Origin of the sequence: Blautia sp. AF19-1 (assembly GCF_003479155.1) — a bacterium.
In the GTDB taxonomy this organism is placed as follows: Bacteria; Bacillota; Clostridia; order Lachnospirales; family Lachnospiraceae; genus Fusicatenibacter; species Fusicatenibacter saccharivorans.
This window is the reverse complement of the sequence record NZ_QUGQ01000007.1, coordinates 1-55,810: the sequence shown is the minus strand read 5'-3', so window position 1 is coordinate 55,810 and position 55,810 is coordinate 1. Positions and strand designations below refer to the sequence as shown.

68 protein-coding genes and 1 pseudogene (1 of these 69 cut by a window edge) are annotated in these 55,810 nt (G+C 47.5%); 65 read left to right on the top strand and 4 right to left on the bottom strand.

Features of this window, described 5'->3' with window-relative positions; translation table 11 throughout:
- Positions 1-382, top strand: partial view of a 4-hydroxy-tetrahydrodipicolinate reductase gene (gene dapB / locus DWX26_RS06415; protein WP_117510456.1) — the 3' portion only. 380 nt of this gene lie to the left of the window's left edge; 382 of the gene's 762 nt are visible here — the last part of the coding sequence; its start codon lies beyond the left edge, outside the window; the stop codon is at positions 380-382.
- 148 nt (positions 383-530) lie between these two features.
- Here dapB and DWX26_RS06410 read toward each other — a convergent pair whose 3' ends face one another.
- Entirely contained in the window at positions 531-1,448 is a 918-nt protein-coding gene (locus DWX26_RS06410) for a metallophosphoesterase family protein (protein ID WP_118601082.1), read from the bottom strand.
- 109 nt (positions 1,449-1,557) lie between these two features.
- Here DWX26_RS06410 and DWX26_RS16650 point away from each other — a divergent pair, with 109 nt between their 5' ends.
- Together DWX26_RS16650 and DWX26_RS06405 are read left to right on the top strand one after the other, a co-directional pair.
- Entirely contained in the window at positions 1,558-1,716 is a 159-nt protein-coding gene (locus tag DWX26_RS16650; protein WP_158565022.1) for a hypothetical protein, read from the top strand.
- 87 nt (positions 1,717-1,803) lie between these two features.
- Entirely contained in the window at positions 1,804-2,448 is a 645-nt protein-coding gene (locus DWX26_RS06405) for a DUF4317 family protein (RefSeq protein ID WP_118601081.1), read from the top strand.
- 131 nt (positions 2,449-2,579) lie between these two features.
- On the opposite strand, the gene DWX26_RS06400 is transcribed toward DWX26_RS06405, so the two are convergent.
- Positions 2,580-3,008: a hypothetical protein gene (locus tag DWX26_RS06400; RefSeq protein WP_118601080.1), complete on the bottom strand. Its 429-nt coding sequence runs from the start codon at positions 3,006-3,008 to the stop codon at positions 2,580-2,582.
- A gap of 167 nt (positions 3,009-3,175) precedes the next feature.
- On the opposite strand from DWX26_RS06400, the gene DWX26_RS06395 reads away from it, so the two are divergent.
- The 10 genes from DWX26_RS06395 (at position 3,176) to thiI (ending at position 13,385) form a co-directional block, all read left to right on the top strand.
- On the top strand, positions 3,176-3,409 hold the full coding sequence (locus DWX26_RS06395) for a hypothetical protein (protein ID WP_055220781.1): 234 nt from the start codon (positions 3,176-3,178) through the stop codon (positions 3,407-3,409).
- 37 nt (positions 3,410-3,446) lie between these two features.
- Positions 3,447-4,670: a chloride channel protein gene (locus DWX26_RS06390; protein WP_055227751.1), complete on the top strand. Its 1,224-nt coding sequence runs from the start codon at positions 3,447-3,449 to the stop codon at positions 4,668-4,670.
- 265 nt (positions 4,671-4,935) lie between these two features.
- Positions 4,936-5,826 (top strand): glucose-1-phosphate thymidylyltransferase RfbA, encoded by an 891-nt coding sequence (rfbA, locus tag DWX26_RS06385; RefSeq protein ID WP_022461852.1) that lies wholly within the window; start codon positions 4,936-4,938, stop codon positions 5,824-5,826.
- A gap of 180 nt (positions 5,827-6,006) precedes the next feature.
- Positions 6,007-6,876: a dTDP-4-dehydrorhamnose reductase gene (gene rfbD, locus DWX26_RS06380; protein ID WP_022461851.1), complete on the top strand. Its 870-nt coding sequence runs from the start codon at positions 6,007-6,009 to the stop codon at positions 6,874-6,876.
- Positions 6,877-7,144: 268 nt separating this feature from the next.
- A complete protein-coding gene (locus DWX26_RS06375; protein WP_118601079.1) occupies positions 7,145-8,506 on the top strand; it encodes an MFS transporter in 1,362 nt (453 codons plus the stop codon).
- A 112-nt stretch (positions 8,507-8,618) separates the two neighbouring features.
- Positions 8,619-9,575, top strand: coding sequence for a 50S ribosomal protein L11 methyltransferase (gene prmA / locus DWX26_RS06370; RefSeq protein ID WP_022461849.1), 957 nt, complete (start codon positions 8,619-8,621; stop codon positions 9,573-9,575).
- A gap of 42 nt (positions 9,576-9,617) precedes the next feature.
- Positions 9,618-10,370: a 16S rRNA (uracil(1498)-N(3))-methyltransferase gene (locus DWX26_RS06365; protein ID WP_022461848.1), complete on the top strand. Its 753-nt coding sequence runs from the start codon at positions 9,618-9,620 to the stop codon at positions 10,368-10,370.
- Positions 10,370-11,524 (top strand): cysteine desulfurase family protein, encoded by a 1,155-nt coding sequence (locus DWX26_RS06360; protein WP_118601078.1) that lies wholly within the window; start codon positions 10,370-10,372, stop codon positions 11,522-11,524. Before DWX26_RS06365 ends, DWX26_RS06360 begins: the two co-directional genes overlap by 1 nt.
- A 16-nt stretch (positions 11,525-11,540) precedes the next feature.
- Positions 11,541-12,197, top strand: coding sequence for an FAD-dependent thymidylate synthase (thyX, locus tag DWX26_RS06355; RefSeq protein ID WP_022461846.1), 657 nt, complete (start codon positions 11,541-11,543; stop codon positions 12,195-12,197).
- Between the two features lie 9 nt (positions 12,198-12,206).
- A complete protein-coding gene (gene thiI, locus DWX26_RS06350; protein ID WP_082424694.1) occupies positions 12,207-13,385 on the top strand; it encodes a tRNA uracil 4-sulfurtransferase ThiI in 1,179 nt (392 codons plus the stop codon).
- Positions 13,386-13,518: 133 nt separating this feature from the next.
- Here thiI and DWX26_RS06345 read toward each other — a convergent pair whose 3' ends face one another.
- The gene (locus DWX26_RS06345; protein WP_022461844.1) at positions 13,519-13,752 is read right to left on the bottom strand and encodes an HPr family phosphocarrier protein; all 234 of its coding nucleotides are present in this window, start codon (positions 13,750-13,752) and stop codon (positions 13,519-13,521) included.
- A gap of 162 nt (positions 13,753-13,914) precedes the next feature.
- Between DWX26_RS06345 and mtaB the strand changes: the two genes are divergently transcribed.
- The 5 genes from mtaB to DWX26_RS06320 all read left to right on the top strand — a co-directional run bounded on the left by mtaB (position 13,915) and on the right by DWX26_RS06320 (position 18,541).
- Positions 13,915-15,249 carry a tRNA (N(6)-L-threonylcarbamoyladenosine(37)-C(2))-methylthiotransferase MtaB gene (gene mtaB, locus DWX26_RS06340; RefSeq protein ID WP_118601077.1) on the top strand — a complete coding sequence of 445 codons (1,335 nt, stop codon included), beginning with the start codon at positions 13,915-13,917 and terminating at the stop codon, positions 15,247-15,249.
- Between the two features lie 260 nt (positions 15,250-15,509).
- Positions 15,510-16,421, top strand: coding sequence for a UDP-N-acetylmuramate dehydrogenase (gene murB, locus DWX26_RS06335; RefSeq protein WP_416822166.1), 912 nt, complete (start codon positions 15,510-15,512; stop codon positions 16,419-16,421).
- Between the two features lie 29 nt (positions 16,422-16,450).
- Positions 16,451-17,332: an RNase adapter RapZ gene (gene rapZ, locus DWX26_RS06330; RefSeq protein ID WP_055227737.1), complete on the top strand. Its 882-nt coding sequence runs from the start codon at positions 16,451-16,453 to the stop codon at positions 17,330-17,332.
- A 10-nt stretch (positions 17,333-17,342) separates the two neighbouring features.
- Complete coding sequence (gene whiA, locus DWX26_RS06325; protein ID WP_055220767.1) at positions 17,343-18,281, top strand: DNA-binding protein WhiA; 939 nt, start codon at positions 17,343-17,345, stop codon at positions 18,279-18,281.
- Positions 18,278-18,541, top strand: coding sequence for an HPr family phosphocarrier protein (locus tag DWX26_RS06320; RefSeq protein ID WP_055227733.1), 264 nt, complete (start codon positions 18,278-18,280; stop codon positions 18,539-18,541). Before whiA ends, DWX26_RS06320 begins: the two co-directional genes overlap by 4 nt.
- Positions 18,542-18,640: 99 nt before the next feature.
- Here DWX26_RS06320 and DWX26_RS06315 read toward each other — a convergent pair whose 3' ends face one another.
- Positions 18,641-19,396, bottom strand: a complete 756-nt coding sequence (locus DWX26_RS06315; RefSeq protein WP_118601075.1) for a GNAT family N-acetyltransferase — start codon at positions 19,394-19,396, stop codon at positions 18,641-18,643.
- Positions 19,397-19,583: 187 nt separating this feature from the next.
- On the opposite strand from DWX26_RS06315, the gene DWX26_RS06310 reads away from it, so the two are divergent.
- The 47 genes and pseudogenes from DWX26_RS06310 to DWX26_RS06075 form a co-directional block, all read left to right on the top strand.
- The gene (locus tag DWX26_RS06310) at positions 19,584-20,639 is read left to right on the top strand and encodes a hypothetical protein (protein WP_118601074.1); all 1,056 of its coding nucleotides are present in this window, start codon (positions 19,584-19,586) and stop codon (positions 20,637-20,639) included.
- 509 nt (positions 20,640-21,148) lie between these two features.
- Complete coding sequence (rpsJ, locus tag DWX26_RS06305; protein WP_117510469.1) at positions 21,149-21,466, top strand: 30S ribosomal protein S10; 318 nt, start codon at positions 21,149-21,151, stop codon at positions 21,464-21,466.
- A gap of 193 nt (positions 21,467-21,659) precedes the next feature.
- A complete protein-coding gene (gene rplC / locus DWX26_RS06300; RefSeq protein ID WP_022461666.1) occupies positions 21,660-22,295 on the top strand; it encodes a 50S ribosomal protein L3 in 636 nt (211 codons plus the stop codon).
- A gap of 26 nt (positions 22,296-22,321) precedes the next feature.
- Entirely contained in the window at positions 22,322-22,942 is a 621-nt protein-coding gene (gene rplD / locus DWX26_RS06295; RefSeq protein WP_022461665.1) for a 50S ribosomal protein L4, read from the top strand.
- Entirely contained in the window at positions 22,942-23,241 is a 300-nt protein-coding gene (gene rplW / locus DWX26_RS06290) for a 50S ribosomal protein L23 (protein WP_022461664.1), read from the top strand. Before rplD ends, rplW begins: the two co-directional genes overlap by 1 nt.
- Before the next feature lie 61 nt (positions 23,242-23,302).
- Entirely contained in the window at positions 23,303-24,148 is an 846-nt protein-coding gene (gene rplB, locus DWX26_RS06285) for a 50S ribosomal protein L2 (RefSeq protein WP_055266980.1), read from the top strand.
- An 11-nt stretch (positions 24,149-24,159) separates the two neighbouring features.
- The gene (gene rpsS / locus DWX26_RS06280; protein WP_022461662.1) at positions 24,160-24,441 is read left to right on the top strand and encodes a 30S ribosomal protein S19; all 282 of its coding nucleotides are present in this window, start codon (positions 24,160-24,162) and stop codon (positions 24,439-24,441) included.
- Positions 24,442-24,474: 33 nt separating this feature from the next.
- Positions 24,475-24,861, top strand: a complete 387-nt coding sequence (gene rplV / locus DWX26_RS06275; RefSeq protein ID WP_022461661.1) for a 50S ribosomal protein L22 — start codon at positions 24,475-24,477, stop codon at positions 24,859-24,861.
- 12 nt (positions 24,862-24,873) lie between these two features.
- On the top strand, positions 24,874-25,530 hold the full coding sequence (gene rpsC / locus DWX26_RS06270) for a 30S ribosomal protein S3 (protein WP_022461660.1): 657 nt from the start codon (positions 24,874-24,876) through the stop codon (positions 25,528-25,530).
- 2 nt (positions 25,531-25,532) lie between these two features.
- Complete coding sequence (rplP, locus tag DWX26_RS06265; protein ID WP_022461659.1) at positions 25,533-25,970, top strand: 50S ribosomal protein L16; 438 nt, start codon at positions 25,533-25,535, stop codon at positions 25,968-25,970.
- On the top strand, positions 25,960-26,169 hold the full coding sequence (gene rpmC, locus DWX26_RS06260) for a 50S ribosomal protein L29 (protein WP_022461658.1): 210 nt from the start codon (positions 25,960-25,962) through the stop codon (positions 26,167-26,169). Before rplP ends, rpmC begins: the two co-directional genes overlap by 11 nt.
- Before the next feature lie 16 nt (positions 26,170-26,185).
- Entirely contained in the window at positions 26,186-26,443 is a 258-nt protein-coding gene (gene rpsQ / locus DWX26_RS06255; protein WP_022461657.1) for a 30S ribosomal protein S17, read from the top strand.
- Between the two features lie 35 nt (positions 26,444-26,478).
- A complete protein-coding gene (gene rplN, locus DWX26_RS06250; protein ID WP_022461656.1) occupies positions 26,479-26,847 on the top strand; it encodes a 50S ribosomal protein L14 in 369 nt (122 codons plus the stop codon).
- A 10-nt stretch (positions 26,848-26,857) separates the two neighbouring features.
- Positions 26,858-27,199: a 50S ribosomal protein L24 gene (gene rplX / locus DWX26_RS06245; RefSeq protein ID WP_022461655.1), complete on the top strand. Its 342-nt coding sequence runs from the start codon at positions 26,858-26,860 to the stop codon at positions 27,197-27,199.
- A gap of 20 nt (positions 27,200-27,219) precedes the next feature.
- A complete protein-coding gene (gene rplE / locus DWX26_RS06240) occupies positions 27,220-27,759 on the top strand; it encodes a 50S ribosomal protein L5 (protein WP_022461654.1) in 540 nt (179 codons plus the stop codon).
- A gap of 16 nt (positions 27,760-27,775) precedes the next feature.
- Positions 27,776-27,961, top strand: coding sequence for a type Z 30S ribosomal protein S14 (locus tag DWX26_RS06235; RefSeq protein WP_022461653.1), 186 nt, complete (start codon positions 27,776-27,778; stop codon positions 27,959-27,961).
- Positions 27,962-27,985: 24 nt separating this feature from the next.
- Complete coding sequence (rpsH, locus tag DWX26_RS06230; RefSeq protein WP_022461652.1) at positions 27,986-28,387, top strand: 30S ribosomal protein S8; 402 nt, start codon at positions 27,986-27,988, stop codon at positions 28,385-28,387.
- A gap of 81 nt (positions 28,388-28,468) precedes the next feature.
- Positions 28,469-29,008, top strand: a complete 540-nt coding sequence (gene rplF / locus DWX26_RS06225; protein ID WP_022461651.1) for a 50S ribosomal protein L6 — start codon at positions 28,469-28,471, stop codon at positions 29,006-29,008.
- Positions 29,009-29,025: 17 nt separating this feature from the next.
- Entirely contained in the window at positions 29,026-29,394 is a 369-nt protein-coding gene (gene rplR / locus DWX26_RS06220) for a 50S ribosomal protein L18 (protein ID WP_022461650.1), read from the top strand.
- Between the two features lie 20 nt (positions 29,395-29,414).
- Positions 29,415-29,924 (top strand): 30S ribosomal protein S5, encoded by a 510-nt coding sequence (rpsE, locus tag DWX26_RS06215; RefSeq protein WP_022461649.1) that lies wholly within the window; start codon positions 29,415-29,417, stop codon positions 29,922-29,924.
- A 14-nt stretch (positions 29,925-29,938) separates the two neighbouring features.
- Positions 29,939-30,121, top strand: a complete 183-nt coding sequence (rpmD, locus tag DWX26_RS06210) for a 50S ribosomal protein L30 (RefSeq protein ID WP_118601073.1) — start codon at positions 29,939-29,941, stop codon at positions 30,119-30,121.
- A gap of 12 nt (positions 30,122-30,133) precedes the next feature.
- The gene (rplO, locus tag DWX26_RS06205; RefSeq protein ID WP_022461647.1) at positions 30,134-30,574 is read left to right on the top strand and encodes a 50S ribosomal protein L15; all 441 of its coding nucleotides are present in this window, start codon (positions 30,134-30,136) and stop codon (positions 30,572-30,574) included.
- Positions 30,574-31,890: a preprotein translocase subunit SecY gene (secY, locus tag DWX26_RS06200; RefSeq protein ID WP_022461646.1), complete on the top strand. Its 1,317-nt coding sequence runs from the start codon at positions 30,574-30,576 to the stop codon at positions 31,888-31,890. Before rplO ends, secY begins: the two co-directional genes overlap by 1 nt.
- Positions 31,891-32,057: 167 nt before the next feature.
- Entirely contained in the window at positions 32,058-32,702 is a 645-nt protein-coding gene (locus DWX26_RS06195) for an adenylate kinase (RefSeq protein ID WP_022461645.1), read from the top strand.
- A 3-nt stretch (positions 32,703-32,705) separates the two neighbouring features.
- Positions 32,706-33,476 (top strand): type I methionyl aminopeptidase, encoded by a 771-nt coding sequence (map, locus tag DWX26_RS06190; RefSeq protein ID WP_022461644.1) that lies wholly within the window; start codon positions 32,706-32,708, stop codon positions 33,474-33,476.
- Entirely contained in the window at positions 33,473-33,724 is a 252-nt protein-coding gene (locus DWX26_RS06185) for a KOW domain-containing RNA-binding protein (RefSeq protein ID WP_022461643.1), read from the top strand. The genes map and DWX26_RS06185 overlap by 4 nt, the downstream gene beginning before the upstream one ends.
- Before the next feature lie 3 nt (positions 33,725-33,727).
- A complete protein-coding gene (infA, locus tag DWX26_RS06180) occupies positions 33,728-33,946 on the top strand; it encodes a translation initiation factor IF-1 (RefSeq protein ID WP_022461642.1) in 219 nt (72 codons plus the stop codon).
- Positions 33,947-34,629: 683 nt separating this feature from the next.
- Positions 34,630-36,096 carry a VanW family protein gene (locus DWX26_RS06175; RefSeq protein WP_158555030.1) on the top strand — a complete coding sequence of 489 codons (1,467 nt, stop codon included), beginning with the start codon at positions 34,630-34,632 and terminating at the stop codon, positions 36,094-36,096.
- Between the two features lie 292 nt (positions 36,097-36,388).
- Positions 36,389-36,502 (top strand): 50S ribosomal protein L36, encoded by a 114-nt coding sequence (rpmJ, locus tag DWX26_RS06165; protein WP_003022746.1) that lies wholly within the window; start codon positions 36,389-36,391, stop codon positions 36,500-36,502.
- Between the two features lie 297 nt (positions 36,503-36,799).
- A complete protein-coding gene (rpsM, locus tag DWX26_RS06160) occupies positions 36,800-37,168 on the top strand; it encodes a 30S ribosomal protein S13 (RefSeq protein ID WP_117510474.1) in 369 nt (122 codons plus the stop codon).
- A gap of 50 nt (positions 37,169-37,218) precedes the next feature.
- Positions 37,219-37,611, top strand: coding sequence for a 30S ribosomal protein S11 (rpsK, locus tag DWX26_RS06155; RefSeq protein WP_022461574.1), 393 nt, complete (start codon positions 37,219-37,221; stop codon positions 37,609-37,611).
- 16 nt (positions 37,612-37,627) lie between these two features.
- Positions 37,628-38,221, top strand: coding sequence for a 30S ribosomal protein S4 (gene rpsD / locus DWX26_RS06150; RefSeq protein ID WP_022461575.1), 594 nt, complete (start codon positions 37,628-37,630; stop codon positions 38,219-38,221).
- 72 nt (positions 38,222-38,293) lie between these two features.
- Complete coding sequence (locus DWX26_RS06145) at positions 38,294-39,256, top strand: DNA-directed RNA polymerase subunit alpha (RefSeq protein WP_117510475.1); 963 nt, start codon at positions 38,294-38,296, stop codon at positions 39,254-39,256.
- Positions 39,257-39,360: 104 nt separating this feature from the next.
- Positions 39,361-39,897, top strand: a complete 537-nt coding sequence (locus DWX26_RS06140) for a bL17 family ribosomal protein (RefSeq protein WP_022461577.1) — start codon at positions 39,361-39,363, stop codon at positions 39,895-39,897.
- 186 nt (positions 39,898-40,083) lie between these two features.
- Entirely contained in the window at positions 40,084-40,983 is a 900-nt protein-coding gene (locus DWX26_RS06135; RefSeq protein ID WP_022461578.1) for a diacylglycerol/lipid kinase family protein, read from the top strand.
- A gap of 179 nt (positions 40,984-41,162) precedes the next feature.
- Positions 41,163-42,026, top strand: a complete 864-nt coding sequence (gene fba, locus DWX26_RS06130) for a class II fructose-1,6-bisphosphate aldolase (protein ID WP_022461579.1) — start codon at positions 41,163-41,165, stop codon at positions 42,024-42,026.
- A 415-nt stretch (positions 42,027-42,441) separates the two neighbouring features.
- Positions 42,442-44,556, top strand: coding sequence for a glutamine synthetase III family protein (locus tag DWX26_RS06125; protein WP_117813025.1), 2,115 nt, complete (start codon positions 42,442-42,444; stop codon positions 44,554-44,556).
- Positions 44,557-44,938: 382 nt separating this feature from the next.
- The gene (locus DWX26_RS06120) at positions 44,939-45,625 is read left to right on the top strand and encodes a WecB/TagA/CpsF family glycosyltransferase (protein ID WP_118601072.1); all 687 of its coding nucleotides are present in this window, start codon (positions 44,939-44,941) and stop codon (positions 45,623-45,625) included.
- A 5-nt stretch (positions 45,626-45,630) separates the two neighbouring features.
- The gene (locus DWX26_RS06115; RefSeq protein WP_118601071.1) at positions 45,631-46,500 is read left to right on the top strand and encodes a YitT family protein; all 870 of its coding nucleotides are present in this window, start codon (positions 45,631-45,633) and stop codon (positions 46,498-46,500) included.
- A gap of 185 nt (positions 46,501-46,685) precedes the next feature.
- Positions 46,686-47,774: a PucR family transcriptional regulator gene (locus DWX26_RS06110; protein ID WP_118595663.1), complete on the top strand. Its 1,089-nt coding sequence runs from the start codon at positions 46,686-46,688 to the stop codon at positions 47,772-47,774.
- A 26-nt stretch (positions 47,775-47,800) separates the two neighbouring features.
- On the top strand, positions 47,801-48,484 hold the full coding sequence (ftsE, locus tag DWX26_RS06105) for a cell division ATP-binding protein FtsE (protein WP_022461638.1): 684 nt from the start codon (positions 47,801-47,803) through the stop codon (positions 48,482-48,484).
- Positions 48,474-49,388, top strand: coding sequence for a permease-like cell division protein FtsX (gene ftsX / locus DWX26_RS06100; protein WP_022461639.1), 915 nt, complete (start codon positions 48,474-48,476; stop codon positions 49,386-49,388). The genes ftsE and ftsX overlap by 11 nt, the downstream gene beginning before the upstream one ends.
- 83 nt (positions 49,389-49,471) lie before the next feature.
- Complete coding sequence (locus DWX26_RS06095; RefSeq protein WP_118601070.1) at positions 49,472-50,731, top strand: S41 family peptidase; 1,260 nt, start codon at positions 49,472-49,474, stop codon at positions 50,729-50,731.
- Positions 50,732-50,850: 119 nt separating this feature from the next.
- Complete coding sequence (locus tag DWX26_RS06090) at positions 50,851-52,089, top strand: aminopeptidase P N-terminal domain-containing protein (RefSeq protein ID WP_118601069.1); 1,239 nt, start codon at positions 50,851-50,853, stop codon at positions 52,087-52,089.
- 121 nt (positions 52,090-52,210) lie between these two features.
- Positions 52,211-53,089 carry a NifB/NifX family molybdenum-iron cluster-binding protein gene (locus tag DWX26_RS06085; protein ID WP_118601068.1) on the top strand — a complete coding sequence of 293 codons (879 nt, stop codon included), beginning with the start codon at positions 52,211-52,213 and terminating at the stop codon, positions 53,087-53,089.
- Positions 53,090-53,316: 227 nt separating this feature from the next.
- Positions 53,317-55,392: an efflux RND transporter permease subunit gene (locus DWX26_RS06080; RefSeq protein WP_117761409.1), complete on the top strand. Its 2,076-nt coding sequence runs from the start codon at positions 53,317-53,319 to the stop codon at positions 55,390-55,392.
- A gap of 63 nt (positions 55,393-55,455) precedes the next feature.
- Positions 55,456-55,599: pseudogene (locus DWX26_RS06075) on the top strand (transposase); the annotation flags it as partial.
- Positions 55,600-55,810: the final 211 nt, after the last annotated feature.

Here is a 55,810-nt window from a genome sequence, read left to right as displayed (position 1 = left end):
AAAAGTGCTTGCCGAAGCAGGCTTTGATATGGAGATCGTGGAGAAACACCACAAACTGAAATGCGACGCTCCAAGCGGAACCGCCATCGCCCTGGCAGACAGCCTGAACGCGGCAATGGACAACCAGTACCACTACGTATACGACAGAAGCCAGCGCCACGAGCAGCGTGACCCGAAAGAAATCGGAATCTCTGCTGTACGCGGCGGCACCATCGTCGGAGATCACGACGTCATCTTCGCGGGACCGGATGAAGTTGTTACTCTGTCCCACAGGGCATATTCCAAGGGAGTTTTTGGAAAAGGTGCTGTAGAGGCCGCAAAATTCCTGGCTGGAAAGCCAGCCGGTATGTATGATATGCAGGATGTGATTGCCGCGAAGTAAGGCAGAAGCAGGAAATAGAAAAGATAAAAAAGAAGGCAGGCTGTGTGCAGTTGCACAGCCTGCCTTCTTTCGAGCTGCTTTTCTGTTTTAGCCAATGAGTTTTTTCACTTATGCAGCGTAATAGGAATACGTTCCTCTGTCAAAAAATCTATTTCAGCTCCCGTTCCGCTTTTTCCCAGAGCTCTTCGTCAAGATCAGTCAGCGCCAGTGCATCCGCAAGTTCCCGCACCCGTTTTACCGTGAGATAAAAGTAATTGATACCGCAGGTCAGCGTCCGCTTTAAGGAGCGGGCAAGTACACTGCCGTGGGTTTCCAGTTCGGCACGGTCGAACTCGGCGAGATAGCCCTCGAGATCATAGGGGATCTGAAAACATTCGATCTGCCATGTGCTGTTTTCCAACGTCAGAATTGCGAAGTGCGCATGGCCGCCGACATCATCAAGCGCAAGCCCAAGGGATCCTGGATTCAGATACGTTTTTCCTGCGTATTCTTTCTGTTCCTGCTTGTGGCTGTGGCCGCCAAGCAGGATGGAGGCATCGAGATTTTCCAGATGAGAAAGCAGGTGCTCCGGATGCAGCCCGAAATTCCCTCGGATTTCACCAGGTGCGCCGTGGCAGAGCCGAAGTGCCGGGAAAAGGGATTCACGGCAGGTGTCCGGTGTAACTTCTTCCTGCGGCACAAAAACGGGAACCAGTTTCCCGGCTTCATCCAGCTTTCCAATCAGAACACCGTCTGTCGGCAGCTGCTCAAAAAATTTTAGATCCTGATCGGTAAGATTCCGAAACGTGTAATCCAGAAGCCCGCTCGTCGAAGAACCCGCCTTCCAGTTCTGCGGCTGCCAGAGATTCTCAAGCAGATATTCCTCCCGGTTGCCGCGCACCAGATAGCACGGAAACTCCTCCTGCATTTCGCGGAGCACCCCCATCATCCTCTGCGGAAACGGCCCATCCGTCACAAAATCCCCCAGCCCGATGATACCGTCAATTTGCTGCCTGCGAAGAAACTCCATCACCGCCGAGAGTGCATAATAATTCCCATGAAGATCACTGATTACTGCTAATTTCATGTGTTTTCCTTTCTATGTCAAAATCATAAAATGCGAGATACTGTCTTGATTTTATCAAATGGTGAGAAGGAACGCAATTTATAAAAATATAAGCCAGGCAATTGATGAAATGATGGAAGACAGCAAAACGGAAGGCATTGAAAAAGGCAAACTTGAGGTGTTATCAAATTTATTAAAAAAAGGAACGATCAGCATTCAGGATGCCGCCGACTGTATGGCAGTGTCTGTGGCGGAATTTAAGAAGCTGGTCAATAAGTATCCCATCTGATTCCGAAAAACCTGCTGACAGAAAAAGCATGTTATGATAAGATCAAAGGCAGAGAGTTTCGAATATCTTTACTGTCGGAGGGAATGTATGATTAATCGGGAAGACATGCTGGAGCTGACGAGGAGGATGACGCCGGCGCGGACTTCGTTTGTGCGGATGGCGGGTTGCTATACGGATTCGGATGGGGAGTATGACGGCAGTTTCAACATTCATTTTCTGAAACTGTCCGGTTCGGAAAAGGCCAGGAATCTGGCGATTGCCAAGAAAATTCCGTTTGCGGAATCGAATGAGAAGCTGCGGGAATACCGTTTTCCGGAAACATCCCAGGGGCCGGGCAGTATCTGGCAGATGCTGATGGCGCTGCGGGAATGCGGACTGAAGAACGATGCGCTGTTGGAAACGTTCTATGATATCCTGATTGAAGGATTGCAGATTCACGGGGCTTATGCCATTTACATGTTTTATGACCGGTATGATATTCCTGCAAGGGCTTCCGATAAAGAGCGCCTGGGGGAATCCGAGGAGATGTTCCCCTATCTGATCTGCGCTGTCTGCCCGCTGGTTGGAGAATACGAGCCGGGAAATCCTATCTGTGGATTCCTGTTCCCTGCCTTTGTGGACCGGAGCGGAGATCTGGAACGGGTTGATATTTATGCAGAGCGTGCAGCGTGGGGCGATCAGATGGCCAGCATTCTTGGCGCGAAGGGCAGAAAATTCAGATGCGGTCTGTAAAAGAAAAAATCAAAAGTGACGGATCAAACCAGGTGCTGATGTGCCTGGCAGTAAAAAAACTTCCCGGCGAACCTGCATATATCGTTCGCCAAGGGAAGTTTTTTAGATACGGGAGCAGCAGAAGTGCATATTTACTGTGCCATCCCCGCTCCATTCTGTGTAGTTGCTCCGTTTTCCTGCGGATTCTGCGTCTCATTGTCGCCGCCGCTTACCACATCGTCCACCGCGCGGCCGACATCCTCAACGCCCTTACCGACACCACGGGTCACATCTTCAGCGGCGTCGCCGACATCATCTCCAAGGGTATTTCTATCCCCGGTATTTGTACCGTTCGTACCGTTGGCATTCCCATCGGTGCCCTCCGTCACATCATTTACATTGTCGTTTGACGGCATCTCTGTCGTATTGACATCGTTTCTGTTATCCGTCTGTCCCATGTCGCTCTCCGTGTTGGTATTGCCATTTCCGGTGTCATTCGTGGTGTTGTTTCCACAGGCCGTCATCCCGGCCAGTAATACCGCCAATGCCAGCGTCATATACACTCTTCTGATTTTTCTCATCTTCAAAATCTCCTTTCCCTAACAGTGTCTGGACAGTTGCTAGTATTTGAAAAATGCCGGAAAATATACGGAAAAAAGAGGCTTTTGGAAATCTTGACAAAGGAAGAAAAAAACACTAAAACAAAAAGTACGAAAACGGACTAAAAACGAAAACAGGATATATCGAAATGGAAGTCAATCCGGCAAACCGGCGGGAAAAAATCATCAGTCTGACTGAAACGGGAAAACAGTATGCGAGAGAGCTGGTTCTTCCGCTGTTTCAGTCCGAGGAGGAAGCTGCGGCGCAGTTTACGGAGCAGGAGATGACAGAAGTAATCCGGATGCAGGAAAAATTTGCCGATGCACTGGCAAAGAGTATGGAGGAAAAGGTATCCATAGTTCACAATCTGTCCGCTTCGTGATATGATAACAGCAGAATTCGAAAAGGAGAGAAAGAGAATGAAAGAAGAACTGAAGAAATCCCTTCGCACCTACGGCGCCCTGCTGCTGCTCGGTGTGACCGGCGTTCCGCTCGGTGCGGCAGTCGGTCTGATTGAGGCGCTGTTCTGCCGTCTGCTTTTGAAAGTCACGGCTGTTCGCGTGGCACATCTTTTCTGGTGTCTGCCGTTTCTCGCTATGGCAGGTCTTGTGATCGTGGCAGTCAATCAGAAATTCGGTGGCAGGGGAAAAGGAGGCATGAGTCTGATTTTTGATGTAGCGTATGAGGAGGAGACAGAGCTTCCGCTTCGCATGATTCCGCTGGCAATGCTCTCAACGGCGTTGACGCATCTGTTCGGTGGAAGTGCCGGCAGGGAGGGCGTTGCCGTTCAGATCGGTGCTGTGTTTTCCTATTTTGCCGGCAAAAAATTACCGTTTAAAAACGCGCCCGGTATCTTTCTGGTAACCGGTATGGCCGCCGGCTTTGCGGGCATGTTCGGAACGCCGATTGCAGCTGTGATCTTTGCGGTAGAGGTGCTCGCTGCGGGTGAAATGCGGTACGAGGCACTGCTTCCGGCGTTTACCGCATCTTTCTCTGCGAGCGCTGTAGCTTCCCTGCTTGGAATCCGCAAAGAAAATCTGGCTGTCCACATCAGCGAAAGCCTGACACCGTTCCTGCTGGTGCGTCTGATTACACTTGGTATTATTTTTGGAATCACAGGCGGCCTCTTCGCCTGGTGCTTAAAGCACACGAAAAAATATCTCGGCGAAAAAATCAAAAATCCGCTGGTACGTGTTTTCTCCATCGGTGTTATCCTTAGCATTCTGTTCCTGCTTCTGTACCGAGGACGGTATTGCGGCTTTGGAACGAATCTGGTGGAAGCGGTATTTCATGGGGAAAAGGTATATGCATATGACTGGGCGCTGAAATTTATCCTGACAATTCTGACACTGTCCGCCGGGTTTCAGGGCGGCGAGGTAACACCGCTGTTTACCATCGGAGCAACCCTGGGAGCAGTCCTTGGCAATCTGTTCGGTATTCCGGTGGAGCTTTCCGCGGCGCTTGGCTATGCGGCGGTTTTCGGTGGCGGAACCAATACCTTACTGGCGGCTATTTTCATCGGCGGCGAGATTTTTGGCTACGATTATCTGCCATATTTCTTTATTGTCTGCACCGCGGCCTACGTATTCAACCGCAACAGCTCGATCTATTCCCGCCAGAAACTGACGAAATACAGCTGCTGATAACAGAAACGTCACAAAGTTATCACACACCGTTACGTGTTACAGTTCACTGGTGCCCAGCGAACTGTAACATTCGCAACCTTCATTTAAAGTTTTGCTTCGCAAAAGGAGGGTTGCTCACACCTGAAACATGTTCTTACGCAGCGAAACAGCAAGTGTTTCACTGCTGAGTGAACAGTAACGGTTACGTTACGATACGGGTTGACGCGTTTCCGGGAATGAGGTTATACTAGAGGTATCATATACGAAAAAGGAGTAACGAATTATGAAAGGTATCGTACTTGCCGGAGGTTCCGGCACACGTCTTTATCCGTTAACTATGGTAACATCGAAACAGCTTCTCCCGATCTATGACAAGCCGATGATCTATTATCCGCTGTCTGTTCTTATGAATGCAGGCATCCGCGACATCCTGATCATCTCCACCCCGCAGGACACCCCGCGTTTCGAGGCACTGCTCGGTGACGGCCATCAGTTCGGTGTACAGCTTTCCTACAAGGTACAGCCAAGCCCGGACGGACTGGCACAGGCCTTCATCATCGGCGAGGAGTTCATCGGGGATGATTCCGTTGCCATGGTGCTCGGCGACAACATCTTCTTCGGACACGGTCTGAACAAACGCCTGAAAGCAGCAGTAGAAAACGCTGAGACCGGAAAAGGCGCAACCGTATTCGGCTATTATGTAGATGATCCGGAGCGTTTCGGAATCGTAGAATTTGACTCCGAGGGAAAAGCCATCTCCATCGAAGAGAAACCGGAGAAACCGAAATCAAACTATTGTGTTACAGGTCTGTATTTCTATGACAACAAAGTCGTAGAGTATGCAAAGAACCTGAAACCGTCACCGCGCGGAGAGCTTGAGATCACCGACCTGAACCGGATCTATCTGGAAGACGGCAGCCTGAACGTTGAGCTTCTCGGACAGGGCTTCACCTGGCTGGATACCGGTACACATGAGAGCCTGGTAGAGGCAACCAACTTCGTAAAAACCATCGAGACCCATCAGCACCGCAAGATTGCGTGCCTCGAGGAGATCGGTTACCTGAACGGCTGGATCGGCAAAGACCAGCTTCTGACCGACATCGAGCCACTGAAGAAAAATCAGTACGGCCAGTATCTGATGGATGTGATGAACGGAAAATATATCGACAAATAAAAGCGAACAGCGTTGAAGAAAACTGCCCCGGAAGAAAAATCCGGGGCAGTTTTTGAAAAAAATGCTTGACCATGACATAACGTCATCCTTTATACTCATGGTACAAACAGAAAATCAGACTGAAAAACAAGAGACAGACAAAACATAACGATAACAAAATCAGAAAAAAGGAGAACCATTATGAGAGTATTTGTAACAGGTGTAAAAGGCCAGCTCGGCCATGACGTCATGAATGAACTTGCAAAACGCGGTCATGAAGGAATCGGCGTTGATATTGAAGAAATGGATATCACCGATGCAGAAAGCGTAAGAAAAGTCATTACCGAAGCAAACCCGGATGTCGTAATCCACTGTGCAGCATGGACCGCTGTAGACCTTGCTGAGGATGATGACAAAAAGGAAAAAGTACATCAGGTCAATGCAGTCGGAACCGAGAACATCGCAAAAGTCTGCCATGACCTTGACTGCAAAATGATCTACATCTCCACCGACTACGTATTCGACGGCCAGGGTACCCGCCCGTGGGAGCCGGATGATGAGCGTCATCCGCTGAACGTATACGGCCAGACGAAATACGAGGGAGAGCTCGCGGTAGAGAAATGGGTGAAAAAATTCTACATCGTCCGCATCGCATGGGTATTCGGCGTGAACGGAAAGAACTTCATCAAGACCATGCTGAACCTTGGAAAGACACACGATCATCTGACTGTTGTAGATGATCAGGTAGGAAGCCCGACCTACACCTACGACCTGTCCCGCCTGCTTGTCGACATGGCAGAGAAAGAGAACTACGGCCGCTACCATGCAACAAACGAGGGACTCTGCTCCTGGTATGAGTTCGCCTGCGAGATTTTCAAACAGGCCGCTGAGATCGATCCGGCTTACGGAAAAGTAAGTGTATCACCGGTAAGCTCTGACCAGTACCCGGCAAAAGCAAAACGTCCGTCCAACAGCCGCATGAGCAAAGAGAAACTGACCGAGAACGGATTCGAAAAACTGCCGACCTGGCAGGATGCGCTGCACAGATATCTGCGCGAGATCGAATTCTGATAGCAAACCCCGAAAATAACGCAAGTTTCTGAGATTGCTATAAACATTTCCAATAGGCGGAGCCCCAGGTAAAACGGGGGCTCCTTTTTCTTATGCAAAACCCATGCATTCAACAGGGAGAATGCCCTTTTTTCTTTTGTGAATATTGACAGAAAATGCCGTTAAAATTCTCACATTGGATCCGGGTATTTCTGTTGACATTTGAACATGCAATTGCCATTATGAAAGCAGAATCTTTACGTATCCGGCAGGGGGCAGGAACGTGAAGATGACAAAAGAAGGCATGGGGGATGAAGCAATGAAAAAGAGTCTGTTTTACCGGGCAAAAAAGATGCCGCCATCTGCGCAGATCATGCTGCTGTTTGCCGTCGAGGGTGTATTTCTGCAATATATCACATCGATTAACGGTTTCGGTCTGAATCTGTATGCGACAAACATGGGTGCAACCGACAGTCAGATCGGCATTATCCAGATGGTGCCGAACATTGTAGCGTGTGCAGCATTGCTGCCGCTTGGAATTCTGGCGGATCATCTGAAGTCGACAAAGACGATACCGCTGCTTACGCTTCTTATGATGTGTGCCGGTTATGCATTTCTTGGCAGTGTACCGGTACTCGGCGAGAGACGTATGGATCTGTTTTTTGTATCGCTGGCATTTACTGCGGGTGCACTTGCCATCTACAATGCGCAGTGGCAGGCGATGTTCGGTGCTGCGGTTTCGCTGCGGCAGCGAAATGATGTCTATGCCTTTCGGAATCAGTTCATGTTTGTGATTGGCATTCTTGCACCGGTGATCTGCGGGATTCTGATGGGAAGATGCCACACGGCCGATGGAAAACTTCTGGTACTCCGAAGCTTCTTTTATCTGTGTGCTGTCTGCGTTCTGTTGCAGGCCGCTGCAATCAAAAAAATTCCGGTGAAACAGCAGGAGGAGGGCAAAGCTCCGGCAGAAGCAGGGAAGGCATCCTCACGTTTTTCTGTTTCTGATCTGCTGGAGGCGATCACAAGCGTGGGGAAAAATAAAGCATTGCGCTGGTTTTTCGTGCCGGTGGTCTTTTTCTATATCACCTGGCAGCTTGACTGGAGCATGTGGTATTTAGGACAGGTCAAATACTGTAAAATGTCGGAGATGACACTTTCCATCTGCAACGGTGTTTTCAATATCGGTCAGCTTGCGGCAGTTGGAATAATCGCGAAGGTTGTCCGGAAAAAATCGCCGGATTTTGCACTGATTTTCGCCGGGATCGGTCTTTGCTTCTGCCCGGTTATCATGATTCTGGCTCCTCATCTGCCCCTGGCGTACCGCGGGGTTGCTTTTATTGTTTTGATGACGGTTCTGAATGCTCCGCAGTGTGCCGTTGCACTTTGTACGATACAGATTCTCTTAAATGCCGCGCCGGAAAAGAACCGTTCGCTTTTGATCAGCCTCTTTACGATGATTACAACGCTGACCAACAGTGTTCTGCCGCTGCTCGGTGTCCGTCTGTATACGGCACTTGGGGCAGACCTTACGGCACTGTACCGGTTCAATCTGATAGATCTTGGGGTTCGCATTTTATCCACACTCGGGCTGGTATGGCGTTATCAGAAGGCGAAAAAAGATGGCTTTCTGACAAAGATTTCGGATTGAGACGGGCCGTAAAAGCCGAAAATAACATTTACAACAGGAACGATATCGTGTATGATAAATGTGGTTTTCTTTGCACGTATGGAAAAGAGAAGCGCAAAAAGGAGTTTAAACAATGAAATGGAATAAATTTACATTAAAAACAAGATCGGAAGTGGAAGACATTGTGATCTCCACTCTGGCCGATGTGGGAATCGAAGGCGTGGAAATTCAGGACAAACAGCCTTTGACCGAGAGCGACAAACAGCAGATGTTCGTGGATATCATGCCGGATATTCCGGATGACGATGGCATTGCCTACCTGAATTTTTACCTCGATGTGGATGAGGACAAGGAGAAGGTTCTTGCAGATGTCCGCGCGGCACTTGCAGAAATGCAGGAGTTCCTGGACCTTGGAGAGTGCACCATCACAGAGTCTGAGACAGAGGACAAGGACTGGATCAACAACTGGAAACAGTATTTCAAACAGTTCTATGTGGACGACATTCTGATCATCCCGTCCTGGGAGGAAGTAAAGCCGGAAGACCGGGATAAAATGATCATCCATATCGATCCGGGCACAGCCTTTGGAACGGGTATGCATGAGACAACACAGCTTTGCATCCGTCAGTTAAAGAAATATGTGACAAAGGATACCGAGCTGCTTGATGTCGGAACCGGAAGCGGTATTCTTTCGATTATTGCACTGAAGCTTGGTGCGCGTCATGCGGTCGGAACAGACCTCGATCCGTGTGCGGTTCCTGCGGTTGAGGAAAACAAAGAAGTCAATGGAATTCCGGTAGAAGCTTTTGATATGATGATCGGAAATATCATTGATGACAAAGAAGTACAGGACAGAGTCGGATACGAGAAATACGATATCGTTACCGCCAATATTCTTGCAGATGTTCTCGTTCCGCTGACGCCGGTAATCGTACACCAGATGAAGCCGGGCGCTGTTTATATCACATCCGGCATTCTCGATGTGAAAGAGGAAGTTGTCAAAGAGGCAGTCGTTGCAGCGGGACTTGAAGTAGTTGAAGTTACACATCAGGGCGAATGGGTTTCTGTTACAGCAAGAAAACCGATGTAAATTAAGAAAAGCGAAACACCAGAAGAGAAAGAGAACAGATTCATGTACCGTTTTTTTGTAGAAGAAAGTCAGATTTATGACGGCACTGTCCACATCACGGGCAGTGACGTTAATCACATCAAAAATGTGCTCCGCATGCGGCCGGGCGAAAAAATACTGGTCAGTACCGGAGGCGAAAAGGAATATCATTGTGCCGTTTCGGATTTCCCGGAAGGTGAGGTTCTTGCCGCAGTAGAAGAAGTCACAGCAGCAGACAGAGAACTCCCGTCCGGAATTGTACTGTTTCAGGGTCTGCCAAAAGGTGACAAAATGGAACTGATCATCCAAAAAGCAGTGGAACTTGGTGCGACGGAAATTGTTCCGGTGGAGATGAAACGCTGCGTTGTGAAGCTGGACCGGAAAAAGGCGGAAAAGAAAGCAGAGCGTTGGCAGACGATCGCGCTTGGTGCGGCAAAGCAGTCCAAACGGATGCAGATTCCGACGGTACACATGCCTGTTACATTTCAGCAGGCGCTTGCAATGATGGCAGAATCAGACGTTCGCCTGATGCCGTATGAGAACGCAGAGGGGATGGAAGGAACGAGAAGAATTCTGGAATCCATTGAACCGGGTGAATCTATTGCGATCCTGATCGGACCGGAGGGCGGCATCGACGAAGCGGAAGTGGAAATGGCCATGAAGGAAAAGGTAGAGCCGATTACGCTCGGAAAGCGCATTCTGCGCACGGAAACGGCCGGAATGACCGTGCTTTCCATTCTGGTGTATCTTTTAGAAGGAAGGGAACGAACAAGATAATGGAAGCATATCTGGACAATTCCGCAACCACCTGTGTTTATCAGGAAACCGCAGATCTCGTCTGTGATCTGATGGTAAATCATTATGGAAATCCGTCTGCGATGCATCAAAAAGGGGTAGAAGCAGAACAATATATCAGAACCGCCCAGGAAACGCTGGCAAAGATTCTGAAAGTCAAAGAAAAAGAAATTTTCTTTACCTCCGGTGGCACAGAGTCCGACAACTGGGCGCTCGTCGGAACAGCAATGGCAAATAAGAGAACGGGAAACCACATCATCACAAGCGCGATCGAGCACCCGGCCGTGTCGGCACCGCTGGCATTTCTGGAGGAGCAGGGATTCCGTATTACGCGCCTGCCGGTAAATAAAGAAGGCCTTGTGGATGTGAACGAACTCGAAGAAGCGATCACGCCGGAGACGATTCTCGTTTCGATTATGTATGTCAACAATGAGATCGGTTCTGTTGAGCCAATCGGGGAGATCGGACGCAGAATCAAGGCGAAAAATCCGAAAACGTATTTTCATGTCGATGCGATCCAGGCGTTCGGCAAATACCGGATTTATCCGAAACGGATGGGCATCGACATGCTCTCCGTGAGCGGCCACAAGATCCACGGACCGAAGGGAAGCGGCTTTTTATATATTGATGAGAAAGTAAAAATCCGTCCGCTGATCTTAGGCGGCGGCCAGCAGAACGGCATGCGTTCCGGAACCGACAATGTGCCGGGCATCGCAGGCCTTGCGAAATCCGCTGAGATCGTTTACAGGCATTTTGACGAGCAGACCGCGCAGATGCGTGCCTGTAAACACCGTCTGATCGAAGGCTTGCGGGAGCTGGACGATGTGGTCATCCATGGCATGCCGGAAGAAGAGGGTGCGCCGCAGATTGTCAATGCATCGTTCTTAAATGTGCGTAGTGAAGTGCTGCTGCACACGATGGAGGACCGCCAGATCTACGTTTCCGCCGGAAGCGCCTGCTCATCACACAAGAGAGCCGGAAGCCCGACGCTGACTGCCATCGGCGCATCGAAAGCCGAGATGGAGTCTGCCGTGCGGTTCAGCTTCAGCGAATTTACGACACTGGAACAGATTGATTACACCCTGGATACGCTGCGCGAGGTACTGCCGATGCTGCGCAGATTTACCAGGAAATAATAGAAAGAGGAAAATTATGATTACAATACAGCCGGAAATTGAAATCCTGAGCACCGAATCCTACGAGGATATGCTGCGCCGGATCGAGAAAATCGGAAGAGTCTGCTACAAGAGCGAGGAGCGCATTGGAGAAGGCACTGCAGAGAAATTCATCGCAGGCATCATCAAACGCGGCCATGAATCCGTCATTGAGCACGGCTCCATCACCGTAAAAGTAACGTGCGACCGCGGCGTGACCCATGAGATCGTCCGCCACCGTATCGCAAGCTACAGCCAGGAGAGCACCCGCTACTGCAACTATTCGAAAGATAAATTTGGAAACCAGATCACCTGTATCGATCTGGCAACCGGATTTTCCTATGATCTGGACGACGAGAACGACCGTAAAAAATACGAGGTATGGCAGAAAGCAATGGAAGCTGCAGAGCAGTATTACTTCCAGATGCTCGAACTCGGAGCAAAGCCGGAGGAGGCAAGAAGCATTCTTCCGAACTCCCTGAAAACCGAGATCGTCATGACCATGAACTTAAGAGAGTGGCGCCACTTTATCCGGCTTCGAAGCGCCAACGCCGCACATCCGCAGATGCGTCAGGTATCTGACCTGATCCTGAAGAAATTTTCTGAGGAATATCCTCTGTTCTTCCGCGATCTGGCTGAGAAAAAAGGAGAATAAAAAACGATGATGTACAAAGCATTTCTGGTAAAATATGCCGAGATCGGCATTAAAGGAAAGAACCGTCATCTGTTCGAGAAAGCGCTCTGCGTACAGATGGAGCACGCGCTTGCCCCGGTAGACGGAAATTTCCAGGTCACCCGTGAGATGGGACGAATCTATGTCAACACCGAAGGAGACTTTGATTACGAGGGCGCTGTCGATGCGCTGACAAGAGTTTTCGGTATCGCCGAGATCTGCCCGGTTGTCATTTTAGAGGACACCGGCTTTGAAGATCTGGCAGAGGCAGTGGTTTCCTACGTGAAAGAGCTGTACCCGACCGAGGAGAAAACCTTTAAGGTATGCGCACGCCGTGCGAACAAAAACTATCCGATGCACACAATGGAAGTCAACTGCGAGCTGGGCGGCCGCATCCTCGATGTCTGCCCGAACCTCAAAGTAGACGTTCACGAGCCGGATATCTATCTGAACGTCGAGCTGCGTCAGAAGATTTATCTGTACTGCGAGAGCATCGCAGGCCCTGGCGGTATGCCGGTCGGCACAAACGGACAGGCCATGCTGCTGCTTTCCGGCGGTATCGACAGTCCGGTTGCCGGATACATGATCGCAAAACGCGGTGTTAAGATTGATGCCGTTTACTTCCACGCTCCGCCGTACACCAGCGAGAGAGCCAAACAGAAGGTTGTGGATCTTGCAAAACTCGTTGCACGCTACAGCGGCCCGATCCGTCTGCATGTGGTCAACTTCACCGAGATCCAGCTTGCAATCTACGAAAAATGCCCGCACGACGAGCTGACCATCATCATGCGCCGTTATATGATGAAGATCGCAGAAGCGTTTGCACGTCAGGACAAATGCCTTGGCCTGATCACCGGAGAGAGTATCGGACAGGTGGCAAGCCAGACGATGCATTCCCTCGCCGTTACCAACGAAGTCTGCACCATGCCGGTCTTCCGTCCGCTGATCGGTTTCGACAAACAGGAGATCGTCGATATTTCCGAAAAAATCGGTACGTACGAGACATCTGTTCTGCCGTATGAGGACTGCTGCACGATCTTCGTTGCAAAGCATCCGGTGACAAAACCGAACCTGAATGTCATCAAATGCTCCGAGCGCCATCTGGACGACGTGATCGACGAGATGATGGAACGCGCAGTTTCTACCGCAGAGACGATCGAGGTCTGCTAAGGAAAACTTGCTTTAAAGAACAAAAAGGCCGGATCTTGTTTTGGGGGTTCTGAAAAACAAGATCCGGTCCTGATGATAAACAAAGACAAAAAAAGAGCCGCGGCGAGTGCGCGGCCCTTATGTTCTATCGTAATTATACAATGTACGGAGCAAGAACATCAAGTACGGTCTGAAGAGCATCTCCATCAGCATGGACGTTCAGGTCGATCGGTTTGGAAAGGTCGAGGCTGAAGATTCCCATGATGGATTTTGCGTCGATCACGTATCTTCCGGATACCAGATCGAAATCAAAATCGAATTTGGAAATGTCGTTGACGAAAGATTTTACTTTGTCGATAGAATTAAGAGAAATCTGTACTGTTTTCATGTTTGTAATCCTCCCTGTTATTTGGTTAACATTATTTATTACCCTCATTTAACAGCTTTATCTTACCGTCTGGAGGGGAAAAAGTCAATGCGAAAACATACAAAGATAAAGTGGAATCTTCGTGATTTTTAATAATAAAGATGAAGAAGAAAGGAGTATGGCATGAAAAAAACGGTAGCTTTGCATAATCTTGGGTGTAAAGTGAACGCATATGAGCTGGAAGCCATCCAGCAGCTCCTCGAAAACAGAGGGTACGAGATCGTGCCTTTTGCACCGGGAGCGGATGTTTACATTATCAATACGTGTACCGTGACGAACATTGCGGACCGGAAATCGCGGCAGATGCTGCACAAAGCGAAAAAGATGAATCCCGATGCGGTTGTCGTGGCCTGCGGCTGTTATGTGCAGGCGGCTGGGGAAAAACTCGAAGAGGATACGGCGATTGATCTGATCATCGGAAATAATAAGAAGAAAGATCTTGTGGATATTCTGGAAAACTTTCTGGCAGAACGTGAGGATGGTGGAAAACCATCCGACGCGGAGTGTAAGAGCTTCCTCGTGGATATGACACACAACCGTGAGTACGAGACACTCTCGATCAGCAAAACGGCGGAGCACACCCGCGCATTCCTGAAAGTACAGGATGGATGCAATCAGTTCTGTACTTATTGTATTATCCCGTACGCGCGCGGCAGAGTCAGAAGCCGCCGCCAGAGTGATGTGGTAGAAGAAGTAAAACGTCTGGCAGAGGCCGGTTATCAGGAAGTAGTGCTGACGGGTATCCACCTTTCCTCCTACGGACTCGATTTCCCGGAGGGCGAAAAAGAGACGCTGCTCGACCTGATCCGCGCTGTTGATGCAGTGGACGGCATCAGAAGAATCCGTCTCGGATCCCTGGAGCCGGGCATCATCACCGAAGAGTTTGCAGAGGCGATCGCCGCAATGCCGAAGGTGTGCCCGCATTTCCATCTTTCGCTGCAGAGCGGAAGCAATGGAACACTGAAGCGGATGAACCGGAAATATACCGCAGAAGAATACAAACACAAATGCGATCTGCTGCGTAAGGTATATGGAAATCCGGCGCTGACGACCGATGTGATTGTCGGTTTCCCGCAGGAGAGTGAGGAGGAGTTTGAAGAGTCGCGCGCCTTTGTCGAGGACATTCATTTCTTCGAGACTCACATCTTCAAGTATTCGAGAAGAGAAGGCACCCGCGCCGCAGCGATGGCAGGCCAGATTCCGGAGCAGGAGAAGACGAAGCGCAGCCACGTTCTGCTGGAACTGGACGAGAGACGGAGACAGGAATATATGGAAGGCTTCCTCGGAAAAGAGCTGGAAGTGCTCATGGAAGAAGAAGTCGAGATCGACGGCGTCCGTTACTGGACGGGACACACGAGAGAATATCTGCGCGTTGCTGTTCTTTCAGAAGAAAATCTCATGAATCAGATGGTGCTTGTCACCCCGGCGAGAATCCATGGAAAAGACTGTCTGATGTAGGAAATGATACTGATCCGGAAGATCTGATAGAAAAAAGAGCCGGAACGAAAAAGTTCGTTGCACTTTTTGAGGGTTCGTGGTAGAATACCCCGTGAGCCTGCAAAAAGGCGGGCAGACGAAGAAGAAAAACAGCGGCTGGCAGAACGAACGAAGAAGTGAGGGATGTCGGCTGCTTTCGCGTCTAAAAAGTATAATCTGTAATTCGTAGTAATTCGTAATGAAATGTTCGGCCGCAGATGCGGCAAAGGGTAAAAATCGTGATCAAAGAAGAGATTGTCAGAGAACTTTATGCAATTGCAGGGGAAGATGCGGTACAGACCGCAGAACCGATGAAAAATCATACGACCTTCCGTGTGGGCGGTCCGGCAGATTATTTCGTCGCTCCTCATACAGAAGAAGAAATTAGAAAAATCGTGGCTCTCTGCGAAGAAAAAGAGATCCCGTGGTTCGTCACCGGAAACGGCAGCAATCTCGTTGTAAGTGACGAGGGCTACCACGGTGTGATTCTTTCGGTTTACAAAAACTTTCAGGGAATCGAAGTGGAAGGAAACAGAATCCGGGCGAAAGCTGGAAGCATGCTCGTATCCATCAGCCGGGCGGCAAGAGAAGCCGGTCTTTCCGGTATGGAGTTTGCCTCCGGAATCCCTGGAACTTTAGGCGGCGGCGTCCGTATGAACGCGGGAGCCTACGGCGGAGAGATGAAGGATATTGTACAGAATGTCACTGTACTCACAAGAGAAGGTGAGATCCGGGAACTGGAAAAAGAAGAGCTCGGCTTCGGCTACCGTGCCAGCGTCATCAAAGACAGAGGCTACGTCGTACTTGGAGCAGAACTTATGCTTGTTCCGGGAGATAAAGAAGAAATTCTTGCCCGCATGCAGGAATTGAAAAACAAGCGGGTAGAGAAACAGCCGCTCGAGTATCCGAGCGCCGGCAGCGCATTCAAGCGGCCGGAAGGCTATTTCGCAGGCAAGCTTGTGATGGATGCCGGACTTTCCGGCTATGCAGTCGGCGGTGCAAAAGTATCGGAAAAACACTGCGGCTTTCTGATCAATGCAGGCGGTGCAACCGCATCGGATGTGATGGAACTGATCCGTCAGATCCAGGCAAAAGTAAAAGAACAGTTTGGCGTACAGCTTGAGCCGGAAATCCAGTTCCTCGGGGAATTCTGATTTTCGTTATCCACCAAAGGAGAAAAAACATGCGTTTTGTAATTGTGACCGGCATGTCCGGTGCGGGAAAAAGTACAGCGTTGAAAATGCTGGAGGACGCGGAATATTTCTGCGTCGATAACCTTCCGATCCCGCTGGTTGAAAAATTTGCACAGCTTACCGCCGACGGTACTTCCGGAGAAATCCAGAAAGTGGCAGTCGGAATCGATATCCGAAGCGGCCAGGCGCTCCCGGACCTGCAGAGTGTTCTGGAGTGGATGAGCATCAACGGAATCTGCTATGAGATCCTGTTTCTGGACGCGTCCGATGACGTGCTGGTCAAACGATACAAAGAGACGAGAAGAACGCACCCGCTGGCAGGTCTTGGACGGGTGGATGAGGGAATTAGAAAAGAGCGCAAAGCACTTGAGTTCCTGAAAAAAGATGCGGACTACATTCTCGATACGAGCCAGCTTCTCACAAGAGAGCTGAAAGCGGAGCTCGATAAGATTTTCGTGCAGGATCAGAAATTCAAAAATCTGATGATTACTGTGCTCTCATTTGGATTCAAATACGGAATCCCGGCGGATTCGGACCTTGTTTTCGATGTGCGGTTCCTGCCGAATCCCTACTACGTAGAAGGCATGCGCCCGCTCTCCGGCAACGATGCTCCGGTGCGGGATTATGTGATGGGATTTGAGACAGCGCAGGTGTTTGCGGAAAAATTAGAGGATATGATCCGTTTTCTGATTCCGAATTATATTTCCGAGGGCAAGCATCAGCTCATTATCAGCATCGGCTGCACCGGCGGAAAACACCGTTCCGTAACCCTTGCCAACGAGCTGTACCGGCGTCTTTCCAACGCGAAGGACTATGGAATCCGGATTGAGCACCGGGATCTGGAAAAAGACGCCATCCGAAAAGGAATTTAGAGGTGGAAGGATGTCATTCTCAAGCGAGGTAAAAGAGGAATTATCGAGACATCTTCCGACGGCACGCCACTGCCAGATTGCGGAAACAGCGGCGATCCTGTCACTCTGCGGACAGATTTCCGAGAAGGACGGGACGATACGGATTCAGACAGAGAATGCGTATGTGGCAAGAAAGTACTTTACTTTATTGAAAAAAACATTTAATATAGAGGCAGAGCTTGCAGTTAAGCTGAATCAGAAGGAAAATACGTATCTGATCCGCGTAAATGACAGGGAAGAAACCCGTCAGATTCTGCAGGCAGTGAAGTTACACGAGACAGACCGGCAGTTAGCAATGCCGATTCCGGCTGTTGTGGTACAGCGTCAGTGCTGCAAACGGGCATTTCTGCGGGGCGCATTTTTAGCGTCCGGTTCCATCAGCGATCCCAACCGGTTTTACCATCTCGAAATTGTCTGCCCCGATGCGCCGAGAGCAGAACAGGTGCAGGAACTTCTGAAAAGCTTTGGAATTGATGCACGGATCGTTCTCCGGAAAAACCACCATGTGGTTTATATGAAAGAAGGCGCACAGATTGTGGAGATGCTTGGCATCATGGAAGCCAACATCGCACTTATGAATCTGGAAAACGTGCGGATCTTAAAAGAAATGCGCGGCAGTGTCAACCGAAAGGTAAACTGTGAAACTGCCAACATCAACAAAACGGTCAGCGCGGCGATCCGCCAGATCGAAGATATCCGGTATATCGAAGAAACCACAGGCTTTTCTTCTCTGCCGGAACCGCTGGAGCAGATGGCAAGGCTCCGCTTACAATACCCGGAAGCATCGCTTCTGGAACTGGGCAAGATGTTAACGCCGGTTGTTGGTAAATCCGGAGTTAATCATAGATTAAGGAAACTAAAAGAGATTGCAGAAGATTTGCGAAGGAAACAAGGAGGAGAAGTATTATGATTAAGAAACCAATCACAATTCGTCTTTCAAGCGGCCTGGAGGCGAGACCAGTTGCCATGCTGGTACAGGTAGCGAGCCAGTACGAAAGTGAAATCTACGTCGAGAGTGGCAGAAAAAAAGTAAATGCGAAGAGCATTATGGGTATGATGACACTTGGTCTGGACAATGGCGAGGAAGTTACCGTGACCGCAAACGGAAAAGACGAGAGTGAAGCCATGGACGGCGTTGAAAAATATTTAAGCAGTCCTTCTGCTGAATAATCTTACTGCACTTATAGCATAAACATAGAGCAAAACGGCATGTCAGAAAATTTTGACATGCCGTTTTGCTATGCTTTTTTATGTAAAATCAGACGAAAATCAGACCACGTTCTTCGCGCGGAACCAGTAGGTATAGAGATAGGAAAAACCGAGCGATTTATACAGTGTGATCGCAGGCGTGTTTCCCTCGACAACCTGAAGATACGCTTTCGTTGCACCGAGCCGGATTCCCTCGGAGAGGATTGTGCGGCAGATCGAGGAAGCGTAGTGGCGGTGGCGGTACGCAGGATGCACATGGATGGCATAGACACCGACGTAATCGCGGTCGCGGATGCCAAGGCCGGTGGCAACGATCGTTCCGGTTTCATCCTGGATGGAGGTACAGATGGTTTCTTTTGGAATGGCGCGGTACATCGAAGGAACGACCATGCGGTGCATCACGTTCGTCGTGCTCTTTAAAGCAAAGAGGCTGTCAATCCATTTCGGCGGGATAAAGCTGCTGACGGTCACGGCAACGGCAGGATCCTTTTTGGCAAAGTTCGCCAGATCCATTGTCATGACGTGCGTCGTGTGCTGGACTACATAGCCGCGGTTGGCGAGCATTGCATCAAAGCCGGGATTGACAAGCGGACTGATCTTGAAAATTGCCGGTGTACCCCAGCGACGGTAGATCTCCTCACAGTACTGCACTTTTTCCTCCACCGGAATCGTGGACGGCCCGATCTGCTCGACGCTGTTGGTCCGGTGTGTATAAAAATAAGAAAAACGAAGAATCCATCCGTCGTACAGCTCGATCTGGTGAGACGGCCATGCGTTCAGGGAAAGATCTTCGATGGTTTTGATCAGTGTATTCATATGAAAGTATTCCCCCTTTGGTTATGTATATAGTATAGAAGAAACAGGACAGATCTTCAAGAAAAAATCGAAAAATTCGACACGCGGAACCGGGCGGCCGGGACACGATGCGTAACGTTTTCTTGCATAATCGAAGAAAAGGGGTTATAATAGGGGGCAAAGACTGAGAATACAAGGAGAATTGAATATGTCAAAATTACTGAAGGTAATTGTGAATACGCTGCTTCTGCTTGCAATCCTGTCAGCAGGCGCACTGGTGATTCCGCCGTTTGCCGGCATCACGACACTTGTCTCAGACGGGATGGGAAATACCAACATTTCCCGCGGCGCTGTCACGTACGCAAAGAAGACAGATACGTCATCGGTTGCGACGGGAGAAAAAATCCTGGTTGATGACAATTCCGGAAAGTATATCTATACGATACAGTCCCTCGACACCGCTGCCGGAACCGCATCCGTAAAAAATGTGATCAGTGGAGACACAACGGAAATTACCGTGAGAGCAACCGTGAGCAAAGTGATCGTCACGATTCCGGTGATCGGCTTTCTGTCGATGGCGGCGCAGAGCAGAGAGGGAATCATGATCATCGGACTTGCCATCCTGTTTCTGGTCATTCTGTTTATCCTTTCCGAGGTATGGAAACGTGATGAAGAAGAGGAGGATGATGAAGAAGAGGAAGAAGACGAGGACGATGAGAAAGCGTCCGAAGAGCTTCGCAGCAGAAAGAAAGCTGACCTGGAAGAAAAAAAGAAACGGGAAGAACAGGAAATGACCGAACAGTTGAGAGCAGACGACCAGAAGACGGCAGAAGAAGAGAATCAGGACGAATTTGAAATTCCGGATCTGGAAGAAGAAGGAACGGAGCAGGTGTCCTTTAATACCGTCGATCTGCAGAACCTTGTAAGAGGAGAAGAAACCGAAGAAATTCCGGAAGCCGTGGAAGAAACGGAAATCGTCGAAGAAGCTGCCGCAGAAGAAACAGCGGAAGAAGTGACAGAAGAAACCGAAGAAACGGAATCAGCAGAGCCGGAAACTGTGGAAGAAATCGAAGAGTTTGAAGAAACCATCGAAGAGCCGGAAGAAGAGCCGGAACCGGAACCGTCCGAGCCGATCGAACTTGCCATGCCGGTTTACACGGCGGAAGAACTCCTCCAGAAGGCCCACGCAGCCGGAGATGACCCGAAAGTCATTGAAGATCCTGCAACCGGCATCACAATCTTAGATTATTCCGACATTCTGTAACTATTCAGAGCCATGCGAACGAAAAGAAAAGAACGCGAATCATGCTTGCATGAATGGACGTTCTTTTCTTTTTGTTCATATGGCAAGAAGCCACATCGAGATGCATCGCAGCGGAATCGAGATGGGGCTCTGAATAGTTGGAAAACGTCAAAAAAGAGAGAGATATAGGAAAAGTGCACAACACGGCACCCCTGTATTTCTCTTTTTGCATAAAAACGGATAAATCGAAAAAAATAAAAAAAAACCTTGATTTTTCGTGGAGTTTCTTGTATACTAACAACTGTTGTGACATTGATAGCGTTGAAGCGCGAGGTTGCCGCTGAGAAACAGCGGGTTTTCCGTGGAGCGAATGTCAAGTTAAAGAAACTGGCGACAAGTCACTGTACCCACAATTAAGTCCACCTGTAAGAGTGGAAACGACCGTGTGCAAACATTAGGACACACACGGGTAAGTGTACAGTCACCGCTTGTCGTACTCGTAAAAGTGCGAAAAGGAGGCGACTTTTTTTATGGCAAGTCAAGTAATGAGAATTACACTGAAAGCGTATGATCATCAGTTAGTAGATGCATCTGCACAGAAAATTATTGAAACTGTAAAGAAGAACGGAGCAACGGTGAGCGGACCAGTACCGCTTCCAACGAAGAAAGAGGTAGTAACAATCCTTCGTGCCGTTCATAAGTACAAAGATTCCCGTGAGCAGTTCGAGCAGAGAACCCACAAGAGACTGATTGATATCATCGCACCTACCCAGAAAACAGTGGATGCATTATCAAGACTGGAAATGCCGGCTGGTGTTTACATCGACATCAAGATGAAAAACAAATAAGATCAGCTGCAAAAAGTCCGGGATCAGCCCCCGGCCATCAATCAAGCAAGCAATAGATGATATAGAAGCAACACTCATTCGAAGGAATCAACATCCCTAAGGGTCATAGTGTTCCACTTATATCAACTGTTCGCTAGAATGAACTTCTTTATAATAGGAAGTTCCGCTGTAGATAAAACAGGAGGTAAAAGGAATGAAGAAAGCAATCTTAGCTACAAAAGTCGGAATGACTCAGATCTTCGACGAAAACGGTGTTTTAGTACCGGTAACTGTATTGCAGGCAGGTCCGTGTGTTGTAACACAGGTGAAAACCGCAGACAACGACGGGTACAGTGCAATTCAGGTAGGCTTCGGCGAGAAGAAAGAAAACCGTGTGAACAAACCGATGAAAGGCCAGTTCGCAAAAGCAGGCGTTTCCTGCAAAAGATATCTGAAAGAGTTCAGATTTGAAGACGCTGAAACCTATACATTAGGACAGGAAATCAAGGCCGATATCTTTGGCGCAGGCGATAAAATCGACGCTACTGCAACAAGCAAAGGTAAAGGATTCCAGGGTGCCATCAAGAGACATGGTCAGTCCAGAGGACCTATGGCTCATGGTTCCAAATATCATCGTCACGCAGGTTCCAATGGTGCTTGCTCCGATCCGAGTAAAGTATTCAAAGGAAAAAGAATGCCAGGACAGATGGGTGGAAAGAAAATCACCGTACAGAACCTGGAAATCGTAAAAGTTGACGTAGAGAACAATTTACTGTTAGTCAAAGGTGCTGTACCAGGACCGAAAAAATCCATGGTTACCATCAAAGAGACAGTAAAATGCGGTAAATAAGTTCGTTGAAAGGAGGAACACACGTAATGGCTAACGTATCTGTATTAAATATGGAAGGCAAAGAAGTTGGCAGCATGGAGCTTAATGATGCAGTGTTCGGTGTAGAAATCAACGAGCATCTGGTACATCAGGCTGTAGTGCTTCAGCTTGCAAATAATCGTCAGGGAACTCAGAAAGCTAAAACCCGTTCCGAAGTAAGCGGTGGCGGAAGAAAACCGTGGAGACAGAAAGGAACAGGTCACGCAAGACAGGGTTCAACAAGAGCTCCTCAGTGGACAGGCGGCGGAGTTGTATTCGCTCCAGTACCAAGAGATTACTCTTTCAAAATGAACAAGAAAGAGAAAAGAGCTGCATTAAAATCCGTTCTGACAAGCAAAGTTCAGGAGAACAAATTCATCGTTCTTGATGAGCTGAAACTTGCAGAAGTTAAAACAAAAGAGATGAAGAAAGTGCTTGATAACCTCAAAGTAAACAACGCACTGGTAATCATCGGAGATGACAGCGAAAACGTAGCACTTTCCGCAAGAAATATTGCCGGCGTTCAGACTGCATCTGTTAATACCATCAATGTATTCGACATGCTGAAATACAACACCATCATCGCAACCAAGAGCAGTGTTGCATCTATCGAGGAGGTGTACGCATAATGGCAGATATCAGATATTACGACGTAATCCTGAAACCAATCGTAACTGAGAAGAGCATGAACGCTATGGGCGAGAAGAAATACACATTTATGGTTCACCCGGAAGCAAACAAATCTCAGATTAAAGAAGCAGTTGAGAAAATGTTCGAAGGAACAAAAGTAAAAAGCGTAAACACCATGAACATGGACGGAAAGAACAAACGTCGTGGAATGGTAGTTGGAAAAACTGCAAAGAGCAAGAAAGCAATCGTTGCTCTGACCGAGGACAGCAAAGACATCGAAATCTTCGAAGGACTTTAATTAGCAGCTGTTCGAAATATGCACACATAAGTGCGATACGAAATGAAAGGAGAACAAAGTAATGGGAATCAAAAGCTTTAACCCATATACACCTTCCAGAAGACACATGACCTCCTCTGATTTCAACGAAATCACGAAGAGCACACCGGAGAAATCTCTGGTAGTGTCCCTGAAGAAAAACGCTGGTCGTAACAACCAGGGTAAAATCACTGTAAGACACCGCGGAGGCGGAAGCAGAAGAAAATACAGAATCATCGACTTCAAGAGAAGAAAAGATGATGTTCCGGCAATCGTTAAATCGATCGAGTACGATCCGAACAGAACAGCAAACATCGCTCTGATCTGCTATGCAGACGGCGAGAAAGCATACATCCTGGCTCCGGAAGGACTGAAAGTTGGCATGAAGGTTATGAGCGGCGCTGCTGCCGAGGTAAGACCTGGAAACTGCCTGCCGCTGTCCGAGATTCCGGTTGGTACCATGGTTCACAACGTAGAGCTTCATGCAGGCAAAGGCGGACAGCTTGTTCGTGCAGCTGGTAATGGCGCTCAGCTGATGGCTAAAGAAGGCAAATACGCAACCCTTCGTCTTCCATCCGGAGAGATGAGAATGGTTCCGATCAACTGCCGCGCATCCATCGGTGTTGTTGGAAATGGCGAGCACAGCCTGATCAACATTGGTAAAGCAGGACGGAAACGTAACATGGGTATCCGCCCGACTGTACGTGGTTCTGTCATGAACCCGAATGACCATCCACATGGTGGTGGAGAAGGAAAGACCGGTATCGGACGTCCGGGCCCGTCTACTCCTTGGGGAAAACCGGCTCTTGGCCTGAAGACCAGAGCAAAGAACAAGCAGTCTAACAAGTACATCGTAAGAAGACGCGATGGAAAAGCTTTATCGAAATAAGGAGGTAAACGATGTCTCGTTCATTAAAAAAAGGACCATTTGCAGATGAAAGCCTGTTAAAGAAAGTTGACGCTGCAAACGCTTCAGGAGATAAAACAGTCATTAAAACCTGGTCACGTCGTTCTACAATCTTCCCGTCATTCGTTGGACACACAATCGCTGTTCATGACGGAAGAAAACATGTGCCGGTATACGTTACAGAGGATATGGTTGGACACAAACTCGGTGAGTTCGTAGCAACCAGAACCTACAGAGGTCACGGCAAGGACGAGAAGAAATCCGGCGTCCGCTAAGTAGAATGATTTGAGAGAGGAGGTTTTTTAGCAATGGCTAAAGGACATAGAAGTCAGATTAAAAGAGCAAGAAATGCTAACAAAGATACCAGACCGTCTGCAAAGTTATCCTACGCTAGAATGTCTGCGCAGAAAGCTGGATTTGTTTTAGATGCAATCCGCGGTAAAGACGTAACAACCGCACTTGGTATTGTAACTTATAACCCGAGATATGCCTCCAGCGTAGTGAAAAAACTGCTGGAGTCCGCAATCGCAAACGCTGAGAACAACAACGGTCTTTCCAGAGAAAACCTGTATGTAGCTGAGTGCTTCGCTAACAAGGCTCCGACCATGAAGAGAATTCATCCGAGAGCACAGGGCAGAGCTTACAGAATCCTGAAGAGAAACAGCCACATCACGATTGTGTTAGACGAGAAATAAGGAGGACATGTCATGGGACAGAAAGTTAATCCACACGGCCTGAGAGTCGGTGTTATTAAAGACTGGGATTCCAAATGGTATGCCGAGGGTGATTTCGCAGATAACCTCGTAGAGGACTACAACATCCGCACATACCTGAAGAAGAAACTGTACAGCGCAGGTGTTTCCAAGATCGAAATCGAAAGAGCATCTGACAGAGTAAAAGTTATCATCTACACCGCAAAACCGGGCGTTGTTATCGGTAAAGGCGGAGCAGAGATCGAGAAAGTAAAAGCTGAAGTTCAGAAACTGACTGACAAAAAGCTTATCGTAGATATCAAAGAAGTAAAAAGACCGGACCGCGATGCACAGCTCGTTGCTGAGAACATTGCATTACAGCTGGAAAACCGTATTTCCTTCCGTCGTGCTATGAAGTCTACCATGCAGCGTACGATGAGAGCTGGCGCTAAGGGAATCAAAACATCTGTATCCGGACGTCTTGGTGGAGCTGATATGGCTCGTACCGAGTTCTACAGCGAGGGAACTATTCCGCTGCAGACCCTGCGTGCCGATATCGATTATGGATTCGCTGAAGCAGATACCACTTACGGTAAAGTTGGCGTAAAAGCATGGATCTACAATGGCGAAGTACTTCCAACCAGAACTAAAAAGGAAGGGAGCGAGAATTAATTATGTTAATGCCGAAGAGAGTAAAACGTCGTAAACAGTTCCGTGGTTCCATGAAGGGTAAAGCCCTCAGAGGAAACAAAATTAACTACGGTGAATTTGGTCTCGTAGCCCTTGAGCCATGCTGGATCAAATCCAACCAGATCGAGGCAGCCCGTATCGCCATGACACGTTACATCAAACGTGGTGGTAAAGTTTGGATCAAAATTTTCCCGGACAAACCAGTAACCGCACAGCCGGCTGAAACCCGAATGGGTTCCGGAAAAGGTTCTCTGGAGTACTGGGTAGCAGTAGTAAAACCAGGCCGTGTAATGTTCGAAATCGCAGGTGTTCCGGAAGAAACAGCCCGCGAGGCATTACGTCTTGCCATGCATAAGTTACCATGTAAATGCAAAGTTGTTTCTCGTGCAGACTTAGAAGGCGGTGATAACAGTGAAAACTAACGAATTTGTAAAAGATTTAAATACAAAGAGCGCAGCTGAGCTGAATGACGAATTAGTAGCTGCTAAAAAGGAACTCTTCAATTTAAGATTCCAGAATGCAACCAACCAGCTTGACAATACAAGCCGAATCAAAGAGGTTCGCAAAAATATTGCAAGAATCCAGACTGTTATTGCCCAGAAGGCAAACGCAGCTGAGTAATTAGGAGGAAAATATCGTGGAAGAAAGAAATCTTAGAAAAACTCGCGTGGGCAAAGTTGTCAGCGATAAGATGGATAAGACTATCGTGGTTGCCATCGAAGACCATGTAAAACATCCTCTGTACAAGAAAATTGTAAAAAGCACATATAAGCTGAAAGCACACGATGCAAACAACGAGTGCCATGTAGGTGATACCGTACGAGTTATGGAAACAAGACCTTTATCCAAAGATAAGAGATGGAGACTTGTGGAGATCGTTGAGAAAGCGAAATAAATAAGAGATCAGAATGCTAAAGGAGGAATACCAGCATGATTCAGCAGGAAACTAGACTGAAAGTCGCTGACAACACCGGTGCAAAAGAAATCTTATGCATTCGTGTTATGGGCGGTTCTACAAGAAGATATGCCAACATTGGTGATGTAATCGTTGCTTCGGTCAAAGATGCAACACCAGGCGGCGTTGTTAAAAAAGGTGACGTAGTAAAAGCTGTTGTTGTAAGAAGCGTAAAAGGCGCTCGTCGTAAAGACGGTTCTTACATCAAATTTGATGAGAACGCAGCAGTTATTATCAAAGATGACAAAACTCCAAAAGGAACCCGTATTTTTGGACCAGTAGCCAGAGAGCTTCGTGAGAAACAGTTCATGAAGATTGTTTCCTTAGCTCCGGAAGTATTATAGGAGGACAGCTATGTCAATGAAGATTAAAAAAGGCGATACCGTAAAGGTAATCGCCGGCAAAGATAAAGACAAAACCGGCAAAGTAGTCAGCGTTGACGTAAAGAACAACCGTGTTGTTGTTGAAGGCGTAAACATGATTACAAAGCATGAGAAACCGTCTATGAGCAATCAGCAGGGCGGAATCGTTAACAAAGAAGCTCCTATCGATGCATCCAACGTAATGCTGGTTGTAAAAGGAGTTCCGACCCGCGTTGGAATCAAAGTTGAGATGGTTGAGAAAAACGGCAAAACAAAAGCTGTTAGAACCCGCGTTGCAAAAGCAAAAGAGCTGAACGGCGCAGTAATTGATTAAGGAAGAGAGGAGGCAAAACCGTGAGTAGACTGAAAGATCTTTACAACGAGCAGATCGTTGATGCAATGACCAAAAAATTTGGATACAAAAACGTGATGGAAGTGCCGAAGCTCTCCAAAATCGTAATCAACATGGGTGTTGGTGAAGCTAAGGAGAACGCTAAACTTCTGGACGCTGCAATCAGTGATATGGAAGCTATCACCGGACAGAAAGCAGTTACCACCAAAGCGAAAAATTCCGTAGCAAACTTTAAAATCCGTGAGGGTATGCCGATCGGATGCAAAGTTACCCTTCGTGGCGAGAAAATGTACGAGTTCGCAGACCGCCTGATCAACCTGGCACTGCCTCGTGTACGTGACTTCCGCGGCGTAAATCCGAACGCTTTCGATGGCAGAGGAAACTATGCTCTTGGTATCAAAGAGCAGCTGATTTTCCCAGAGATCGAGTATGATAAAGTTGATAAAGTCAGAGGTATGGACATTATCTTCGTTACCACTGCTAACACAGATGAAGAAGCTCGTGAATTACTGACATTATTCAACATGCCATTCGCAAAGTAATAGGAGGAATTGATTCATGGCTAAAACAGCAATGAAAATCAAACAGCAGCGCAAAGCTAAATTCTCTACAAGAGAATACAATCGTTGCAGAATTTGTGGCCGTCCACACGCATATTTAAGAAAATACGGAATCTGCAGAATCTGCTTCCGTGAATTAGCATACAAAGGCCAGATTCCTGGCGTTAAGAAAGCTAGTTGGTAAAATTTTAGAAGGAGGCAAATTCAAATGAGTATGAGTGATCCGATTGCAGATATGCTTACAAGAATCCGTAACGCTAACACTGCAAAACATGATACAGTAGATGTTCCGGCATCCAAAATGAAAATCGCAATCGCTGATATCCTGGTAAACGAGGGATACATTGCAAAATATGAACTCAGCGATGAGGGTGCATTCCAGAATATGCACATCACCCTGAAATACGGCGCTGACAAAAACGAGAAGATCATCACCGGTCTGAAGAGAATCTCCAAACCGGGTCTGAGAATCTATGTTGGCAAAGATGAGCTGCCGAGAGTACTTGGCGGACTTGGAATCGCTATTCTTTCCACAAACCAGGGTGTTATCACCGATAAAGAAGCTCGCAAGCTGCAGGTTGGCGGCGAGGTTCTGGCATTCGTTTGGTAATCTGAAACGAAACAAAGCAACTGAAAACAGAGAGAGCGTAAGGCTCTCTCCGAAAATCTAAGTTAATAGGAGGAAATTGGTATGTCACGTATTGGAAGACTGCCAGTGGCAATTCCTGCAGGTGTAACAGTAGACATCCAGGAAAACAACCACGTTGTAGTAAAAGGACCAAAAGGAACATTAGAGAGAACTCTCCCGTCTGAAATGACCATCAAACTGGAAGACGGACACGTAGTAGTTACAAGACCGAACGATCTGAAGAAAATGAAAGCTCTTCATGGTCTGACCAGAACTCTGATCCACAACATGGTAATTGGTGTTAGCGAAGGCTATACCAAAACACTGGAAGTAAACGGTGTAGGTTACAGAGCTGCAAAACAGGGCAACAAATTAGTTCTGTCTCTTGGATATTCTCATCCGGTAGAGATGATCGATCCGGAAGGACTCTCCTCCGCTGTAGACGGCAACAAGATCATTGTTTCCGGTATCAGCAAAGAGAAAGTTGGCCAGTATGCCGCTGAAATCAGAGACAAGAGAAGACCTGAGCCATACAAGGGCAAGGGAATCAAGTATGCTGATGAAGTGATCAGACGTAAAGTTGGTAAGACTGGTAAGAAATAATTAAGGAGAGTGTGAACATGATTAGTAAAGTATCAAGAGCGCAGATGCGCCAGAAAAAGCATAGAAGATTACGTAATCATATCGTAGGTACTGCACAGCGTCCGCGTCTGTGTGTATTCCGCAGCAATAACCATATGTATGCTCAGATTATCGACGATACGATTGGAAATACTTTAGTTTCTGCTTCTACTCTTCAGAAAGATGTTAAAGCAGAGCTTGAGAAAACCAACAATGTAGATGCAGCAGCATATCTTGGAACCGTTCTTGGAAAGAAAGCTGTAGAAGCAGGTATTACTGAAGTTGTATTTGACCGTGGCGGATTCATCTACCAGGGAAAAATCCAGGCATTCGCAGACGCAGCTAGAGAAGCTGGGCTGGTATTCTAAGAAAGGAAGGAAAAGAACACATGAAGCATACAATTATTGATGCAAGCCAGTTCGAACTGGAAGAAAAAGTCGTATCAATTAAGCGTGTTACAAAAGTTGTTAAAGGTGGTCGTAACTTCCGTTTCACAGCTTTAGTAGTTGTCGGCGACGGCAATGGACACGTAGGCGCAGGCCTTGGAAAAGCAGCCGAGATTCCGGAAGCTATCCGCAAAGGTAAAGAAGACGCTATGAAGAAACTGGTAAGCGTAGCAATCAATGAGAACGGAAGTATCACTCATGACTACGTAGGTAAATTCGGAAGCGCAGAGGTTCTGTTAAAGAAAGCTCCTGAAGGTACTGGTGTCATCGCTGGTGGCCCAGCCCGTGCCGTAATCGAGTTAGCTGGTATTAAGAACATCCGTACAAAATCCCTTGGATCCAGAAATAAGCAGAACGTAGTTCTGGCTACCATCGCTGGTCTGTCTGAGCTGAAGACTCCAGAAGAAGTAGCAAGACTTCGCGGCAAATCTACAAACGAGATCTTTGCTTAAGGAGGATGTGAAAAATGGCAGATAAATTAAAAGTAACACTGGTGAAATCCCCGATCGGATGTGTTCCGAAACACAGAAGAACCGTGGAAGCACTGGGTCTGAAAAAAGTTAACAAGATGGTAGAACTGCCGGATAACGCAGCAGTTCGCGGCATGGTTAATCAGGTTTCTTACCTGGTTAAAGTAGAAGAAGCATAAGGAGGTACCGTAATGGACTTATCTAATTTACAGCCGGCTGAAGGTTCCAGACAGAACGATAACTTCCGCAGAGGCCGTGGACATGGTTCAGGAAATGGTAAAACAGCAGGTAAAGGCCACAAAGGACAGAAAGCACGTTCCGGAGCACCGAGACCGGGATTTGAAGGTGGCCAGATGCCTTTATACAGACGTCTTCCGAAGAGAGGTTTCAAAAACAGAAACTCCAAGGAAATCGTTGGAATCAATGTAGATGCTCTGAATCGTTATGAGGACGGAGCTGTTGTAACCGTAGAAACTATGATTGAGACTGGTCTTGTTTCCAATCCGAGAGATGGCGTAAAAATCCTTGGAAACGGTGAAGTCACCAAAAAACTCACTGTAAAAGCAAATGCTTTCAGCGAGAGCGCAAAGGCAAAAATTGAAGCGGCAGGTGGAACAGTCGAGGTGATCTAATGTTTAAGACCTTTATCAATGCATTTAAGGTCAAAGATGTTCGTCGCAAAATATTTTATGTGCTTATGATGCTTGTTGTCATCCGGTTAGGCTCTCAGATGCCTGTACCGGGTGTCAATACAAGCTTTTTTGCGAATTATTTTGCAAATAATACGAATGAGGCATTCAGCTTCCTGAATGCATTCACGGGCGGCGGTTTCGACCGTTTCTCCATCTTTGCTCTGAGTATTACACCGTACATTACTTCTTCCATCATTATTCAGCTGCTCACCATTGCAATTCCACGACTTGAGGAAATGCAGCGTGACGGCGAAGAGGGAAGAAAGAAAATGACTGCGATTACTCGTTATGTGACAGTAGGTCTTGCATTGTTTGAGTCTGTTGCCATGGCAGTAGGCTTTGGACGCCAGGGACTCCTCACCACTTTTAACGCAGTTAATGTGATTGTTGTAGTGGCAGCTCTGACAGCCGGTTCTGCCTTCCTTATGTGGGTGGGAGAACAGATCAACGACAAGGGCGTTGGAAATGGTATTTCTATGGTCCTGTTAATCAACATCCTTTCCAGAATCCCGCAGGATATGGTAACCCTTTACGAAACCTTCGTAAAAGGCAAAACCATCGCGCGTGGTCTGCTGATGTGGATTATCATCGCTGTTGTGATCATCGCTGTTGTTGTGCTGGTACTGATCCTGAATGGCGCTGAGAGAAGAATTCCGGTACAGTATTCCAAGAAAATGGCCGGAAGAAAAATGGTTGGCGGACAGTCATCCAATATTCCGCTGAAGGTAAATACAGCGGGCGTTATCCCGATCATCTTTGCATCATCCATCATGTCTTTCCCATCGATTATCCTGTCGTTTGTCGGAAAGTCGGATATCAAAGGCATCGGCGGAACGCTGATCAAGATGCTGAATTCCAACAACTGGTTTGATAAAACCAATCCAGTTGCTTCGCTGGGCCTGATTCTCTACATTGTCCTTGTTATTTTCTTCGCTTATTTCTATACCTCCATCACCTTCAACCCGATGGAAGTTGCAGATAACATGAAAAAACAGGGCGGCTTTATCCCAGGCATCCGCCCGGGTAAATCCACGGTAGATTATCTGAACAATCTGCTCAGCTATATTATTTTTATCGGTGCAGCAGGTCTTACCATTGTTGCAGTGATTCCATTTTTCTTTAATGGATTTTTCAAAGCGAATGTATCCTTTGGAGGTACTTCTCTGATCATTATTGCCAGCGTAATTCTGGAAACCTTAAAACAGATTGAATCCATGATGCTGGTACGCAATTACAAAGGATTCTTAAACGATTAAGGCATAAGAGGGACTGTCTGGATAAGACAGGCCCTTTCTTTTGTTTAAAGCGCTTTTAAAGAGGCTTTAACAGAGAAAATTTTTGCTATTGTGGTTTATTTTATGGTATAATAGGGTAAATTACACGCAGTGGATTGCTGCAAATTCAAACATGGGAGGAAAAGCGCATGAAAATTATTATGTTGGGGGCACCTGGTGCCGGAAAAGGTACACAGGCAAAACAGATCGCTGCAAAATATGAGATTCCTCATATTTCAACCGGCGATATCTTCCGCGCAAATATCAAAGAGGGAACCGAGCTTGGAAAGAAAGCGAAAGCATTCATGGACAAGGGAGAACTCGTTCCAGACGAGCTGACCTGCGATCTTGTTGTAGACCGTATTTCCAAACCGGACGCAGCAAAGGGCTACGTGCTGGATGGCTTCCCAAGAACGATTCCGCAGGCAGAGGCACTGACCAAAGCCCTGGAAGCACGCGGAGAGAAAATTGACTACGCAATCAATGTAGAAGTACCGGATGAAAATATCGTTCACCGTATGGGCGGACGCCGTGCCTGCATCGGATGCGGAGCAACCTATCATGTAGAATTTAACGCACCAAAGGTAGAAGATGTATGCGATACCTGCGGCGGCGAGCTGGTTCTCCGTGATGACGATAAACCTGAGACCGTACAGAAGAGACTGTCTGTATACCATGCTCAGACACAGCCTCTGATTGACTACTATAAGAAAGCCAATGTTCTGGTGGAAGTTGACGGAACCCAGGATATCAACGTGGTATTTCAGGATATAGTAAAGATTTTAGGAGCGTAAAGGATGTCCATATCAATTAAAACTGCCCGGGAAATTGAAAAAATGCGCCGTGCCGGTGAACTGCTGGAGAAGGTACACGATGAATTAGGCCGCGCCATCCATCCGGGAATGTCAACCTGGGAAATCAACAAGCTCGGAGAAGAGATGATCCGCAGCTTCGGATGCACTCCCAACTTTTTAAACTATAATGGGTATCCGGCTTCGATCTGCGTTTCTGTGAACGAAGAAGTGGTTCACGGAATCCCAAGTAAAAAACGGATTCTGAAAGAGGGCGACATTGTCAGCCTGGATGCGGGACTTATCTATGAAGGATACCATTCCGACGCAGCCCGCACACACGCGGTCGGTGAGATCTCGCCGGAGGCAAGAAAACTGGTGGAAGTAACACGCCAGGCCTTTTTTGAAGGAATCAAATACGCAAAAGCAGGCCATCATCTTCATGAGATTTCGGCGGCGATCGGTGCATACGCAGAGAGCTTCGGCTACGGCGTTGTCCGCGACCTGGTAGGCCACGGCATCGGAACGCACCTGCACGAAGATCCGGCAGTGCCGAACTTCGCACAGCCAAGCCGCGGCGTCCGTCTGCAGCCTGGCATGACGCTCGCCATCGAGCCGATGATCACAGCCGGAGGCTATGCAGTCAGATGGCTGGATGATGACTGGACCGTTGTGACAGAAGACGGCTCTCTTGCCGCACATTATGAGAACACGATTCTGATTACGGAGGGAGAACCGGAAATTCTGACACTTTCGCATACGGAGGAGGATTTATGAAACCGATTGTGAAAGGAATGTTTGCCAGAAGCCTGGCCGGCCACGATAAAGGAAAGCTGTATGTGATTTCGGATGTACAGGAGCCATACGTATTCCTGGTGGACGGAAAAATCCGTACCGCCAACCGGCCGAAAAAGAAGAAGCTGATTCACGTACAGCCGGATTACGAAATGACGGATGCGGTTCGTGATGAAGATATCCGTAAGGCATTAAAAGAAAAAAGTTGCAAAGAGTTGAAGGAGGATTAATCAATGTCTAAGGCAGATGTAATTGAAGTAGAGGGAACTGTCCTCGAGAAATTACCAAACGCAATGTTTAAAGTAGAACTGGAAAATAAACACGTTGTACTGGCTCATATCAGCGGAAAGCTGCGTATGAACTTTATCCGTATTCTTCCGGGAGACAAAGTAACCATCGAGCTGTCCCCATACGATCTGGACAAGGGACGTATTATCTGGAGAGATAAATAAGAAATACGATAAAAAAAGCCATCCGGCATGCCGGATGGCTTTTTCTCTGTATGTGTTTCTCTGTATTCATCCCCAATAACAGTAACCGTTCTACAGAACAAAGATTTCGATCACCGGCCTTCAGATTTCTGACAGCCACAAAGCAAGCACCAGTCTGCAAACCCTGCAGCATCCGCGGCGGCGGGCATCTGAATTTCTTTTCAGTCCCTTTTGAAACCTTCCAGATGTATTATGCAATATTTTAATAGAAAAAGCAATGAAAAAAGTATAAAATTTTATGAAAACTTTTTGTAAAAACCAGGAGAATTTGTGCACTTTTGAAACAAAATTTTTAAACCGTCAGAAAAAAAAGAAAAAGTGAAAAGACAGGAGAAAAGAGCGGCCGGAAAACCGTGAAAATGACAGATGAGGGCTCGAAAGCGACAGAAGAATATATGTTTGTGAATTCTGTGTGAAGTTGAAATATTTGGTTGAATTCTCAAAATAATGTGATACAATGCAATAGAGAAACTTTACGGAGAAATTTTACCGGGAAGGATCTCCTGTGCGGTGCGGTAAAATCCATGTACCGGCAGAAATCAGGGAAACATTTTATGAAACAGCAGGCTGCAGTCTGAAAAAAATTCGGATCTGCAGCAATGGCATCGCTGCTCCTTACAGATAACAGGAAAGGAAAATGTGCAATGACAAAAAGGGGAAAGAAAAAAGGCCTTGTTGCAGCATTGAGCGTAGTTGCAGTGATTGTTTTACTTGCCGCTGCATATGGAATCTTCTGTCTGATCATCGAGGATGACAAAATCTGGGCAGATGCTTCTATTAACGGAGTAAACATTCAGGGAATGAGCAAAAAAGAAGCTGCGCAGACAGTAGAACAGAAGTTTGAAGAAGATTATAAAGATACAGCTGTTACCGTTGAGCTGGATGGTCAGCAGTATACGATGAACGTATTTCCAATGCTGGGGATGGATGCTTCCGCAGAAATTGAAAAAGCATATGAAAAAGGCCATGGAAATCTTCTGGTTCGCGGTCTGGAGTGGGTCGAGATGAAATGGGGAAAGGCAGAGAAGCTTTCCTATGATGTGCAGCCGACTGCGACCCATCCAGATGAGGTGGAAGGAATTGTACAGGCATCCGGCATTCAGGATTACAACTCCATGCAGGATACTACATATGAAGTAACAGATACCGGCCTGATCGTGCATAAAGGCATTTCCGGAACCAGACCGGATGTGGATGCCTTAAAACAGCAGATCCAGACGAATGTGACAGCAATGAATTTCCAGGATGTAATTTCCTGCCCGACGGCAGAAAATCAGCTGACAGAACCGGATTTTGCCGGAATTGCAAGCCAGATTTATACCGATCCCGTCAATGCGACGCTGGATCCGGATAACGGATATTCCGTTGTGGCATCGAAAAACGGAACCTCAATGAATGCGGACAATGCGAAAGCCGAGTATGAGAGTGCAGAAGAAAATACGGATATCACGATTCCGTTTACATTTACCGAGCCGGAGATTACAACCGAGAAGATGAACGCAAACCTGTTTAAAGACACGCTTGGAAGTTACAGCTCCAGCGCAGCGGGTGGAACGAGCGGAAGAATTCACAACGTCGGACTTACGGCATCTATATGCAACGGACAGATTGTTCTGCCGGGAGAAACCTTCTCTTTTAATGGTGTCGTAGGTGATACAACGGCGGAAAAAGGATATCAGGAGGCAGCAGGCTATCAGGATGGCAAAGTCGTCCAGGTACTTGGAGGAGGCGAATGCCAGGTGTCCTCCACACTGTTTTCCGCTATTTTGTACACAGACCTTGATGTGGTGGAAAGAGCCAACCATTCGATGCCGGTACATTATGTGCCGTCTGGAATGGATGCAACCGTATTCTGGGATTCACCGGATTTCAAATTTGAAAATAATCATAAGTACCCGGTGAAAATTGTGATGAATATGGACAGCAGTGACACACTGACCGTAAAAATTCTCGGAACAAAAGAAAACGACTATACCATTGAGCCAAGGGTAAAGCAGATCGATGAAATGAGTAATGTAACGTATCGTGATTACAAAGATGCAAGCGGAAATGTAGTAAAATCAGAATCCGTATGCGCAAGCAAATACAAACCGCTGAACTCAGGATCATGATGCAAAAAAAGATGTTACCTGTAAAAACAGACGGGACAGAGAAAAAAATCTGTCCTGCCTGTTTTTTTTCTTACCGGTGGGAGAAATGAAAAAATGCACAGAAAAGGAGCAAAAAAAAGTGAAAAAATATGTAAAAAATTCCTTGCATTTCCGGGGACAAAATGCTATACTATAAAACGAACTTTTGCGCGTGGACTTTTTTCTAACCCACAAAAAGAAAGCGCATCCCAAAAGTTTACAACAGAAAATTCCCCTACACGGGGCGCTAGGAGCAAAGAAAGGAGGATTCATCATGAAGGTTAGATCTTCTGTAAAACCGATCTGCGAGAAATGCAAAGTTATCAAAAGAAAAGGTAGCATCAGAATCATTTGTGAGAATCCAAAGCACAAACAGCGCCAGGGCTAATCCGTCATTAGGCTTGATCGTAATTGTGCAGATTTTAAGTGCGGCTGCAGCAAAGATGCGCGTGAGTGCGTTGTTTTGCTGTTAATATTATAAAGTGAGACACCTGGCAGACAAAGCAGCCAGGACACCTCCGGCGGATGGACGCGCGGAGCGCAGACATCCCTTATAATATTGCTTAATACTCCCATCTGTCAGGTGGCAGAAGGAGAAAGGTCGTGCGAACACGGCTGGATACACGCATACCTGTATCCCAATTAGGAAAATATTAATGTTTTAGAAAAATGGAGGACAAAGTACATGGCTCGTATAGCTGGTGTAGACTTACCAAGAGACAAACGTGTTGAGATTGGTCTGACCTATATCTACGGAATCGGTAGAACAAGTGCAGATCGTATCTTAAAAGAGGCTGGAGTAAATCCAGATACACGCTGCAGAGATTTGACAGACGATGAAGTAAAGAGACTCAGCGCAGTTATCGATGAGACTCAGGTTGTAGAGGGAGATCTTCGTAGAGAAATCGCTATGAACATCAAACGTCTGCAGGAGATCGGATGCTACAGAGGTATCCGTCATCGTAAAGGCCTTCCGGTTCGTGGTCAGAAAACAAAGACCAACGCAAGAACCCGCAAAGGTCCTAAGAGAACTGTTGCAAATAAGAAGAAATAATTTAACCAGTAGTCCAATATAAGATTAAGAAAGTGTAGGTTAGTTTTAAAATGGCAAAAGTGACAAAGAAAACGACAAAACGTCGTGTCAGAAAAAACGTTGAACACGGACAGGCACATATCCAGTCTTCCTTCAATAATACAATCGTAACACTGACTGATGCAGAAGGAAACGCTCTTTCATGGGCAAGTGCCGGCGGTCTGGGATTTAGAGGTTCAAGAAAATCTACTCCATACGCAGCTCAGATGGCTGCAGAAACTGCTACCAAAGCAGCGCTGGTTCATGGCTTAAAGACTGTTGACGTTATGGTAAAAGGACCAGGATCAGGTCGTGAAGCTGCAATCCGTGCCCTTCAGGCATGCGGTCTTGAAGTTACAAGCATCCGCGACGTAACACCGGTTCCGCACAACGGATGCCGCCCACCAAAACGTAGAAGAGTCTGATTAGGAGGTTAAGAACATGGCAGTAAATAGAGTACCAGTCCTGAAAAGATGCAGATCCCTCGGAATGGATCCTGTATATCTTGGAATTGATAAGAAGTCCACAAGACAGCTGAAAAGAGCAAACAGAAAAATGTCTGAGTATGGTCTTCAGTTAAGAGAAAAACAGAAAGCAAAATTCATCTACGGCGTTCTGGAGAAACCTTTTGTTAACTATTACAAAAAGGCTGACAGAATGGAAGGACAGACTGGTGAGAACCTGATGATCCTTCTTGAGCTCCGTCTGGACAACGTTCTGTTCCGTATGGGAATGGCTAGAACCAGAAAAGAAGCACGTCAGATCGTTGACCACAAACACGTTCTGGTTAACGGCAAACAGGTAAATATCCCGTCTTACCTTGTAAGCGCTGGTGATACCATCGAAATCAAAGAGGGTAAAAAATCCTCTCAGAGATATAAAGACATCGTAGAGGTTACAGGCGGCCGTCTGACTCCAGAATGGATCGAGGCTGATCTTGAGGCACTCAAAGGTGTTGTAAAAGAGCGTCCTACCCGCGAAATGATCGATGTTCCGGTTGACGAAGTGCAGATCGTCGAGCTGTATTCTAAATAAAGAATCGCCATACGCGGAAGGCTTTATTCCCATGAGTAATGAGCCAACCAATTTAAAAGGAGGGGCTTTCGAGTGTTTGATTTTAACAAACCGAAAATTGAAATTACTGAGATTTCTGATGACAAGAAGTACGGCAGATTTGTGGTTGAACCTCTGGAAAGAGGCTACGGTATCACATTAGGTAATTCTCTTCGCAGAATTATGCTTTCTTCCCTCCCTGGAGCAGCAGTAAGCCAGGTTAAAATCGAGGGCGTTCTTCATGAATTCAGCTCCATCCCTGGAGTAAAAGAAGACGTTACAGAAATCATCATGAACCTGAAGAGCCTTGCAATCCGCAATAACAGCGTAACCAACGAAGCAAAAGTTGCTTATATTGAGTTCGAGGGCGAGGGAGTTGTAAGAGCATCCGATATTCAGGTAGATCAGGATATTGAGATCATGAATCCGGATCAGGTAATCGCAACCCTGAACGGCGGCCCGGACAGCAAGCTGTACATGGAGCTGACGATCACAAAAGGCCGCGGTTATATCAGTGCTGACAAAGGCAAGAGCGATGACATGCCGATCGGCGTTCTCGCTGTGGATGCTATCTATACACCGGTTGAGCGTGTAAACCTCAAAGTGGAGAACACCCGTGTAGGTCAGATTACCGATTACGATAAACTGACACTGGATGTTTACACCAGAGGAACACTGGATCCGGACGAGGCAGTCAGCCTGGCAGCTAAGGTTTTAAGCGAGCATCTGAAACTCTTCATCGATCTGTCTGAGAATGCGAAGACAGCAGAAGTTATGATCGAGAAAGAGGACAATGAGAAAGAGAAAGTTCTGGAGATGAACATCGACGAGCTTGAGCTTTCCGTGCGTTCCTATAACTGCTTGAAACGTGCCGGTATCAATACCGTAGAAGAGCTGTGCAACAAAACTTCCGAAGACATGATGAAGGTTCGTAACCTGGGCCGCAAGTCTCTGGAAGAGGTACTTGCAAAGCTGAAAGAACTGGGACTGTCACTGAGTCCTGGGGACGGAGAATAAATCACAGCGATTTATCTTTCCGTTTGATTTGTAGACGAAAACCCCCTGTCAGTAAGTCCGAGGCAGCATGACTTGCGGGTTCCACAAATGGAGGAAAATTTAAAATGGCAAAATATAGAAAACTTGGCAGAACATCTGACCAGAGAAAAGCATTATTAAGAAACCAGGTAACCAACCTTCTGTATCACGGAAAAATCGTTACCACTGAGACCAAAGCGAAAGAGATCCGCAAGATCGCTGAAAGCATGATCGCACTGGCTGTAAAAGAGAAAGATAACTTTGAGACCGTTACCGTTACTGCTAAAGTAGCTCGCAAAGATGCTGATGGCAAACGTGTGAAAGAAGTAAAAGACGGCAAAAAAGTTACCGTATACGATGAAGTTCAGAAAGAGATCAAAAAAGATCTTCCGTCCAGACTTCACGCTAGACGTCAGATGGCAAGCTTCTTCTATCCTGTAACAGAGGTTCCGACCGAAGCAGCAGGACGCAAGAAAAACACCAAGTCCATCGATATGCCACAGAAAATGTTCGATGAGATCGCTCCGAAATATGCAGACCGTAACGGCGGATATACCCGTATCATCAAGATCGGACCGCGTAAAGGTGATGCAGCTATGGAAGTTGTAATCGAGCTGGTTTAATCTGTAAATAGTTTTGAAATTCGCAGGGGCTGCCTCTTAGTAGGTGGCTCCTGTTTTGTTGTATATCATATTTTATATGACACAATTGCGAAATTGTGGCAATGTACGGGGTTGCATCTGCTTTGCGAATAAGGTACAATACAGAATACAGAACAGCTAAAATGGGATACAAAGGAGAGCATTTGCATGGAGAGCAAGAAAAAAATGTTGTTTATTTTTAATCCGTTTTCCGGAAAAGCACAGATTAAAAGTAAACTGTTTGAAATTATCGATGTTTTTGTAAAAGGCGGATATGAAGTCATTGTCCACCCGACGCAGGCAGTCGGAGATGGTTTCGAAAAGACAAAGGAGCTTGCGCCGCAGGTGGATCTCGTTGTCTGCAGCGGGGGCGACGGAACACTGGATGAAGTTGTCAGCGGTCTGATGGAAGTGGATCAGCGCGTTCCGATCGGTTATATTCCGGCCGGAAGCACCAATGACTTTGCAAACAGTCTTTCTATTTCGAAAGATATGGTACAGGCGGCAAAGGATATCATCGAGGGAAACCTGTATTCCTGTGATGTGGGAGCGTTCAACAACGACAGCTTTGTCTACATCGCTGCATTCGGCCTTTTCACGGATGTTTCCTATGAGACAGACCAGCACATGAAAAACATTCTCGGCCATCTGGCATACCTGCTGGAGGGATCCAAACGGATCTGGAATGTGCCGACGTACTGGATTAAAGTCGAGGCAAACGGGGAAACCTTTGAGGGAGAGTATATCTACGGTATGGTGACGAATGCCAAGTCCGTCGGCGGCTTCAAAAACCTGCCGGGACAGGATGTACGCCTGGATGACGGACTCTTCGAGGTAACCCTGATCAAACGCCCGAAAAACCCGCTGGAACTGAATGAGATCATTGCGTCCCTGCTGATGCAGGAGGATCACACAGACCTCATCGATTCGTTCAAGACCGACCGCATCATCATCGAGTCCAACCAGGAGATTTCCTGGACTCTGGACGGCGAATACGGCGGAGATCACGGCTATGTCTGCATCGAAGCGCGCAAACATGCCATGGAACTGGTTCTGAACAATAAGTAGGCACGGCTTTTTGATAAGTTTTTCACAAAAAAGTGCAAAAAAATGGATTTCGCTACGAAAACCATTTGGCATTTGCAGAAAGATGTTGTATAATAAAACCAGTTATGAAAGTAACAAGTATGCCGTAAGCCTGAAAACGGTACACGGCACAATTACAGACACAGGAGGTCATTTGAGCTATGTTAGTATCAGCAAAAGAAATGTTGGACAAAGCAAAAGCTGGCCACTATGCAGTTGGTCAGTTTAACATCAACAACCTGGAGTGGACAAAATCCATCCTTCTTACCGCACAGGAGATGAATTCTCCAGTTATCCTTGGTGTATCTGAGGGTGCAGGAAAATACATGACAGGTTTCAAAACTGTAGCTGCTATGGTAAAAGCTATGATCGAAGAACTGAACATCACTGTTCCGGTTGCTCTGCATCTGGACCACGGAACCTACGAAGGATGCTACAAATGCATCGAAGCAGGTTTCTCATCCATCATGTTTGACGGATCTCATTATCCGATCGAAGAGAACGTTGCAAAAACAAAAGAACTGGTAGCTGTTTGCAAAGAGAAAGGAATGTCTCTGGAAGCAGAAGTTGGTTCTATCGGTGGAGAAGAAGATGGTGTTGTAGGTATGGGCGAATGCGCTGATCCAAACGAGTGCAAGATGATTGCAGACCTCGGTGTAGATATGCTTGCAGCAGGTATCGGCAATATCCACGGTGTATACCCGGCTAACTGGCAGGGACTGAGCTTTGAGACTCTGGCAGCTGTACAGGAGCTGACAGGAACTATGCCGCTCGTTCTTCACGGTGGTACAGGTATCCCGGATGACATGATCAAGAAAGCCATTGACCTTGGCGTTTCCAAAATCAATGTAAATACAGAGTGCCAGCTTGCATTCGCAGCAGCTACCCGTAAATACATCGAAGAGGGCAAAGATCAGCAGGGTAAAGGATTTGATCCTCGTAAACTGCTTGCTCCGGGCGCAGAAGCTATCAAAGCTACTGTAAGAGAGAAAATCGAACTGTTCGGTTCTGCAAACAAAGCCTGAGTTTAAGCACGAAAATGCTGTGCAGGATTCCTGGGGGACTTCCTCCTCAGGGTCCGCACAGTATTTTTTTTCGCGAGCAACGAGTCAAAGTCCGTGCTTGTACGAGACCTTGACGACTGCCGCGAAAGCTTTCATCGAATCCGCTAATTTTTTCGCCTGAATTAGGAAAGTTTTGTAAAATAATACGAAAAAGGGACTGAGTTCAAAAAAGCACTTGCGTTTTTGGGGTTTTTGAGTTATTTTAGTATCAGTTGGAAATCAAATCCATATGCGAATGTAAAACAAGGGCGTTCTACAAAAAATATAGCTTTTTTAGCTACCTTTTTGAGAACTCCTTTTTCTTGTATTAGGATCTTTTTAGAATCCGGCGGGAAGGTCGCATCGCAAAATTCACAAATGGAAAGGAAGAAAGAAAATGGGAGAATATGTAAATCCGGCCAAAATCTTTGGCGAAAATGTATTCAATGACACTGTAATGCAGGAACGTCTTCCAAAAAATGTTTACAAGAAGCTGAAAAAGATCATCGAAGAAGGCGGTGAGCTGGATCTTGCTACTGCAGATACGATTGCACATGAGATGAAAGAATGGGCAATTGAAAAAGGAGCAACACACTATACACACTGGTTCCAGCCGCTGACTGGTACAACTGCAGAAAAGCACGATTCTTTTATCACAGCACCGATGCCGAACGGCAAAGTACTGATGAGCTTCTCCGGTAAAGAGCTGATCAAAGGCGAGCCGGATGCATCTTCTTTCCCGTCCGGTGGACTGCGTGCTACCTTTGAGGCAAGAGGATATACAGCATGGGACTGCACCTCACCGGCTTTCGTTCGTCAGGACGCAGCAGGCGCAACCCTCTGCATTCCGACTGCATTCTGCTCCTACACAGGAGAGGCGCTTGACCAGAAAACACCGCTTCTTCGTTCCATGGAAGCTCTGAATGTACAGTCCCTGCGTCTGTTAAAACTGTTCGGAAACACCACTTCCAAGAAAGTAACTCCTTCCGTAGGACCGGAGCAGGAATACTTCCTGGTAGATGCAGAGAAATTCCTGCAGAGAAAAGACCTGATCTACACCGGCCGTACCCTGTTCGGCGCAATGCCTCCAAAAGGACAGGAGATGGACGATCACTATTTCGGAACCATCCGTCAGAGAATTGCTTCCTTTATGAAGGAGGTCAACATTGAGCTGTGGAAGATGGGCGTTACCGCAAAGACACAGCACAATGAGGTTGCACCGGCACAGCATGAGCTGGCTTCCATCTATTCCGAGGCAAACGTAGCAGTCGACAACAACCAGCTCGTAATGCAGACCTTAAAGAGAGTTGCATGCCAGCACGGACTGAAATGCCTGCTGCATGAGAAACCGTTCGCAGGTGTCAACGGTTCCGGAAAACATAACAACTGGTCCATCACCACAGATGACGGCATCAACCTTCTTGAGCCGGGCAAAACACCGCACGAGAACATTCAGTTCCTGCTTGTGTTAAGCTGCGTCCTGAAAGCTGTTGATGTTCACGCAGATCTGCTCCGTGAGTCCGCAGCCGATCCAGGAAACGATCACAGACTGGGAGCCAACGAGGCGCCGCCGGCCATCATTTCCGTATTCCTTGGCGAGCAGCTGGAGGACGTTGTTGAGCAGCTGATCAGCACCGGAAATGCAACCAAGAGTAAAAAAGAGGGCGTTCTGGAGACTGGTGTTAAGACGCTTCCGGATCTCAAGAAAGACGCTACCGACCGTAACAGAACCTCACCGTTCGCCTTCACCGGAAACAAATTCGAGTTCCGTATGGTTGGTTCCCGTGACTCCGTTGCAGCTCCGAACATCGTACTGAACACCATCGTTGCAGAAGCATTCCGCGATGCATGCGATGTACTGGAAGGCGCTGAAAACTTTGAGGACGCTGTCCATGATCTGATCAAGAAGAACTTAAGTGAGCATCAGAGAATCATCTTCAATGGCGACGGATATGCAGATGAGTGGTTAGCTGAGGCAGAGAGAAGAGGACTTCCGAACATCAAATCCATGGTGTACGCAATCCCGGCACTGACCACTGATACCGCAATCAAACTGTTCGGCGATTTCAAAGTATTCACCGAGGCAGAGCTGGTATCCCGTGCAGAAGTTAAATTCGAGAACTATGCAAAGACCATCAACATCGAAGCAAAGACCATGATCGACATGGCAAGCAAACAGATCATCCCGGCAGTCATCAAATATGCGACTTCCCTGGCTGGATCCATCAACACCATCACCGCAGCAGGTGTTACGGCAGTTGGTGTACAGAAGAATCTGCTGAACGAGACAAGTGCACTGCTTGAGGAGACCCAGAAAGCACTCGACGAGCTGATCGCAATCGAGAATGCAGGATGCGAGATGGAAGACGGCGAAGCAAAAGCAAAATACTACTACGAGAAAGTTGCTCCGGCTATGGAGGCACTCCGTGCACCGGTTGACAAACTGGAAATGATCGTAGACAAAGAGATGTGGCCGATGCCGTCCTACGGCGATCTGATGTTTGAGGTTTAACCCTAGTAGACAAGAAGTCTCCCACTTCTAAAGCGGTGGGATGAATTGTTAAAAGAAACACAACGGCAGTGGCGGGCGGAGAGAAATCGGTATCCTCCACTGACATGAGGCAAGTCACAGTCGAACTATTTTCGACATGTCAGACTCCGTGAAAATACCGACTGTGAGTTGAAACAATCCGCAGACGATCCGCTAAATTGTAAAAATTCTGTGAAAACAGGGCAGAAAAAGAGGCTGTTTTTGACAACAGCCTCTTTTTTTAGTATAATGGGGATTAGCTGTTGCCAGAAGAAAAGGGCGGACAGCGCTGCCGGAAGAAACGGCAGGAAAACATGGAGGAAACGCTTCTGGATTTCGAAGGAAAACAGAAGTATACAGAACTATGAATGCAGAACTGGAAATTTTAGGTGTGAAGCTGAAACATTACCACGTTGATGCGGCGATGGAGATTGTGGAGGAATACCTCTCGAATGATAAGCTGAACACCATCGGGATTGTGACGATGCAGATGCTGATGCAGGCGAGCAAGGAACCGACGTGGAAACAGTATATCGAAGATCTGGATCTGACGGTCATCGGGGAAACCGAAGTGCTGGAGGCAGCAGGAATCGACCCGGAGACGCCGTCCTATGAGGAAGTGGAGACGAACGAGTTCATCGCACGCTTTTTCTGGGGACTGATTCAGAAAAAAAGCCGGATTTTCGTACTGGGCGACACTGGGGAAGAACTGCAGACACTGCAGAAATATCTGACAGAAACGTATCCCGGCATTGAGATCGGAGGCGGTGCTGTCGTCGAGACGCTGGAGGAATCCGCGTTTGACAGCCTGGTCAACGAGATCAACAGCCAGACGACGGACGTGATTGTGAGCGGCCTTGCGGGAACGCGGCAGGATCGTTTCGTTCTGGAAAACAGCAGCAAAATCAGCGCGAAAATCTGGCTGAGCCTTGGCGAACACTCAACACTGCAGAACGAGGCCGGTATAAAAACGAGCTGGTGGGGAACTCTGCTAAAGAAGAATACGTTCAAGTGGATGGTAACAAAATATAACAGCGAAAAGGACGGTTGAAGTTCATGAACTGGATACGGAACAAACAGCAGTGGAGAGATTATCTGCTGATTACGCTGGGAACCGCGGTCATGGCGGTTGCGACCAGCTCGATTTACGACCCGGCGGGGCTTGTTACCGGAGGATTTTCCGGTCTTGCAATCGTCATCAAACAACTGAGCCAGATGCTGTTCGGAAAAGGAGTTCCGCTCTGGGTGACGAACCTTGTGCTGAACATTCCGCTCTTTCTTTTTGGAATCCGCATGAGCCGTGATTTTCTTGTGAAAACCATTTTTGGAACCCTGATGAACACGTTCTGGTTTGCCGTTCTCCCGGTTCTGCAGCTGGTGCCGGATGACAGGATGCTCTCCGCACTTTTTGGCGGCGTTCTGATGGGAGCAGGCATCGGCCTCGTCTTCATCGGAAACGGTACGACGGGCGGAACGGATATGATGGCGGCTCTGATCCAGAGAAAGCTGCGCCACTATTCCGTTGCACAGGTTATGCAGGTGCTTGATGGAATCATCGTCATCGCCGGTATTTTTGTCTTCGGTATCCACGCTTCGCTCTATGCGATCGTGGCAATCTACGTGACGACGAAAATGACGGATGCCCTGATGGAAGGTATGAATTATGCGAAATCCGCGTTTATCATTACCGCGCATCCGGAGCAGGTAGCCGATGAGCTCATGGAAGAACTCGACCGCGGCGCGTCCGGCATCCACATCAAGGGAATGTACACGGGCGAAGAGCGTATGATGGTATTCTGTGTTGTGGGCAAAAAACAGATCCCGCAGCTCAAACAGATCGTAGGAACGATCGATCCGGACGCGTTTGTCGTTGTGTCGGATGCAAGAGAGGTCTTAGGAGAGGGCTTCCAGACGGATTTCTCCTGACCTTTTTACGTATTTTGTGGTATAAATGTTGTGTTTTCTCTTCCTTTTTTGTCTATTTTGTATTAAAATAAGTATATCTGTGAGGTACTTTGCATCAGGAGCAGAACCATGGGGGTGTGGATATGCCTGGCAATGAAAGCGGGTGCAGCCGGAGACAAACTATAGGATGAAAGAGGGAAGAAAATATGATTTCAAATCAGATTTTACAGAGTACCATTGAGGGAATCAAAAACATTTCGCGTGTCGAACTCTGCGTGACTGATATAGAAGGAAAAGTTCTGGTAACAACTTTTCCGGAGGTTGAGATCAGCCAAAATGATATTGTAACGTTTGCGCAGTCTCAGGCAGATTCCCAGACCATGAAAAATTATCAGTTTTTTAAAGTATACGATGAACACCAGCTGGAGTACATTCTGGTTGTAAAAGGCGGAAACGATGACATTCACCTGATCGGGAAAATGGTTACCTTCCAGATTCAGGGCCTCCTTACCGCCTACAAGGAGCGCTTCGATAAAGACAACTTTATCAAGAACCTGCTGCTCGACAACCTGCTGCTGGTCGACATCTACAACAGGGCGAAGAAGTTACATATTGAAGTGGAAGCACGCCGCCTTGTATTTATTCTTGAGACAAATCCGGATAAGAACAGCGGGGCGCTGGAAAGCGTCAAGAGTCTGCTCGGTACCAAATCCGGTGACTTTATCACTGCCGTCGATGAGAAAAACATCATCATCGTAAAAGAACTTGCTCCAGGTGAGGATTATGCCCAGATGAACAAAGTGGCAGCCACCATTCTGGAAGCAGCAGGAAGAGATGAGGAGGGGAAAACCCACGTTGCTTACGGTACCATTGTCAAGGAGATCAAAGAAGTATCGCGTTCCTATAAAGAAGCCAGAATGGCGATGGACGTCGGAAAAATTTTCTCCGCTGAGAATGATATCTATGCATACAGCTCACTGGGCATCGGCCGTCTGATTTACCAGCTTCCGATCCCACTGTGCAAAATGTTCATCAAAGAGATTTTCGGCAACAAATCGCCGGATGACTTTGATGAAGAGACACTGACAACGATCAATAAATTCTTTGAAAATTCTCTGAATGTCTCGGAAACCTCGAGACAGCTTTATATACACCGAAATACCCTTGTCTATCGGCTGGATAAGCTGCAGAAGAGCACGGGACTCGATCTTAGAGTTTTTGAAGATGCGATCACATTCAAGATTGCGCTTATGGTTGTGCAGTACATGAAATACATGGAAACGCTCGATTATTAAGCGAGAACCCTTGAAGGAGGAATTGCATGATAACATTGGATAGTGTAAGTAAGAGTTACGCGAAAGGCCAGCCGGCCGTCAACAACGTATCCTTACACATCGAGAAGGGGGAATTCGTCTTTATCGTGGGAAACAGCGGTTCTGGAAAATCGACGCTGATCAAGCTCCTTTTGAAAGAACTCGAGCCCACATCCGGCACCATTAAGGTAAACGGACAGATCTTAAATAAAATGAAACGCTGGAGAGTGCCGAAATACCGCCGCGGTGTCGGCGTCGTATTCCAGGATTTCCGCCTTTTAAAAGACCGGAATGTCTATGAAAACGTAGCATTCGCACAGCGTGTCATCGAGAAACCGAACCGCGTCATTAAAAAGCGCGTGCCGGAAGTCCTGACGCTGGTCGGACTGGCAGAGAAGTACAAATCCTTCCCGAAGGAGCTTTCCGGAGGAGAGCAGCAGCGAGTTGCCGTGGCAAGAGCCATTGTCAACCGGCCTGACATTCTTCTGGCGGACGAGCCGACCGGAAACCTGGACCCGGGAAACTCCATGGAGATTATGAAGCTCCTGGAGGAAATCAACAACAGAGGAACGACCGTTCTTGTGGTAACCCACAACCGTGAGATCGTCAACTCCATGAAAAAACGCGTTATTACCATGCGAAAAGGCGTGGTAGTCAGCGATGAGAAGGAGGGCGAGTACCATGAGGTTTAGTACACTGGGCTACAGCATCAAACAGGGTGTCAAAAACATCTGGAGAAACAAGATGTTCTCGCTGGCATCCATCGCAACCATGGGAGCCTGTATCTTTCTGTTCGGTATCTTCTTTGCGGTTGTCATCAACTTTAACTACATCGTAAAAAATGCCGAGACAGACGTATCCATGACCGTCTTCTTCAACGAAGATGTGGATCAGGCGACGATCGATGAGATCGGAACGGAGATCAAGGCCAAGACCGATGTGGTCAAGGAATGTAAGTATGTTTCCGCGGATGAGACGTGGGAAAACTTTGCAAAACAGTATTTCGAAGGAAAAGAGGAATACAAGGACGGCTTTAAGCCAAACGACAACCCGCTCGCAACTTCTGCTCACTACGAGGTTTACGTATACCAGGTAGAGACGCAGGATGCACTGGCTGAGTATATCCGCTCGCTGGACGGTGTCCGTGAGGTTAAACAGGCCGAGGGTGCAACAACAACGTTGACGACGATGAACCGTGTCATTGGCTACGTTTCCATCGCGATCATCCTGATTCTTCTTGCCGTATCTGTTTTCCTGATCAGCAATACCGTCACGATCGGTATTTCGGTCCGGAAAGAGGAGATCGGTATCATGAAGCTGATCGGTGCGACGAACCTGTTTGTAAGGGCTCCGTTCCTGATCGAGGGTATCCTGATCGGTCTCGTCGGAGCAGCGATTCCGCTGGGGCTGCTGTACGTTGTATACAACAGAGTCATCAGCTACGTTATGACGGAGTTCAGCGTACTGTCGAACTTTATGGCATTCATGCCGGTATCGGCCGTATTCCGGATTCTGCTTCCGGTCGGACTCATTCTCGGTATGGGAATCGGACTTGTCGGCAGTATCTTTACGATTCGAAAACACTTGAAAGTCTGATAGGATTAGACAATATAATAAAGTAAAAATAAGTCCCGGAATCCGTCAAAAGATTCCGGGATCTTTCGATTGGGAGGCATATTTTGGAAGAACTGATGAAGGAAGAAAAAGAGGGCGTAAAAGCGGCAGAGCAGGAAAAACCGAAAAAGCGCAGAAACAGAAAGAAAAACCGAAAAAATGAGATGCGGAAGAGCTACTTTGCGGGCATGATTTCCATGCTGGCGCTTGTAATGATCGTGCTTGTCGGAACAACGTTTCTTTGGCCGGGAAGCAGTGCGGACCACCCCGGCGGCTTCTGGTCGTGGCGGAAGACGGCGGCGATCAAAGCGATGATCAGCCAGCTTTACGCGGGCGATGTGGATGACACAGAGCTGTCGGATGCGATGTATAAAGGGATGATCAGCGGCCTCGGCGACAAGTATTCTACGTATTACACGAAAGAGGAATACGAAGCGATCAAGACAGCGCAGGAGGGCTACTATCAGGGTATCGGTGTTACGGTGACGCTGGACGGCGATAAGCTGCAGGTCACCGGCGTACAGGACGATACCCCGGCGGCGAAGGCCGGTATTCAGGCGGATGACCGCATTGTGAAGATTGACGGGCAGACACTCGAAGGCTTAAGCCTCAACGATGCGCTCGGTCTTCTGAAAAACAGCGAGAACGATACCGTGACGCTTTCCATCGAGCGGGAAGGCGAGGCGGATCTGATTGAAACGGAAGTCAAAAAAGAGAAGCTTGCGGCGATTGTGGCAGACGGTAAAATGCTGGACGACAAGATCGGCTATCTGGCCATCAGCGAGTTTACAGGGCTTACCTCCGAGCAGTTCCAGAAAGCATACCAGTCACTGCAGGATCAGGGCATGGAGCGCCTGATCATCGATCTGCGCGGCAATCCGGGCGGCCTCGTGACGGCAGTCTGCGACACCCTGCGCCAGATCCTGCCGGAGGGACTCATCGTGTATACCGAGGATAAAAATGGAAAACGGGAAGAGTATACCTGCGACGGCGATACCCCGATCTCGATTCCACTCGTCGTGCTGGTCAATGAAAATACGGCAAGTGCGGCAGAAATCTTCACGGGAGCAGTCAAAGATTACGGCATCGGAACGATTGTCGGAACGACGACATTCGGAAAAGGCATTGTCCAGAATACATTCCAGCTCTCGGACGGCAGCGTGGTGAAACTGACGATTGCCCATTATTACACGCCGCTCGGAAACGACATCCACAAGGTCGGCATTACGCCGGATGTCGAGGTGGAGCTGCCGGATGACGCGACGAGCGATGTGCAGCTCGAAAAAGCGTTGGAAGTTGTCAAAGGACTGGAAAGTGCGGAATAAAATAAGAATTTTTACAGAAAAGCAGGAAAAAGGTAGGAAAAAAAGCACGAACGTGTTATCTTAGTAGAGGAGCCGAAAACAGATCTTGGCAGGCTCTAAAAGAAAGTGAGGAAAGACAGATGAACTTTACAGAAAGAAGAAAACAGGTTTTTGATAAAATGGACCAGGATTCCGCACTGCTTTTGTTTTCTGGAATCGAGCTGCATGTCAGCGCAGACGAATATCTGCCGTTTGAAGCAAACCGCAACTTTTTCTATCTGACCGGCCTTCGCAGAGATCACATGATCCTGATGATGAAAAAGACCGCAAAAGAGGAGAAATCCATTCTGTTTATCGAGGAAGCGGATCTGAACCAGGAGAGATGGTTTGGAAGAAAAGTAACCGTATCTGAGGCACAGGAGATCACCGGAATCGATGACGTTCGTTTCCTGGATTCCTTTGAGGGCATGGTAAACCGTCTGATGGCACGCGAGGACATCGGAACCCTGTATTTCGACTGCTACCGCTATCAGGTCGAGGATCTGCCGGATTACAACATGGTAAAGGCAGAGGAGTTCGCAAAGAAATTTCCAGGCAGACCGATTAAAAACATTGCTCCTGTCATCGCAGCACTGCGGATGCAGAAAGATGAGGATGAGATCGCTCTCGTCCGCCAGGCAATCAAGATCACCGACGACGCGCTGAAATTCGTGATGAAGAATCTGAAACCGGGCTGCACCGAGTATCAGGCACAGGCTGATTTCGAGTACAAGATTTTCCACGAGGGAGCAGACGGAACCGCATTCCCGACGATCGCAGGAAGCGGTGCAAACGGAACGATGCTGCACTACGACACCAACCGTGACGTGTGCGAGGATGAGACCCTGCTTCTGATGGACCTCGGAGCAAAATTCCAGGGCTACTGCGCAGATATCACCAGAACGTATCCAGTCAACGGAAAATATACGGACCGTCAGAGACAGGTTTACGACGTTGTTCTGGCAGCAAACCGCGCCGTTGCAAAAGCAGCAAAACCGGGTATGACATTAAAAGAGCTCGACGATATCGCAAAGGATGTTCTCGGCGAGGGCTGTGTGAAACTTGGCCTGATCGAGAAGAAAGAGGATGTCGGAACCTATTACATGCACGGCGTTTCCCATCACCTCGGCATTGATGTACACGATGTGACCGCGGCATGGAATGATAAGCTGCGTCCGGGTGCCATTATTACCGACGAGCCTGGTTTGTATATTGACGAATGGGAAATCGGTATCCGGATTGAGGACGATATTCTGATTACAGAAAACGGCAGCGAGGTTCTCTCTGAAGCCGTGATGCGTGATCCGGATCAGATTGAAGCGTTTATGCAGGAAAAGTAAAAAAATGACATCGGAAGATGCCAAACCGAAACAAAGCCCAAAGAAAAGAGGCGCAAAAAATCCTGAAAATTTTCCGGAAAAGCAGGAAAAGGTCAGGAACAGATGAAAAGGAGAAAACAAGATGAAAATTGCAGTCACATACGATAACGGGAATATTTTCCAGCACTTTGGAAAAACAGAGAACTTTAAAGTTTATGAAGTAGAAGACAATAAAGTGGTTTCCAGCGAAGTGATCGGATCAAACGGAACCGGTCACGGAGCACTGGCAGGCCTTCTTTCTGACCAGGGCGTGAATGTCCTGATCTGCGGCGGCATTGGCGGCGGAGCACAGGCGGCACTTGCCGAGGCAGGCGTGGAGCTCTGCTCCGGAGCGGAAGGAGATGTGGACGCAGCAGTTGAAGCTTACTTAAATGGAACCCTTACATCTGCAGGTGCAACGTGTGATCATCATGATCACGAGGAAGGTCATTCCTGCGGGGATCACTGTGGAAGCCACGATGACGAGAAAAGCTCCTGTGGTGGTTCCTGCGGAAGCTGCGGCGGCGGATGTGGAGCGCCGACACCGATTATGGAAGGAAAGAATGTCGGAAAAACCTGCCGTACCCATTACAGAGGAACCTTTAATGACGGAAGCCAGTTTGATTCTTCTTACGATCGCGGGGAACCGCTTGCCTTTATCTGCGGTGTCGGACAGATGATCCGCGGCTTTGATGCAGCCGTTGCCAATATGGAGGTCGGTGAAAAGGTTAAGATTCATCTGATGCCGGAGGAGGCTTACGGAATGCCGGATCCGAATGCAATTTTTACCGTTGCGATTGCGCAGCTCCCGGGAGCAGAGGAAGTAGAGGTCGGACAGCAGGTTTATCTGCAGAACCAGTACGGCCAGCCATTCCCGGTCAAGGTTACTGCAAAAGATGAGACCAATATTACGTTCGATGCCAACCACGAGATGGCTGGAAAAGAGCTGAATTTCGAAATTGAGCTGGTAGAAGTGGAATAAAAAACATGAAAAAAAGAGTGCTGAAACGAAGAGGTTCAGCACTCTTTTTTGACGCACGAAAAATTCAACGATTCCGATTTCTGATTTTCCCTATTTTTTGTAAAAGTAAACAAAAAATGACCAAAATTCATTTTTCACCATTTCAAATATTGACTAATAGTCATTTAAGTTGTAAGATGTGGTACTAGAAAAACAAGTTAAAAATGAATCAGAGGAGATGAATGAAAATGGTTAAAGTTGGCAAATGGATTGCCAAGCACAGGATTCTGATGCTGATCATTGGATTTCTGCTGATTATTCCGTCAGTCATCGGAATGGCAGCAACGAAAGTAAACTATGATCTGCTCAGCTATCTGCCGGAGCATCTGGAAACTGTAAAAGGACAGGACATTCTGGTAGATGAATACGGCATGGGTGCGTTCTCCATGGTTGTCGTGGAAAATATGGAAATGAAGGACGTACAGAAACTCGAAGAAAAATTCGAGCAGGTAAACCACGTAAAAGAAGTTTTATGGTATGACGATGTGGCAGACATCAGCGTGCCGGTTGAGATGATCCCGGAAAAACTCCGGAAAGCATTCTACAATGGGGATGCAACCATGATGCTCGTTCTGTTCGACAATACGACTTCTTCCGATGACTCCATGGAGGCAATCGAGGATCTTCGTAAAATTGCGAACGAGCAGTGCTTCATCGGCGGTATGACCGGTGTTGTTACCGATATCAAAAACGTAGCATTAAAAGAGCTGCCGGTTTACGTTGTCATCGCCGCAGTTTTGAGCCTCGTTGTCATCGAGCTGACATCGACTTCCTTCGTTGTTCCGATCCTGTTCCTGTTAAGTATCGGACTTGCAATCCTTTACAACCTGGGAAGCAACGTGTTCCTTGGTGAGACTTCCTACATCACAAAAGCGCTGACCGCCGTGCTGCAGCTTGGTGTTACGATGGACTACTCCATCTTCCTGCTGAACAGCTTCGAGGAGAATAAAAAGCGTTTCCCGGATGACAAAGAGCGTGCGATGGGCCATGCAATCGCCAACACGTTCAAATCCGTAGCCGGAAGCTCCGTTACCACCGTAGCCGGTTTCCTGGCACTGTGTGTTATGACCTTTGCCCTTGGCCGCGACCTTGGTATCGTTATGGCAAAAGGTGTTTTGATCGGCGTTGTCTGCTGTGTCACCGTCCTGCCGGCCATGGTTCTGGTATTTGACAAGGCAATTGAGAAAACGAGACACAAACCGCTGGTAAAAAGCCTGGATAAACCGTCCGCCTTTATCACCAAACATTATAAAGTATGGGTTGTGATCTTCCTGGTTCTGCTGTTCCCGTCGATCTACGGAAATAATCATACCCAGATTTATTACAACATCGCACGTTCCCTTCCATCTACCCTGGACTGTAACGTGGCAAACGATGAAGTAAAAGCGCAGTTCAACGTCAGCAACATGCACATCGTCATGATGGACCGCGATATGGACTCCAAACAGAAAAAGAAAATGATGGATGAGATCGGCAAGGTAAAAGGTGTCAAATCAACCATCAGCATGGGCTCCCTGCTCGGCCCGACCATTCCGGAATCCATGATCCCGGAAAATCTCCGAAGCATGCTGCAGAGCGATGAGTATGAGCTTGCATTTGTGAGCTCTGAATATGAGTCCGCAACAGATGAAGTAAACGAACAGGTCAAAGCGATTGACAAAATCGTAAAATCCTACGATAAAGATGGAATGGTCATCGGTGAAGCACCGTTGATGAAAGACCTGCAGGATGTTACCGATGCTGACCTTGTCAACGTAAACGTGCTTTCCATTGGTGCAATCTTTATCATCATTCTGCTGATCTTCAAATCGATTTCTCTGCCGATTATTCTGGTAGCAGTCATCGAGTTTGCAATTATGCTGAATATGGCAATCCCGTATTATCAGGGAACCAGCCTTCCATTCGTGGCCAGCATCGTAATCGGAGCGATTCAGCTCGGTGCAACCGTGGACTACGCTATCCTGATGACAACCCGTTATCAGAAAGAGCGCCAGAATGGAAAAGACAAAAAAGAAGCTATCAGTATTGCGCATAAGACCAGTATGCCGTCCATCATCAGCAGTGGCCTGAGTTTCTTTGCCGCAACCTTCGGTGTAGCCTGCTACTCTCAGGTTGAGATGATCGGTTCCATCTGTACCCTGCTTGCGCGGGGCGCGATCATCAGTATGGTCGTTGTTATCCTGATTCTGCCGGCAATGTTTATGATTTTCGATAAACTGATCTGTAAGACATCGATTGGATTTTTAAAGAAGAAAACAAAATAAAGTATGACAAATCCCCTGTACCGGAAGTAGCTGGTGCGGGGGAATTTTTTGCTTTGCGTTCAAATTTCTGATGTGACGGATAAGATCCTGCCATAGATTGAAGACTGGCAAAACCGGCCACTGGACGAGGTCTATCCTATTCTCTACATCGATGCAATCCATTATTCTGTAAGGGATAATGGCGTGATCCGAAAGCTTGCTGCTTATCCAATGCGTCGTAAAACCCCTTGCTGTGGGGAGTGTCAAATGGAAGAAGTATACCGGAAAAGAAGAAGGATAATACGGAAAATCTGAAAAGATAAAAACTACTCTTTATGAAGCGTATTCTCATAGTGACAGATCACTGGATGATATCCTGGCGTTTATTGAAAACTGCGCGTCGCATTCTCGTTACTTCAGTGATGAGTTAGACGCGCAA

Excerpts from the sequence above, each read along its gene's own strand:
- DWX26_RS06185 (WP_022461643.1), top strand. The coding sequence starts at position 33,473 with ATGAAACCGATTGTGAAAGGAATGTTTGCCAGAAGCCTGGCCGGCCAC.
- DWX26_RS06115 (WP_118601071.1), top strand. The coding sequence starts at position 45,631 with ATGAACTGGATACGGAACAAACAGCAGTGGAGAGATTATCTGCTGATT.
- prmA (WP_022461849.1), top strand. The coding sequence starts at position 8,619 with ATGAAATGGAATAAATTTACATTAAAAACAAGATCGGAAGTGGAAGAC.
- rpsE (WP_022461649.1), top strand. The coding sequence starts at position 29,415 with ATGAAGCATACAATTATTGATGCAAGCCAGTTCGAACTGGAAGAAAAA.
- thyX (WP_022461846.1), top strand. The coding sequence starts at position 11,541 with ATGATTACAATACAGCCGGAAATTGAAATCCTGAGCACCGAATCCTAC.
- DWX26_RS06135 (WP_022461578.1), top strand. The coding sequence starts at position 40,084 with ATGGAGAGCAAGAAAAAAATGTTGTTTATTTTTAATCCGTTTTCCGGA.
- DWX26_RS06195 (WP_022461645.1), top strand. The coding sequence starts at position 32,058 with ATGAAAATTATTATGTTGGGGGCACCTGGTGCCGGAAAAGGTACACAG.
- ftsX (WP_022461639.1), top strand. The coding sequence starts at position 48,474 with ATGAGGTTTAGTACACTGGGCTACAGCATCAAACAGGGTGTCAAAAAC.
- rplC (WP_022461666.1), top strand. The coding sequence starts at position 21,660 with ATGAAGAAAGCAATCTTAGCTACAAAAGTCGGAATGACTCAGATCTTC.
- DWX26_RS06320 (WP_055227733.1), top strand. The coding sequence starts at position 18,278 with ATGATTAAGAAACCAATCACAATTCGTCTTTCAAGCGGCCTGGAGGCG.
- DWX26_RS06080 (WP_117761409.1), top strand. The coding sequence starts at position 53,317 with ATGGTTAAAGTTGGCAAATGGATTGCCAAGCACAGGATTCTGATGCTG.
- rplB (WP_055266980.1), top strand. The coding sequence starts at position 23,303 with ATGGGAATCAAAAGCTTTAACCCATATACACCTTCCAGAAGACACATG.
- DWX26_RS06315 (WP_118601075.1), bottom strand. The coding sequence starts at position 19,396 with ATGAATACACTGATCAAAACCATCGAAGATCTTTCCCTGAACGCATGG.
- DWX26_RS06390 (WP_055227751.1), top strand. The coding sequence starts at position 3,447 with ATGAAAGAAGAACTGAAGAAATCCCTTCGCACCTACGGCGCCCTGCTG.
- DWX26_RS06365 (WP_022461848.1), top strand. The coding sequence starts at position 9,618 with ATGTACCGTTTTTTTGTAGAAGAAAGTCAGATTTATGACGGCACTGTC.
- rplV (WP_022461661.1), top strand. The coding sequence starts at position 24,475 with ATGGCTAAAGGACATAGAAGTCAGATTAAAAGAGCAAGAAATGCTAAC.
- rplX (WP_022461655.1), top strand. The coding sequence starts at position 26,858 with ATGTCAATGAAGATTAAAAAAGGCGATACCGTAAAGGTAATCGCCGGC.
- DWX26_RS06120 (WP_118601072.1), top strand. The coding sequence starts at position 44,939 with ATGAATGCAGAACTGGAAATTTTAGGTGTGAAGCTGAAACATTACCAC.
- rfbA (WP_022461852.1), top strand. The coding sequence starts at position 4,936 with ATGAAAGGTATCGTACTTGCCGGAGGTTCCGGCACACGTCTTTATCCG.
- rpsS (WP_022461662.1), top strand. The coding sequence starts at position 24,160 with ATGTCTCGTTCATTAAAAAAAGGACCATTTGCAGATGAAAGCCTGTTA.
- DWX26_RS16650 (WP_158565022.1), top strand. The coding sequence starts at position 1,558 with ATGATGGAAGACAGCAAAACGGAAGGCATTGAAAAAGGCAAACTTGAG.
- rpsJ (WP_117510469.1), top strand. The coding sequence starts at position 21,149 with ATGGCAAGTCAAGTAATGAGAATTACACTGAAAGCGTATGATCATCAG.
- DWX26_RS06085 (WP_118601068.1), top strand. The coding sequence starts at position 52,211 with ATGAAAATTGCAGTCACATACGATAACGGGAATATTTTCCAGCACTTT.
- DWX26_RS06235 (WP_022461653.1), top strand. The coding sequence starts at position 27,776 with ATGGCTAAAACAGCAATGAAAATCAAACAGCAGCGCAAAGCTAAATTC.
- DWX26_RS06410 (WP_118601082.1), bottom strand. The coding sequence starts at position 1,448 with ATGAAATTAGCAGTAATCAGTGATCTTCATGGGAATTATTATGCACTC.
- thiI (WP_082424694.1), top strand. The coding sequence starts at position 12,207 with ATGTACAAAGCATTTCTGGTAAAATATGCCGAGATCGGCATTAAAGGA.
- rplN (WP_022461656.1), top strand. The coding sequence starts at position 26,479 with ATGATTCAGCAGGAAACTAGACTGAAAGTCGCTGACAACACCGGTGCA.
- rapZ (WP_055227737.1), top strand. The coding sequence starts at position 16,451 with ATGCGTTTTGTAATTGTGACCGGCATGTCCGGTGCGGGAAAAAGTACA.
- DWX26_RS06310 (WP_118601074.1), top strand. The coding sequence starts at position 19,584 with ATGTCAAAATTACTGAAGGTAATTGTGAATACGCTGCTTCTGCTTGCA.
- DWX26_RS06400 (WP_118601080.1), bottom strand. The coding sequence starts at position 3,008 with ATGAGAAAAATCAGAAGAGTGTATATGACGCTGGCATTGGCGGTATTA.
- rpsM (WP_117510474.1), top strand. The coding sequence starts at position 36,800 with ATGGCTCGTATAGCTGGTGTAGACTTACCAAGAGACAAACGTGTTGAG.
- mtaB (WP_118601077.1), top strand. The coding sequence starts at position 13,915 with ATGAAAAAAACGGTAGCTTTGCATAATCTTGGGTGTAAAGTGAACGCA.
- rplP (WP_022461659.1), top strand. The coding sequence starts at position 25,533 with ATGTTAATGCCGAAGAGAGTAAAACGTCGTAAACAGTTCCGTGGTTCC.
- rplD (WP_022461665.1), top strand. The coding sequence starts at position 22,322 with ATGGCTAACGTATCTGTATTAAATATGGAAGGCAAAGAAGTTGGCAGC.
- DWX26_RS06360 (WP_118601078.1), top strand. The coding sequence starts at position 10,370 with ATGGAAGCATATCTGGACAATTCCGCAACCACCTGTGTTTATCAGGAA.
- DWX26_RS06345 (WP_022461844.1), bottom strand. The coding sequence starts at position 13,752 with ATGAAAACAGTACAGATTTCTCTTAATTCTATCGACAAAGTAAAATCT.
- DWX26_RS06110 (WP_118595663.1), top strand. The coding sequence starts at position 46,686 with ATGATTTCAAATCAGATTTTACAGAGTACCATTGAGGGAATCAAAAAC.
- ftsE (WP_022461638.1), top strand. The coding sequence starts at position 47,801 with ATGATAACATTGGATAGTGTAAGTAAGAGTTACGCGAAAGGCCAGCCG.
- DWX26_RS06375 (WP_118601079.1), top strand. The coding sequence starts at position 7,145 with ATGACAAAAGAAGGCATGGGGGATGAAGCAATGAAAAAGAGTCTGTTT.
- DWX26_RS06140 (WP_022461577.1), top strand. The coding sequence starts at position 39,361 with ATGGCAAAATATAGAAAACTTGGCAGAACATCTGACCAGAGAAAAGCA.
- rpsK (WP_022461574.1), top strand. The coding sequence starts at position 37,219 with ATGGCAAAAGTGACAAAGAAAACGACAAAACGTCGTGTCAGAAAAAAC.
- whiA (WP_055220767.1), top strand. The coding sequence starts at position 17,343 with ATGTCATTCTCAAGCGAGGTAAAAGAGGAATTATCGAGACATCTTCCG.
- infA (WP_022461642.1), top strand. The coding sequence starts at position 33,728 with ATGTCTAAGGCAGATGTAATTGAAGTAGAGGGAACTGTCCTCGAGAAA.
- rpsD (WP_022461575.1), top strand. The coding sequence starts at position 37,628 with ATGGCAGTAAATAGAGTACCAGTCCTGAAAAGATGCAGATCCCTCGGA.
- map (WP_022461644.1), top strand. The coding sequence starts at position 32,706 with ATGTCCATATCAATTAAAACTGCCCGGGAAATTGAAAAAATGCGCCGT.
- DWX26_RS06405 (WP_118601081.1), top strand. The coding sequence starts at position 1,804 with ATGATTAATCGGGAAGACATGCTGGAGCTGACGAGGAGGATGACGCCG.
- rpsH (WP_022461652.1), top strand. The coding sequence starts at position 27,986 with ATGAGTATGAGTGATCCGATTGCAGATATGCTTACAAGAATCCGTAAC.
- DWX26_RS06175 (WP_158555030.1), top strand. The coding sequence starts at position 34,630 with ATGACAAAAAGGGGAAAGAAAAAAGGCCTTGTTGCAGCATTGAGCGTA.
- rpmJ (WP_003022746.1), top strand. The coding sequence starts at position 36,389 with ATGAAGGTTAGATCTTCTGTAAAACCGATCTGCGAGAAATGCAAAGTT.
- secY (WP_022461646.1), top strand. The coding sequence starts at position 30,574 with ATGTTTAAGACCTTTATCAATGCATTTAAGGTCAAAGATGTTCGTCGC.
- DWX26_RS06125 (WP_117813025.1), top strand. The coding sequence starts at position 42,442 with ATGGGAGAATATGTAAATCCGGCCAAAATCTTTGGCGAAAATGTATTC.
- rplF (WP_022461651.1), top strand. The coding sequence starts at position 28,469 with ATGTCACGTATTGGAAGACTGCCAGTGGCAATTCCTGCAGGTGTAACA.
- rpmD (WP_118601073.1), top strand. The coding sequence starts at position 29,939 with ATGGCAGATAAATTAAAAGTAACACTGGTGAAATCCCCGATCGGATGT.
- rplO (WP_022461647.1), top strand. The coding sequence starts at position 30,134 with ATGGACTTATCTAATTTACAGCCGGCTGAAGGTTCCAGACAGAACGAT.
- fba (WP_022461579.1), top strand. The coding sequence starts at position 41,163 with ATGTTAGTATCAGCAAAAGAAATGTTGGACAAAGCAAAAGCTGGCCAC.
- rplW (WP_022461664.1), top strand. The coding sequence starts at position 22,942 with ATGGCAGATATCAGATATTACGACGTAATCCTGAAACCAATCGTAACT.
- DWX26_RS06090 (WP_118601069.1), top strand. The coding sequence starts at position 50,851 with ATGAACTTTACAGAAAGAAGAAAACAGGTTTTTGATAAAATGGACCAG.
- rplR (WP_022461650.1), top strand. The coding sequence starts at position 29,026 with ATGATTAGTAAAGTATCAAGAGCGCAGATGCGCCAGAAAAAGCATAGA.
- rpsC (WP_022461660.1), top strand. The coding sequence starts at position 24,874 with ATGGGACAGAAAGTTAATCCACACGGCCTGAGAGTCGGTGTTATTAAA.
- rfbD (WP_022461851.1), top strand. The coding sequence starts at position 6,007 with ATGAGAGTATTTGTAACAGGTGTAAAAGGCCAGCTCGGCCATGACGTC.
- DWX26_RS06395 (WP_055220781.1), top strand. The coding sequence starts at position 3,176 with ATGGAAGTCAATCCGGCAAACCGGCGGGAAAAAATCATCAGTCTGACT.